This is a genomic window from Chryseobacterium sp. AG363, assembly GCF_003610675.1.
Taxonomy (GTDB): domain Bacteria; phylum Bacteroidota; class Bacteroidia; order Flavobacteriales; family Weeksellaceae; genus Chryseobacterium; species Chryseobacterium cucumeris.
In genome coordinates this window covers 1,998,557-2,056,227 of the sequence record NZ_RAQF01000002.1, presented here as the reverse complement: position 1 = coordinate 2,056,227, position 57,671 = coordinate 1,998,557, and the positions used below count along the sequence as shown (strand labels likewise).

Below are 57,671 nucleotides of genomic sequence, written 5' to 3'. Positions count from 1 at the left end.
TTACGATTTTTCTAAGGAATGAAGCATATTTTCCTGTTATTTTATCAAACCCGCTGTTAAAAGAGTCTAAAGCTTTGGTGAAAATATTGACTTTCTTAGGCTTTCCATGATGGTTTTTCAATAGCATTGCAGCTAAAACCGGAGTCAGAGTAAGGGCTACTACCGCAGAAATCACAATAGAGCTTGCCATGGTAATAGAAAACTGACGGTAGAAAGTTCCCACCGGACCTGTCATAAATGAAATAGGAATGAATACGGCTACCATCACGGCTGTAATGGCAATAATAGCTCCGGCAATTTCACCCATCACTTCTTTTACCGCTTTATAAGGCGAAATATTACTGTTTTCCATTTTGGCGTGAACGGCTTCTATCACTACAATCGCGTTATCAACCACAATACCGATGGCCAGTACCAAAGCAAAAAGAGTAACAAGGTTGATGGTTAACCCAAAGAATTGGATCACAAAGAATGTTCCGATCAAAGAAACCGGCACGGCAATAATAGGAATCAAAGTAGAACGCCAGTCACCAAGGAAAATGAAAACCACGATGGCCACAAGGATAAACGCATCTCTCAACGTATGCATTACCTGTTCGATAGAAGCATCAAGGAATTGGGAAACGTCATAACTGATTTTATAATCAACTCCCGGAGGAAAGTTCCCTTTCATTTCTGCCAGTTTTGCTTTCACATCTCTGATTACGTCATTGGCATTACTTCCGTAATTCTGTTTTAAAACGATAGATGCGGAAGGATGCCCGTCAAGATTGGAATAAATATCAAAGAATTCACTTCCCAATTCTACTTTGGCAATATCTTTTAGCTTTACATTTTCTCCTTCGGCATTGGAACGCACGATAATATTTTCATATTCTTCCGGTTTGTTGTATTGCCCTTTATAAGTCAGTACATATTCCAGTGACTGTGCTGCAATACCGGAACTTTGTCCGATTCTCCCCGGGCGTCCAATGATACTTTGTTCGCCGATAGCTTTCATCACCTCATCTACAGAGATGTCATAAGCACGCATACGGTCAGGGTTCAGCCAGATACGCATGGCATATCTTCGGCTTCCCAGGATCTGAGATTTTGCAATCCCGTGGATACGGTTAATTTCCGGGATGATATTCACCATAGAGTAGTTGTACAGGAATTTTTCATCCATACTTTTATTCGTACTGTAAAGGTTTACGTACATCAGCATACTCGGCTGAATCGGGTTGACAACAACTCCTTCTTTCTGTACCAGTTCCGGTAGTAAAGGCATTACCTGGTCCACTCTGGTTTTTACCAGAACGACTGCCTCATTCGGATCGGTTCCGGGATCGAAGACAACGTTCACAGTAGCTTCTCCTGCACTGGTGGCATCGGTGGTGATATAACGCATTCCCTGAACTCCATTGATGGCATTTTCAATCGTAATCAAAGATGATTTTACCAATACATCTGCACTCGCGCCGGGATAGGCAATAGAAACGGCTACTGTGGTAGGGGCAATTTTTGGAAACTGTTCCGTAGGAAGCTGCTTCATAGCAATCCCTCCCATAAACAGGATCACAACCGATATCACAATGGCGAAAACCGGTCGGTGTATTACTTTTTTAAACATAATGCTGTTTTTGGGTTACTCGGCGTACAGATCCAGGTTCGACATTACTTTTTCAGGCTTTTGATATTTTGAGCTGATCTTCTGGTTTTCCTGAACCATTCTAAGCCCTTCCAAAAGGATTCTGTCATCCTTTCCAAGCCCTGAAGCGACAACATAAATATGCGGTAATTCAGCAGCAACTTTTATTTCTCTTGCATGTACCTTACCATCTTTACCAATCACATAGACATATTTCTTTTCCAGCTCTTCGAAAGTCGCTTTCTGTGGAATCATCATTGCATTGGCATAAGGTGAGGTGATAACGATGTTTCCGGTTTCTCCGTATCTCAACAGTCCTTTCGGATTTGGGAAAGTAGCCCTGTAAGCGATATTTCCGGTTTCATTGTCAAAATCAGACTCTATGGTTTGTACAATACCATCTTGTGTAAACTCTTTGCCATTGGCCATTCTTAAACGTACATGCATTGGATTATTATCCTTTTTGGCATCCATCTGATTAAGATATTCAGCTTCCGGTACATTGAAATATACCCACATTTTGCTGTTGTCGGAAAGCTCGGTTACAAGCTCACCTTCATCTACAAGACTTCCTTTACGTACGTGTAATTTTCCTACAATTCCGGCAAACGGAGCACGGATTTCGGTAAATTTTAAATGGGTATTCATTGAAGCAAGTTCGGCCTGGGCTTTTTCATACCTTGCTTTAGCCATAGCCATTTCCTGAGGAGCAACGATGTTTTTGTCAGAAAGATTTTTGGTATTCTGATATTCGATTTGCGCGTATTTGGATTCCGCTTTGGCACGGTTTACATCAGATTCATAAAGATTAGGCATGATTTTGAACATCAGCTGCCCTTTCTGAACAAACTGCCCTTCATCTACATAAATAGACTGGATGTATCCTTTTTCCTGGGCACGAAGCTCAATATGATTGATAGAACGGATCTGTGCAACATAATCTTTGTTGACTAAAGTATCTTTAATAAGCGGGCTTGTAACGTTGAATGACGCTGCTTCTGTTTTTTCCTTTTTTTCAGATTGACAGCTTACAAACAAGAGAATAAGGCACAAGTTGATATACATGAGACTTTTCTTGACCATGATAAATATTGTTTTTATAATAATTTATAATTGAAAAAATAGAGTTACCGGCTCTCACAATAAAGCATGAAAGCAGATAAGGTTTTCGAAAAAATTAGTATAAAATCACAGTCGGATGACCCTGTACTGAAGGTACAGATCATCATGTAAGGTCTTTAAATGTTCTGATTGAGCAAGTGAAACAGCAATTTGTTTGTTGTGAAATGTCGTGACAAAGCCTGAAATAAGATGCCAGAAGCCATCTTTGAAAAGAGCAATAAGTTCTGTAGAACCGGAGGACTCTACGTTGTCGTCATTTTCATTGTCGTTTTCAGAAAGATTAGCTCTGATTTTATTGTAGCGGGGATGGCTGACATTGTAGGCATCATTAGACTCATTTTTAAGAAATGCAAAAGATTCTTTGATGCTCTTTTTTTCATGAACAAGAAGATCCGTAGTAAAATGAAGGTCAGAAGAAATATCCGTTGAAATATACTGCTGAATTTGCCCATAGTACCATCCTAAAACGGTAAGCAACGCAAATAACAAACTGTACAAATATTGATAAAATCTTTTCCGCATTCCAGAGACAAAGGTAATTAAACTTAAAAATAAGTGCAACGGCTAAAGATTAAAAAAGTGTTAAAAATTTGATTGCTTCATTGAAAAAATACATCTGTTTATGATGTTTCCTTTTTGGCTAATAAGAAAATAGGTTTTAGTGAAGTCTTCTGATGAATATTTCCAATTTTGTCTATGCAAAAAAATAACAGGTGCTTTAGGGAACCTCTTAAACCATTTACAAAAGGATTATATTTTTTATATGAGCATGAACAAAAAAATTAAAGCATAATATTTCTAGCTGGAGGCTCAAAAAAATAATATTATCTTTGAATTAGCTTTACTTTGCACAATTTTTGCTATAACAAGCTACTTTTATTTTATCGGTTAAAACATAACTGACAGTACAAACCCCTCCAATATTTAGTATGATGAAAAAATACCTTATTTATATATCACTTTTTGCAGCACCCTTATTTTGGGGGCAAGGTAAAGTAACTGAAGAATCTGCATACCAGCAGAACCTGACATTATCAGAGAAAGAAAATGCAGCAATGGCATTTGATGCCGATATAAAATTGTCCGATGCAGAAATGACTTTGGATAAAAAACTCTTCCAGATCCGTAAACAGTTTCTCAGTGATTCGGAAGCAAAGAAAATATCTTTATATAACAGTTCTTTTAATGAATTAAAACCATTAATAGAAAGCAGCAAACTGTTTGAAATCCTTCAGAACATGCCGAAAGGTGGTCTGTTGCATACCCACAGTGGGGGGATTACAGATGTGAAATGGATTATTTCGACTGCCAGAAAATATCAGGAATGCTATGTTTTTGATCAGAAAGATAATGATCAGTACATTTTCGGACAGCTGGCTTTTTTTGAAAAAGGAAAAGTTCCGGAAGGATTTGTAAGCCTTGATAAAAAGCTGGCCTCAACCATTGGTTTTGAAAAAGAACTGCAGGACCTTCTTACATTGAAACGAGACAATCTTTGCTCTTACACAGATTATTGGATTGAATTTGAAAAACGTTTTAAGCGCATCAGTCTGCTGCTTCCGTACCGTCCTTTCTTTAAGGCATATTATCTGAAAGGATTTCAGGATTTGATAAAAGACAAAGTACAGCACGTAGAAATCAGATATATCTTTGATGAACTTTATGATTTTCAACATGGAAAATATCCTATGAAGACGACGATTACAGATCTGCAGGATATTCTTAAAGAAGTACATCAGTCAGATCCGCAGTTCACCCTTAAACTGATCTATTCGAGTTTTAAATTCTTAGATAATGAAAGTATTGAGAAGCAGCTGGAAACGGCATTTGAAATGAAGAAAGAATTTCCGGATATGATCTCAGGCTTTGACCTTGTGGCAGATGAAGCAGCGGGACATCATATCAGTTTTTTTGAGAAAAGCTGGGCCACAATGAGCGGACTTCATAAAAAATACGGAGTAGAACTGCCTCTTTTCCTTCATGCCGGAGAAAGCAATTCTATCCTGAATAAAAATATTCTGGATGTAGCGCTGCTCAACAATAAAAGAATTGGTCACGGACTGAATCTGATCTATTTCCCCCAAACGATGGAACAGATCAGAAAACAGGATAGGCTGGTGGAAGTAAGCCCACTTAGTAATCAGATCTTAGGATATGTAAGTGATTTAAGGAACCATCCTGCAAGGGTTTTATTGAGCAATGGAGTACAATGTTCCATTAACAGTGATGATCCTTCAGTGTATGGATATACAGGTCTGAGCTATGATTTTTGGGTAACACAAATCTATTGGGAACTTAATGTGAAAGCATTGAAAAAACTGGTTTTTAATTCCATTAATTATTCTTCTATGAACGATGGTGAAAAAAAGAAAGCAATAACTTATTTGAACCAGCAATGGAATGATTTTGTTCAGAAAACAAATCAGAAATTAAATTAATCGGAGTTTTTCTAGAAAATAAAATCGTATTATTGAAGTCAATAGTGCGATTTGTCTTTTTAATAGCTCTCCATTACTTTTTAAACATTTCTTTGGATAATTCTTTTTTGATAACAGTGGTCAATTTTGATGGACTTACTTGAGTCAGAGCCAAAGACTCACAACCATTGAAAATGGCAAAGCGTTTTAAGGTCTCTATGAAAGGCTTAAGCCATAAATCAAGATTAATAGTACTGTTTTCAATATGTAAATGAATAAGCTCCAGTTTTTTTTCTTTTCTCTGCGCTTTACAGTCAACCCTTCCGATAAACTGATCTCCAAACAGGATAGGCAGACAGAAATAACCATACTGTCTTTTTTCTTTTGGAGTATAGCATTCCAGACGGAAATCAAAATCAAAAATCTGTTTGATTCTATCCCGATGAATAATGGAATTGTCAAACGGAGACAACAGCCATACACTGGAGCTTGCCTGATCAAATGTTTTTTCCAGTATTTCATTTTGAACAAAAACAGAAGATCCTCCTTCACTGGTCACTTTTGATATTGTATCTTCTTCAAGCATCATCTGTAAAACCTTATTGACATTCGTTTTTAAAGCATTTCCTTTTCTGAGGTGAGTGATTTGTTTTAATGTCGTAAATCCATAGGCTCTCAGATTGGTTTTTACCAGATATTCTGCAAACTCCAATGGAGTAGGTTCTGAGGTATTCGTGGAAGATGGCAGAACCCTTTCGGCCAGATCATAAGTTTTCTGCATTCCGGAACGTCCGCTGATCATCAGATCTCCCTGCATGAAAAGTCTCTCAAGAGCCAGCTTGGCAGGTTTCCAATTCCACCAGCTTCCTGCTTTATGGCTTTCATTCTCAAAATCTCTTGCTCTTTTAGGACCTTCATTGCGTATGGTATCTACTACATACTTCATCACTTTAGGATCAGCATTGTAATAACGGGATTCTCCTCTTTTAATCATCAGCATCTGAGGCAAAACATATCGGAAATCCTGCATCGGAAGATAAGAAGCAGCATGAAACCAATACTCAAATACTTTACGGTCCTCTACCAGTTCTTCCAGATTATCTGCCTTAAAATCCGGGATTCTTGTCCATAGCGTATGGTGATGAGCCCGTTCCACTATAGATAATGTATCAATCTGTATATATCCGAGATGTTCCAAAGCGTTCAAAACTGCAGTTTTTCCGGTTCCGAATGGTGTATTTTGTGTTAATCCCTGACTGTCTAATGTTAGCCGTTTTAAGTGTTCCGGTGTCAGCTTCTTTTCCATATTTTAATTTGAATAAAACACGTTTGATGATGTTCATCCAAATATAATGATTTGGCAGAAAAACATTAAAGAGTTTCTGACTTAAGTATATTGAGGATGAAGTGCAAAGATCAGTTGTTTTGACGGTTATTTCTTTTCAATTCTCTTTCTACTTCATTTATATAAGGAAGGGGAGTAAGGTAGCTTTCTTCAATATACTTTCTGATACTTTCGTCCGTTTTTTTGTTAACCTTTCTGATGAAAAGCTGATTACCAGATTTTAATGATTGAATATAATTGAATGTATTCTGTGTATTTTGAAAAAAGGAGGTCTCAAGTACTGCTCTTTTATCATCATTGACGATAATATCATTGAACGATGTATTCATAAGAACAGTCTGAAAAAATGAATCTGCAGGTAAAAAAGTATGAAGATAATAGTCTTCAAAATCCATTACCATTTTGTTGTTTGTTAAAAATAAGCAGGTTTCTCTTGTAAACATAAACCATTTACCACCTATATAAGGAATCACATCTTTCATAAAAGATCTTTTGTAGATGAAAGATGAAATAACATAAGCCAATTCTGTAAAGTGATTTTGTATTCTTTTCAGCGTGTCGGGTCTGTAAAACTTTTGATCATAATAAAAAAGATAATTCCTGCCTTTATTGGTCGTAAGAAATTTACGGATAATATTTTGTGATTTCAATGGATAATCTTCACCGCTCAGATTAATAAAATAATCCCATTCTTTGCTTACATTCAGGAGAAATTCCATAGCGTTCAATTCTGCCTGAACGATGTTGAAACCTCCCGAAACTATATTCATACTGTCCAGAATATAGACATTGGGAAAATGAACGATGTAAAGTTGTATTTCTTCAATGAACTCTTGTTTCGCTTTTTTATCAATATGGATAAGATAAAACTGATCCCTTGTATAGATTTTCTCAAACATGCTTTTAAATACTTCAGGTTTATGATGTATCATAATGAAATAAGCAATTCTTACATGTGGGCCGGAATGGGATTCTGATATTCTGGGAGAAGGTTGGGGGATGGGTGAAAAAGCTTGCATATTCCGGAGTTTAAAATCATCCGCGTCAGCAAATAATTTGGTTAATTTGCAGAAGGTACGAATAAATTTTTGATAATCAGTTAATTAAATAATGTGGTATTCTTTTTTTTTATTGTAGGTTTGCAGAACATTTATAAAAACAGGTCACTGCCTTTGCTATTCTGTCATAGTTTAAAATCACTTTTTTCTTTCAGTTTTGCTTTTTCAGCTACCAATTTATAGCCTTTGTTTTCATAGTGGAAATAAAAGATTATAAAGTTCTATTGTAGATAAGAGCGACACGTTATTGCCTGGCCATTCGTAATATAGATAAAAATATTATTGTAGCTGAAGCAAGAGAAAGATAAACAGAAAAGAATACTCTTTTGTTTGTCATTATAATATACCGATTCAAATTCTGATCAACAGATTTGTTTTAAGATACCGGGAATGCCGGAATTTATAATGAATTTTAAAAATTTAAATCTAATTAATCCTATTATCCGTGCAGTGACAGAAGCCGGATATTCCAGGCCTACTGAAATACAGTATTCTGCAATTCCGCATATTTTGGCAGGAAGAGATATTATAGTGTCTGCACAGGCAGGTGCTGGAAAAACAGCTGCATTTGCGATGCCTATTTTACAGCTGCTGAAAAGACAAACTCCGGATCATAAAGAAATAAGAACTTTAATACTTACACCCACTCAGGAACTGGCAATACAGATAGAAGAGAATTTTAAAATCTACAGTAAATATTTACCATTATCTCTGCTTTCTATTTATGAAGGGGTTTCCATTGGAAGCCAGCTTGCTTCACTGAGAAAAAGAGTAGATGTTCTTGTGGCAACACCCGGAGGATTGCTTGATGTAGAAAATCAGAGACATATTGATCTTTCTAAAATTGAGCTGTTTGTTTTAGATGATGCTGATAAAATGCTTGATATGGGATTCGCTAATCATATAAAAAAAATATTAAATCTGGTTTCTCATAGAAGACAAAACCTGCTTTTTTCTGCTGCAATGCCGGGAAGTTTAAAATATTTCGCCAAAGCAATCCTGAACAAGCCTGTAGAGATTATTGCAGATCCTGCATCTTCAATACCACAGACGATGAAGCACCCGGATCTTAAAAATATTCAACCATTGATGGGAAGCACAATACCTCTCAGAATATCATAAATAAAATCTGTAGCGTTTACAGATCATAATACACAATTTTTTAATAACAATTACAATGCAAGAAGGCACCGTAAAATTTTTCAATGAAGCAAAAGGCTTCGGTTTTATTACTCCGGCAGACGGAAGTAAAGATATATTCGTACATTCTTCAGGATTAAACACAAGAATGATCCGTGAAAATGATAAAGTAGTTTTTGATATACAAAAAAGCGATAAAGGTTTAAATGCTGTTAACGTAACGTTGGCATAATAAAAGTCTCAATTGCAAATATGTTGAAATAATATACTTTGCCATATCAAGCCTCATATTTTATATTTTTTCTTATTCAAATCCATGAAACTTCTGGATCTGGATATATTGTCTGAAAGAACATTGATGTAATACGGATTACTTTTTATTTTTTATTTTCATGATGTTCATTAGCCTCTTACTTTTATGTAAGAGGTTTTCAGGGATTTAAGAAAATAAGGCAGCAATTGGTCTGAATATTGACAGACTAAGACCGGATGCCTGGAAAATAAATATGCAGACTTGATATACACTCGGCTACGATGATAATGATTGAGCTGTACATATGGTAATTCCTAAAAGGTTCAGAAAAAGATATGATTATTATTAATAATTTTAATGAGTATAAGTCTCTAGAAGGGCAAATGCTGGGAGATTCTGCCTGGCATACGATAAGTCAGGATCAGATTAATAGATTTGCAGATGCCACCCTGGATCAGCAGTGGATTCATACGGATCAGAAAAAGGCAGAGAAAGAAGGCCCTTTTAAATCAACCATTGCTCATGGGTATTTAACATTATCTTTGATTCCCTATCTCTGGAAACAGATTGCAGATGTGAGAAATGTAAAAATGGAAATCAATTACGGAATAGAAAATCTTAAGTTCGGAGAAGCTGTTCCTGTAAATAGTGAGGTAAAACTACAGGCAACCGTAAAATCTGTTACTAACCTCAGAGGAACTGTAAAAGCAATCGTGGAGGCCAAACTCCTGATTAAAGACCATGTGAAACCTGCCTATACTGGAGATGTGATTTTCCTTTATCATTTTAAAGATTGATTTTATTGTGAATGTTCAAGTTGTTGATATTTTGCATTTTACAAATAACAAAACATCATTGAATACAATGATGTTTTCGATTTTGATGACCTTCTAATAAAATAATTACACTGTAAGTACAATCTTCCCCAATAAAGGTCTGTCCCGTTTAGAATCCTCTATTCTTTGATGAGCTTTTTGAACCTCTTCAAGCGGATATATACTGTCTATCACAGGTTTTACTTGTCCGTTCTCAATTAATTCAGTGATCTGATACAGCTCATCTCTGCTTTGTCGGGTAAAAACAAAATGATAGGTGGCATTTTTTTCCCAGGCATTGATAAGGTTTTGAGGTTGTGGAATATCTACCAGTGTTACAACAGAACCATAATCTGCTAAAGCAAGTGGGCTGTCTGAAAGTGTTGTTCCTCCTACAGTATCAATAATCACATTAACTCCTTTTCCGTTGGTATGTGCTTTTATTTCTTCAATCCAGTTTTCCTTATGGTGATCAATGACTACATCTGCTCCAAGCTTTTTTAATTCCTCATACAGAACACTTTGTCCAGTTGTATACACAAAAGCACCCAGTGATTTCGCAACTTGTATAGCCAGTGTTCCTACGCCACCTGCACCACCAAGAATGAGAATGCTGTCTCCTTTTTTCAATTGAGCTCTTACCACAAGCATTTCCCAAACTGTTCCTCCAATAAGTGGAATGGCAGCAGCCTCTTCATAGCTGATGTTATCCGGCATTCTGGATAATGAGGACTCATCAGTAAGGTGATACTCTGCATAACCGCCTGAGCTGCCAAAGCGAGGAGAATAGTAGACTTTATCACCAGGCTTCCATTGTTTGACCGCTTCACCTACAGTCATAATATCACCAGCGATATCATGACCCGTTATAATAGGGAGATCGAAAAATGATTCATAATCTCCCCGTCTTATCTGATAATCAAGAGGATTAATAGATGTTGCTCGTACTTTTACTAATACCTGAGAAGGATTTGTTATCATAGGAACAGGCATTTCTGCAAGTTGCAGAACTTCAGGTCCGCCAAAGTTTTTAATGACAATTGTCTTCATAATGAAATGTTTCGATTATTTCTTAAATTGATTCAATAGCTTATAGCCTTATAGCTACTATCGAGGTAATGTTCCCATGAATTCAAAGATTTCAGCACCTATTTCTTCCGCATTCGTTTCCAGGGCAAAATGTCCGGTGTCATAAAATTTTAATTTGGCTTCCGGCAGATCTTTTTTATAAGCTTCAGCTCCTGCAGGCAGGAAATAGGGATCTTTGTTCCCCCATACCAGTAATAATTTGGGCTGATGCTTTCTGAAATATTTATGGAATTTTGGATATAAAGCCACATTGGTTCTGTAATCTTTAACCAGATCCAGCTGGATTTCAATATTTCCAGGTCGGTCAAGGAATTTTTGATCAAGAGTATAGGCTTCCGGAGCAATCAAAGAAGGATCAGACACACCATGCTGGTACTGAAACAAAGTAACTTCTTTAGAAACAAAACCTTTTAATGCAAGACGGTTGGCTTCCGTTGTGTCATGCCAGTATTTTTGGATCGGATTCCATTCACTGCTTAATCCTTCTTCATATGCATTTCCGTTTTGTGAAATGATCCCTTTAATTTTCTCAGGATTGTTCATCGCGAGACGTAAACCTACCGGAGCGCCGTAATCAAAGATGTAAATAGCAAAACGTTTCATATCCAGCTTTTCTACAAATGCCTGTACGGTTGCTGCAAGATTGTCGAAGGTATAAGAGAACTCCTTATGATCAGGAGCGTCAGAATAACCGAATCCCGGTAGATCCGGTGCTATGACATGGTATTTTTTGCTTAAAATCGGGATCAGATTTCTGAACATATGAGATGAGGTAGGATAGCCGTGTAAAAGAAGTATCGTAGGTGCATTGGCCGGACCTGCTTCTCTGTAAAACAGATTTAAATCATTTAGTTTGATGTTGCGGTAGTGAACAGGGTGATTTTTCATAATGTGATTATTTACATATAATTTTTGATTGTTTTATGCCATTGTCATAGTGCCAGTGAAAAGGGCAACTGATACACCTGCAATGAATGGTCTTGAAATTATTTTCATTTATTTTTTTGATAGTCCAAAATTAATACGGATATTTGATTATTAAAAACGATTAATTGTAATGAATTGAATCACTAATAATGATTGATTAAGATGAATATTAATGATTTAAAAATATTTGAAGCCGTAGCTGAAACGGGAAGTTTTACAAAGGCTGCTTCTGTGATGTTTACGGTTCAGTCAAACGTTACGGCAAGAATAAAAAATCTTGAGGATGAGTTTAATACAAAGCTTTTCTCCCGTACATCCAGAAGGGTAGAGCTTACTTCTGAAGGGATGATCCTGATGCAGTATTCAAAACAGATTCAACATTTGGTGGAAGAAGCAAAAAATAATATCCGGAGTGGTGATAATATCAGAGGATGTCTGAAAATAGGCTGTATAGAAACAACCATGGCGCTGAAAGTTCCGGAAATCCTCAATACTTTTGATGAAAAATTTCCTGATATTGAGCTTGAATTCAAATCAGATACCAGAGATTCAGTGTTGTCTGATGTTCTGAATTACAACCTGGATGCTGCCTTTGTTTCTGCTCCAGTGAATGCCAAAGGACTGGAAAAAATCTGCATTAAGGAAGAACAGCTTGTGATTCTGGCTTCCTCAAAAGGTCCGGATCTGCAGACGTTGATGGATAAAGAACCCTTAAAAATAGTGGTATTTGATGAAGGATGTATTTTCAGAGAAAGATTAGAATCCTGGTTAAGCCACAAAGGAATTCTTAACTACAAAAGTACAGTTCTGAATTCCATTGAAGGAGTCATCAACTTTGTGGAAGCAGGATTGGGAGTCAGCATATTGCCGGAAGAAGTGGTTACTAAATATTATGCCGGAAGAGGCATTAAGACCTATAAACTGAATAAGCAGCTGGGAACGATGAATACCATTCTTGTTTTCAGAAAAGACGGACCACAGTCAAGAGCATTACAATGTTTTATTGATATGCATTTAGAGGTATAAATTTTACCGGGAAAATAAAGGCTATGGCAAAAACTACCGAGACACTTGATGAGTTTTACAGGAATAAATAGGAAGCTTTATCAGGCGATTTTCCCAAAAATGACGCACAGTTTAATGTCTTCAGAAAAGATACAATATTGGAAGGAACTTTCCTCATCCACAGATTTTAAAGAATAGCGCTACAGTCATTTTAATGATGTCATTTTTTACCAAATGGTAAATACACCCAAATGATAATGGCTAACTTTGTCGTTATGAAAGAGTTTATAGAATTTATTCTGCAGTTTGGTCATTTGAACCAGCAGCAAATAGACCTCATCACAAGCAAAGCAAAAGAGGTTGAGCTAAGCAAAGATGAGTATTTTGCAGAAGCAGGAAAAGTCCTCAGGCAGGTAGGTTTTATTCTTGACGGGATCATTCGTATCTGCTATTATAACAATAAAGGGGAAGAAATTACCAAGATCTTTATTGAAGAAAAACATTTGCTCTTCAATCTGAAAAATGTGCCTTCCACAGAATATATTCAGGCTGCTACGGATTGTAAACTTCTTGTGTTTTCTAATCAGGATTGGAAAGAAATTTCAGATACCATTATCGACTGGGAAAATATTATTCAAAAAGTGACCAATAAAGCCCTTGCCCAAAAGCTGGAAAGAGTAAGCCCGTTAGTCTCTCAGGATGCCACCACCCGCTATCTGGAATTTATGGAAAAATACCCCACATTGGTCAATCGTATTCCTTTGTCCTATATCGCTTCTTATCTTGGAATCACGCAGCAGTCATTAAGCAGAATCAGGAAAAATATCAGGTAAGACGCTTTTTAACAAATGGTAAACAGGTTCTTTTTTTATCGTTGCAACTTTGCAATATCAATCTAAAACAATAAAAAATGAACCCAACAATTTTCATTACCGGCGCTTCATCAGGACTGGGAAAAGCCACCTCCAAACTGTTTGCATCAAAAGGCTGGACGGTAATTGCAGCAATGCGATATCCTGAAAAAGAAACTGAACTTACAGAATGGTCTAACATTCATCTCCTGAAATTAGATATCAGCGATTCGAAACAGATTTCAGAAATTGCTTCAGAAGCAGAAAAAATAGGTGCGGTAGACGTAGTCCTTAATAATGCTGCTTACGGACTTATGGGACCTTTTGAAGGAATTGAGGATGAACAGCTTGCCAGCCAGATCAATACCAATTTCTTAGGAACACTACTGGTGACAAAGTCATTTCTTCCTTATTTAAGAGCCAGAAAAAATGGAACAATTATTACGGTAACATCATCTACTGCCAATATTCCTTACCCGTTTGTTTCCGTATATGCTGCCACAAAATCTGCATTGGAAAAGTGGTCTGAAGGAATGAGCTACGAACTGAAAGAGTGGAATATTAAGATTAAAACAGTAGTTCCTGCTTATATGCAGACCAATTTCGGAAATAATGCACAAATGGTTTCGCATCCGGATTACCAGTCTATTTTTAATCAATATATAACAGCCATGAGAGCCGATTCATCCTCAAAACGTGATGCTCCTGAAACCATAGCTGATATTGTGTATGAAGCCGCCACAGACAACAGAGAGCAGCTTCATTATATTGCTGGCAAACTGGCAACTTCTGAGTATGAATGGTTGAGAAAAGAAGGAATAGAAACGGTAATTAATGAGATGAATGAACATTTTTTTGGCTAATGAGTCAATAGTTTAGTCATGTCTGTAAATAAACTCCTCAATTTCCGTTTGTCTGGCATTGGCAAACCCTTTATCGGTACCGATTTTTATAAAACCACATTTTTCCAAAACCTTTTGTGAACCCAGATTATCAAAGGCAACCCGTCCAAAAATTGGTCTTGTGGTTTCTATTGTGAGAAAATCTTTTAGAGCGGTTGTGGCAATACCTTTTCCCCAGAAATTTTTGTCAATCCAATAAGTGATTTCGACATCATCTTCCATGATAAACTTGGCTATACTTCCAACGATCACTGTACCGGCAATGATCGTTTGGTTGTTGATGGTGGGATCAGTCAGTAGTTTGGTGAACTTAGAGATGTAAGCTTCTTTATTCATGGAATCTTTTGATGTAAATGCTGCCAGATAATTGGCTTCATCATCAAGCTGAAACTGAAAAAGAGTTTCTAAATCTTCCACTACAGTCGGCCTGAGTTTGATGTCATGTTGAATATCTTTCATGGTGTGAGATAGGTGTTGATTGGTTTTCAAATATAGAATTTATTTAAGCTATTTATCTAGTGGTCTGATCTTTAAAAATTAAATTATAGAAGATTTATTTTTCCCACGGATGAAACAGATTTTCCCAGATGTTGATGTTTAAAGTAATGAATTCTTTTTTATACGTACAAATGCCTATCGTCTACAGTACAAATACTTGGCTTCAAAATCGGAAACTTATACTCTGAAATTCGCTCTTTTTTCGCCGTTACTTTGGTATGTTCAAAAGAAGCTTCAAAACCCTGAACAACGGCAGCATCCGAAAAGCCAAGAAAAGAGTAGGAACCATATCAATATTATTATCATGAAAAATCCAGAAAATGTTGCTCCCTTTGTAGAAGCATCACAAATTATTACAGAACTGAAAGACAGAGCTAATGATATTCTTTCCAGTGTTTTAAGTACAAAACTGTCTGCGATCACCATTAACGGAAAAGGAAATTTTCCTTATTACTGGCAGGACCCTTCTAATCTAAAGTTTAATAAGAAAACTTACGACTGGATCTCTTCCAACCTTAGAGCCAATACTGAACCAGTGCAGCTGGATCAGGTGTTTACCAATTATTTTATTGATGCGTTCTCAAAAGTCAATTATTCTTTATCTGTACAAGATACTGCTGTCCTGAATGATGCCCATACAAGAGCTACAGATCAGCAAATGGCTTTACTCAATGCCTGGGTAGCGGCTTATAATACGCTTCCTCCTGCTACCGATACCATGCAGCCTATTGATATCATTATGGATAAAATAGCTACGGAATGGGCGAATCCTTCCACTACTTTATACCAGATTCAGAAGAGTGATAACCTTGATGCGCTACTGAATAAGACCCCGGCAAGCGGTAAGCCTATTCTCCCTGTCTTAGCCAATTATCTGGATGCGCTGGGAGCAACGATATCATTACAGAACAATGTAACGATGAATAACGGTTACCTTTCCAAAGCATTGAAGAATGTACAGAACCCTAAAAAAGAAAATGGCGGACTGCTATTGAATGACGATAGTATTTTACCGGCTTTTGAGGTGACCACTCCGCTTAACGAAATTTTAAACGGGCTTAAAAATACTTCTCAGACCGCTCAGATTGATATGCAAGTGACCCGTGAATCTGAAAGCCGTTTCAGTGTTTCCGTAGAAGGGAAGACTGGTTTTTCTATTCCTATCTTTGATTTCTTTACCTTAGGAATTGGGGGGAATGCCAATTATTTCAGTGAAGATATTGCAATCAGCAAAAACTCCATCCAGATCTCGATGATGTTTACGGGAGTTACGCTTGTGAACTTTGGACCCAAAGACTTTAATATTGCCAGCAATATGTACTGGGCGTGGTTTGACCCTATCCGTAAAGCGCAGATTAATAGCGCAGACAAAGAGAATATCTCAGGATATAAGTTTTCTCCGGATCCGGGGATGAAATTCGGACCGGAAGGACCTTTCGGGTTACTGAATGGAGTAGCGATTTCCAATTATCCTACTGTAGAGATCACGGTAACAGGTGAAGATTATAAAAGTATTCAGAAAACTTTTGAGCAATCTTCTTCAGCCACGCTTTCTTTCTTAGGAATTCCGTTGGCAAGCGTTAAAGAATCTACGTATTCTTCTTCCTACTCTGTAGACCATTCTAAATCTTCCATCAAGATTACACTCAGTCCTCCGCCAAGTCTGGTGGCTGGTAACAACAGAGATTCCATAGCATGGGTTCTGGGTGCGGTTGTGGATTATCCGGCTGAGGTAAGTGATGACGTTGAATTTCTTAATGATGAAGAGTTAGTTGCTAAAGGAGCTTATCCTAACTATCAGCTGTATAAAGATAACTTCGGCACTACTTATTGTTCTGTAAAAAAAGTAAAATCTCACGCTGTGGGTGCTACATGGGTAAGTGAATGTCTTGCTGCCCATCCGGGAACAAGCCCTGCAGGAAAACCATGGACAAGCCCTAAACAATCCGGGGTGATCTGGCCTTAAACAACAAAATACGTATAATAAAATAGACTGTCTCAACAAGGCAGTCTATTTTGCTATATTTTAATTCGAGTTTTTTTTATTCTGTCAATTTTCAGACTTTTTTGGTTGGGACCTATTTGACCAGGAGATAGATTCCTACCCCAATGGCGGCATAAGCCGTAACGGTAAGAATATCAGCAATAGGCTGCGAAAATCGTTTTTCTGCAATTCTCTCACTATTGATCTGATTCTTGTGGAATTTCAGGCTTTTCTTAGCATTGCGAACAGGGTGTGCTACCAGACTGTCTCCTTCCCAACGGTCAACAATGACTTTATAGCTCTTGTTGTCTACTTCAATTCTGACATTTTTACCGGCAGCCAGTTTTTCCTGAACATTCACCGGTGCAGGGGCTGGTTGTGCATTCATGTTTGGAGCGGCAGTAGTTGTCCCCATCATTTGAGAAGAAGTATTATTCGCTATATCGGTATTCTTTTTAGGGCCTTGATTATTGTTGGCAGCCGGATCCACTGGCTTTTTTACCTGATAGGTATAGCAGCTGGTAAGCGTAGATAATATAAGGATGAAATAAAGATTCTTTCGCATAAGCCAAATTTAAGAATTAAACGGAATATTTGGGATTTTCTTTTGAAAGATGATGTTTTTTTATTGTTTTTCACCGCATGTAAGACAGGTATCATCCATATCTATAACATTTCTCTGCTACCGCACGAATCCTTTCTTGCGGTAGCAGAGAGAGCTAAAGATGCTTTAAAAGCAGCCCATATTACAATTTTAAAGCATATTTTAAAAACAGAAACAAAAACAGAGCTAAGCCCGCCTGAAATAAAAAATCTTATTCATCAACTGGAGCAATAAATGGGTAGGACCTCCTTGCTAAGAGCCGCTTGTAATGAGATGTTTTTAATAATAAAGTAATAAAAAGGGACAAGCTAAATATAACTTGTCCCATATGTTTATTTTAAAACCTGCTGGTCATAAAGAATATTATCGTCTTCATCAAAGCTTATGATCAACACTTTAAATTGTTTGGCGCTGTCGTTATTGAAAAATTTAATTCTTGGCGGAACATAATCACTGTCAAATAAATTAGGATTCCAGTACAGTGTCTCACGCGTATCATTTTCAATTTTTTCAGGAGCATCATTATCTATCATTTCAATAGGAAATTCTGAAGGTTTATCATAACCCTTGATGATGGATGAGTTGTTCTTTTTTACTTCTTTTTCGTTGCTTTTAGCCTGCATATTGCCCTTCATTGTGTAGATGGCTACGGCATCACCTACCAATCCTGATCCTTTGATGATTTTTACCATCGCAATATTGTTGATGGGAAGAGTGGAGATCATACTGGGATCGGTAGCTATTTCATCTAAAAAGAGCTTGGCTTGCTGTCCCCGGATATAAGGAACGTTGGCTCCTGAATTATTTCTCTGAAATGTCAGGCCGGCAGCTTTTCCCTGCAGCCAGTCTAAAATATTGGTGTATCCTGACGTATGCTGGTCTTCATTCACGAAATCAAATACAGTAGAATTGACAGAACTGAACATTCCGCTGGAAAGTTGTTTATCAAGATCTGCCTTCGCATCTTTCTTTTTTCCAACTAAAGCAACTTCCTGAATTTGTATATCATTACTCTCTTTCTTTTTTATATTTTTTTGCGTATTGATGGCTCTGGAAATAGTTGGAGGAAGAGTTTTATTTTTATCAGCTTTTACCAATGTATATTTTGTAGCCGGGAAATTGCCCTTAAATGGGGAAGGTGTGACTAACGGTTCTATGGTGACAAACAAATCCTGATTCCCTGATTCTTTATTTTCTGAATTGACAAAGGCTGAAACTTCCAGCGGTTCATCATTATTGAGGTTATTTAAATAGATATATCCGTTTTGATCTGTTTTGAATTGGCTGAATACAGGCTGGCTTTGACCGGATTTTGATAATAAATTGATACTCGTGTTGGGCAGCAGAGCATTATTTTTAATAGGTTTTACTCTGTAAGAAAGGTATTTTTGAGATTGGGTTTTAATGGCAGGTACAGTTCCGCTGAGTACAGCATTCCAGTCGAATCTTTTCCAGTTTTCTGAAATAAGAAGTGCATCCAAAGCTTCAGTGTTGGCATTCTTAGCGAAGTATTGTGCAGGGCTGTCTATTCTTGTGGTAAAATCTCCCGTTAGCCAGAGCCCGCTCAGAATATTGTCTTCTTCAGGAGTTGGGTTACCATTATCTTCGCTTACCACAACTGTATAATTTTTGAAATAAGATTCCGGAGAAAGATCGATACTGTTGAAAGCTCTTGGTGTTGGTTTTAAACTCTGACCTACTATTTCTGCTTTCTCAACCTTTAAATTACCAGGTTTTATAAAGCAAAGCCTCTGTGCCACCACATTGTCCTGTTCATCAAGAATAACCAATTGCAGGATACCGTTGGCACCACTACTGATTTTTGTAGGAATAAGGCTTGATGCCTCATTCGTCAGGTGGTTGATATTGGCTCTGTAAGCAAGATGGTTGTTGATCAGTCCAATAATTTTATAACCCTGAAGCTGTTGTTTGAGATTGACACCTTTTAAATTATACTTTATCCCTTCTTTAGAGCTTGAAACCTCTATATTCAGGCCGCTGTCGGCAACTTGTGGTAGATCTATTGTATGACTTTTTCCTGCATTGTCCTGAATAATGGCCTGATATTTCTTTCCGGATGCCGGAGTTATCTTAAAAGAAGCGACATTTTTATCAAAAGATTTGAATGTAGTAACAGGAGTATTGGGGTTTTGGCTGTCTATAATTTTTCCGGACCAGTTTTCCGGCAGAGAAGAATTGGAAGATAATCTTACAGCAAACTTTGTAGGCATACCGTTAATGAAAGTTCCGCCTTCCGGGAAGACCTTGGCAGACCAATCAGAACTTTTAGAGATTACCAATGATTCTGTAGAGTTTGGATTGTAAACCGGAATTGTTTTGACAATTTGGAAATCCTCATTAAAATTGGTCATGTAAGGGGTGTAAGCTCTTACAAAATAAACCTGTTCGGGAAGATCTTCTTTCAGTTGAAAATCTCCGCTGCCTTCACCATTCGTAAGAAGTACCGTTTTCCAGTCTATTAATTTTTTATCAGAATTATACAGCTCAACAAAAAGCGTAGTGGATAATTCAGAGCGGTTATATCCGTCAAATACAAAACTTTTGAACCAGATTTTATCACCAGCTGCATATTGCGGTTTGTCCGTAAGTACATATACTTTTTCCTGCTCGTAATGATCCTCAAGATTGGTAATTGCTTTTTCTAACTTGGTTTGTGCCAGTACAGGCTGTACCATTGAAAGGAGCAATACACAGAACATATTTTTCATAGAAATCTCAGCACATTTTAATTCTTTGCTAATGTAATCATTTAAAGACTTCTGGAGTTGATATTTTATATGTTATTTCACAAGAGTGAAAAGAAATTGATGATGTTTTCAAGTCAAAAATCTTGAGATACAGTGCATGGTGAGGTATTGGAAAATACCAATAGAGAATTGTGAATTAAACAGGAACGTGCTGTAAATTAAAATTTTAGAGATGTGAATTTAATCAACATTTAGTGATAAAAAATATTTTGAATGAATATTTTTATTATTTTTATAAAATAAACTAAAACATGAAAATATATGAAATTTATTACCCTTCCCGAATTCAACCTGACATAGAACCTTAAAAAATTCTTTTAATTTAAATTATCAATAGGCCTCATCTGATGAGAGGCCTGTAGTTCTATGTATATCAAAATAAAGCATAATTCAAAATCAATACAACCAAAATTAAGCTTACACACAATCCTTAAATCCAATTATTCCCATGGAAAAATCACACAATCACACGCAGGGCTGTACTCATTGCTCTTGCCACAATCCTGTTTTGGATGTTCTTAAAGAAGAACTTTTCAGTGCAGAAAATATGACCAAAATAAATCCGGGTTCCGGAAAAGCCACCCACGAAAAACCACAAACTCTGATGGTATGCGGAGGAATCATCCGTCCTATGATTGGAGGATCAACAGCTACCGTTGAATCTGTTGGGATCGCTGATGGAAAAGTAGTGGTGACTGGTACAAAAGATCAGGTAGAAGAGTATATGAAACAGCATTATCAAGGGTTTCAAAGAAAAGAACTAGCCGGTACTCAAACTTTGCTTCCGGGGCTGATAGAACCCCATGTTCATATGGTTCCAACAGCAATGATGCAGGGCTGGCTGGATCTGAGCCCTTTTGAAGGACAGAATTTAAAGGCTGTTTATGACCTGACCTCTGTAGGGACCATCATCAACAATCATGTTCCTAAAATTCCGGGGGCTGTTATTTTAGGGAGAGGTCTAGACCCGTCATTAATGCCTTTTAAGGAAAAAGATGGTAAAAAAGAGTTAATAACCATCGATAATATACTACTTGACAGTATTAATCATACGACACCGATGATGTTGTTAAGTGCTTCTATGCATACACTTTATCTGAATACCAAGGCGCTGGAATATGTATTTAAACATAATTCCGATATCAGTAACCAGTATAAAACCGTTGAAAATTATATTGCTGAGACCAAAGGTCAGCTGCAGGAAGGCTTACAAATGACTCCTGCATTGAAGACGGTAAAGCTGCAGATCATTGCGATGAGCATAGAGATTAATAGATATCTTACCAATCTTTTCAATACAGCCAATTCAAGAGGGGTTACTTTTATGTACGATGCCGGATTGAATAAAGGTTCAGAAGTACTGTTAACCAAATACTTCGAGACTCATCCGGAACGCGTAAGAACAGGAGGAGCTTATCTATGTTCCAGCCAGGAAGATGTTGATAAACTGGAACCTTATAAAGAGCCGGAGCATTATAAACCTGTATATTACGGGCATATTAAAGTGGTTTCAGATGGTTCCAACCAGGGATTGACAGGTTATCAGAGCGCTCCTTATCTGTGTAATCCTGCGAACAACACAGGGGTATTTAATTTTCCGCAGACAGGTATTCCGGCCCATACGATTCCTCCGAACTATAATACATTAATCAACAGCGTGGTCGCTGTAAAAGGCTGGCCGCTGATGGTTCATGCTAATGGAGATCAGGCCGTAACATTTGCCATTAATGCTTATCAGCGTAGTTTGGCTCAATATAGAGGTCCGGAGCTTCGTAACCGTATTGAGCACTGTTCACTGCTGACATCAGAGCAAATTACCAATATGCTTCAAATGGGAGTATCTCCAAGTTTCCTGATCGGCCACGTAGGCTACTGGGGCTATGCTTTTAAAGAAGTAATATTCGGGGAAAAAGCACAAATGCTTGATCTTTGTGGTTCAACGCTTGCTGCCGGTATGAGAATTACCCTTCACAGCGACAATGAGGTGAGTCCATTAGGTCCTCTGAGAATGATGGAACAATCCATTACCAGAATCATGGAAAAAAATCCAAACGATATTGAGGTCTTAAACAGCGCGGAACGTATTACCCCGGAGCAGGCCTTAATTGCCGTTACTTATGATGCTGCCTGGCAGTGTTATGCAGATAAATGGGTAGGATCGTTAAATGAAGGATACTTTGCTGATTTCGTTATTTTGGAACAGGATCCTCTTTCATTGAATACACCTTCATTACAGTATATGAAAATGAGAGACATTCCGGTATTGGAAACCTGGGTAGGCGGTATACCTGTGTATGTGAATCATAAGACTGAAAAAACACTAACAGAGAAAGATGTTGTTTTTTCAGATAAATCATAAAAGGTTCTGAAAAGAGCTTAAATAGTTGCTAATTAAATACCTATCAGAGCAGATTATTTCTGCTCTGATTTTTTGTTTTTAATTAAGAGGTTTTCTGCCGGTAAAAATATTGATCAGAACAACAATAATGGCAACAACCAAGAGTGTGTGGATTAAGCTTCCTGTGTCCATACCGGGAATGATTCCGAGCATTCCCAGTAGCCAGACAGCGATGCAGATGACTGCAACAAGCCATAATAGATTTCTCATAATATTATTTTTTGTGGTTAGTGTTGTGGTGTAGTGGCGGCTTCACTTTATTGATGCCTTAAACCTTTATGGTGATATTGGGTACTTTTATGATCGCTCTTATAGTTTGAATAAACTTTATCAGTAACAGTACTGTAATTTTTATTTGAAGACTGATCATTCTCTAACTGGGGCATGGGATAATGAAACTCCTTGCCGTTCTTATAAAGTTTATTGTCGTAAGTCCGGTAAATCTGGTTTTCTTTATAAGTGTTTCCGTCAGGTGCAAGATATACTTTGCTTTTCTTGCCTTTCTTTCGCAGGCCCATATAAAGCAAAGAACTTCCTGCTGCAAGAGCCAATGTAATTTTTACTATATTGTTCATACGATTGTGATTTGATTTTAATAATTACAATTTTTTTGCCATAAGATAGAAATGTGGTACTTTTTAGGCATATAAATATTTGATGAAAAGAAAAAGCCTGGCAGAGCCAGACTTTATTTGTTTCAGAGCGTTTGTTCTGTATGTTTTCCTTCCCTGATCTCTTCTACCATTTTGGCATTAAAGGCAGGAAGATCTTTTGGTGTTCTGCTTGTCACGAGTCCGGCATCTACTACCACCTCGCTGTCTTCCCACTGTGCACCGGCATTTTTTAGATCCTGGCTAATGGAGTTGACGGAAGTCAGATTCCTTCCCTCTACCACACCCGCGTTGATCAGTACCTGAGGTCCGTGGCAAATGGCTGCTACAGGTTTATGCTGGGCAAAAAAATCTTTTACAAAGGTGAGTGCTTTTTCATTGGTTCTCAGCAGGTCCGGATTAATAACGCCTCCCGGTAATACCAGCGCATCATAATCTGAAGCCGCTGCATTGTCGAGCGTTTGATCTACCGGATATTCCTTACCCCAGTCTTTTTCTGCCCATGCCTTAATACTTCCGGATTCAGGACTTACGATATGGGCGGTCCATCCCTGTTGTTCAAGATATTCTTTTGGTGAGCTTAATTCACTCTCTTCAAAGCCATGTGTGGCCAGTATTGCGATTTTCTTTGACATAGTACTGTTTTTTGTGTTAAGTATCGGAAGGTCTGTGACCTCCGATTACAACGTTCGATTGTTGTGTGATGATTAAATAAAAACTTCCCCCATGAGAAAGAGGATATCTACTTTTTTAAATCTTCAAGAACTTCAAATTTATCATGAGAAGCCTTAAGCTGATGAAGCTGATCCAGTACCACTCTCGAACTTTCCGGGCAAAGATCACCGCTGTCTAAAGCATCCTGATAAGCATCAATAGCAGCATTTTCACCATATACAACATTTCCTAACGTAGAGCCGGCTGTATCTGTGGCAAAAGAATTTTTAACATCAATCCATGCTCTGTGGATGGCTCCCGCAGCTGATCCGGATTGATCCGGTGTGCCTCCTCTTTCTGTAATCAGATTGCTCAATTCGTTTTTCATCTTGTGAGACTGGGCTACCATGGTATCATAATCTGCTCTCAGCTGTGGATACTCATCCCATACTTTGTCTTCCACTTTTGAAAATCCCTGAATTCTGTCGTTGGTAATGTTCAGTAAATCATTTAATACTGAAACTGTTTTCTCGTTGTTCATATTTTTATATTTTAAATTGGTACTATGAACTTTGCAAGCGCCGTGCCTCAAACACCATATCTGCAAAGATGTGGTATTTAAAAAAAACTTAAAATTTTGAAAACAAATCTTAATTAAAAATACCTGATGAACGGCAAAAACACCACAATTAAAAGTGGCACAGAGGTATAGAGAATTTGTGCTGCAAAGTTATGCTTCTCTGACAAGACATTTATCGGCCAATATTTTTGCAAGCGATGTTTTGATTGATCAGCAAACAGAATTGATAAAGGTTTCAGCTTCTTTAGATAGAGTAGAAGGGGTGCTTAATAAAAATATAATGTGGCATCCCGGAGTACAATGCCATAATTTTTTCTATATTTATAATAAGTAAGTATATGTTTTACTAATGGTTAGAAAAATGGCTTGTGTTTGTATTGTACACTCTAGAACATGCCTGTAAATAATATAAAAAAAGACAATGCCAATAAACCTAATACCTCCGGACGGAGGCCTGTTATATAAGGAAACAGATATGACTCAGTTTTTCCCTGAGCCCTTCAATGCAATAACAGCCCTATTATTTTTAGCCATCGCTATTTTCTGGACCTTTAAAATGAAAGGTAATTTTAAAAAACATCCTTTTTTAACCTACTGCCTGGTATTATTATATATTGGTGCCATAGGGGGAACGGTTTACCATTCTTTCAGGCAATGGCCGGTATTTATCATGATGGATTGGCTACCTATTATGCTGCTCTGTCTGTCTGCCGGATTTTATTTTATAGCGCAGAGTACCCGGTGGTACTATGCTGTTGTTCTGGTTCTGGTATATACAGCACTTATGGTGGGTTTGAGAAACTGGATTTTGGCAGATAACCCTTCTCTTTTTATCAACGTCAATTATGCCATCATGGCTTCATTGGTAGTTTTCTCGGTACTAAGGTATTTGATCTATACCCAATGGAAGGCTGGCAAATGGGTAGGCTTTGCGGTGTTGTCTTTTGTTTTTGCACTGACCTTCCGTATCGCTGATAAGTGGGAATGGTTCAGCTTCGGGACACATTTTTTGTGGCATACTTTCGGGGCGGTGGCGACGTTTTGTATGTTTAATTATATTTATCTTACCCGCGATATCATCAGGAAGGCGTAAGTTTTTAGATCTTTCATCAGATCATGACTGGAATTCTTTTTTTTATGCAAAGGTTCATTGATCATTTCGTTGTATTGTAAGTGAGCTAAGTGCTTCGGCTTCGTCGCTCATGAAGCGGTGTGCTTATCTATGTGTTTCTAGGAATCAGCAAAGTTCATTCTACATTTTTGCTATCTTAAAAATCATCAATTTCAAAAGTGAAAATCTCCGTCAAATATCATCAGGATATCATCTTTTTATTCACTAAATTCCTTAAAATTAGGGATTTCCTATCCTTATTTTTATTTGTAAGTTAGTGCCGCAAAAATAGTACGGGATAAAATATACAGAACAATTCTGATGAAGAAGGATTCGTATTATTTTATCGTTCACTGTTTTAAAAAAATTATACACCGCAAAACTAAATGTATTACAATGAAGAAGACACTGATTATTCTATCAATAGGCGCTTTGCTTGCCGCCTGCAACAAAAAGACTGAAGAGAAAACAGAGGCCGCTAAGGATACTGTCGCCATAGGAAATAGTACAGCCACAGAAAAATCTCCGGGAGAAACTCCTCAGTTTGACATCAACTCTGTGCCGGTTTCCACCGCTGAGGTAGGAGATTTTCCCTTTTTCAGTTTTCCCAAAGGACTGGACTTTCAAAATAAACCCGTACAAAGAAGCTTTGACAGGCTGTATTTTCCACTTAACGGAGTAATGACGCCCATAGAAGGAAAAGTATGGAAAACATATGTAGTCAATGGGAAAGATAATACGGAAGAATGGTCATTGCCGTATTTTTTGAAAAGTTATGATGATGCTATTACAAAAGTTGGCGGTGTGAAAATATTTGATGGTAAAGTTTCTCAGCCAGAGCTTGACAGAATAAAAGAAGAGGCCAAATACTTTGGTGAGGAAGGTTCTATAGATTATTGGAATGAACCCGTAAAAGTATATGTCATCAGAAGGTCAAATGGCGATGATATTTATATTCAGCTTTATGGAAATACCTCTACCGGAGCCATACAAATTTTACAGAAATCGCCGGTTGAGCAAGGCACAAAACCGTAGAGTGAAGATGGTGAAAATATAAGGTAAATCTTGTGACAATACAGACTTGCAGTTTGTTTTGCTTAAAAATCCCAACGAAAGTTGGGATTTTTTTGTTTTGATTTCAGCTATGGAAATGATCCTGATTTTAAGCTGATGAAATAAGGTTTTTTCTTTGAACTCGCTCCGAAGTCGGGAGACTTCGGAGAAGGGGAGATCATGAAAAGTCAAAAATTAAGAGATGAAGAAAGTAGGTATGTTGAAAATAGACTTGGATTGACTATTTGCTCTCATTTGCTTTAGAGGAGACAGCTTGTAGCTTTCGCATCAATTATAGCTTTCAGCAGAGGAATTCAACAGTAAAACCCCGATTTAAGATAATAGTTCTGAAGAAGGGAAGGCATAAAATCGTAGAGTAGACAGGTGAAAAATAAGTATCCAAAGATATAAATATCAATAACTATATTTATATCTTTGAACACAAAAACTGATAGGTGTTATGGATTTCGAAACGAAAGAATTAGAAGAAAGGAGCGATTATTTAGAATATGATCAAGTACAAGACTGGTATGTTGATAGTGAATATTTTCAAAATATTCAAAAAAAATTAAAAGGTAGTGGAGCTAAATTATTGGTTGGCCCTAGAGGGACTGGTAAAACACATCAAATGTTAATTACGCATTTGGAATGCATTAGTAATTCTGCACTGCCACTTTCTTTATATGTTAGTTTCAATAGATATTATCATTTAGAGCCGCTAATGTCAAGTGCACCAAATGCAAAGACTATTTTTCATACTTGGGTCTTAGCAAAAATAATTCTAGCAGTACATCAATTTTGTGAGAAAAGTAATTTTGATGTGACTACTATTCTAAAGGAAGCATATCTTCAAAAAGAATATTTAGAAAATTTTATTGGACAAGCTGAAAAAGGTGTATTTAGATTTGATGACGAAGAAATCCTAACTAAATTAAATGTTTCATCAATAAAAAATATAATAGAGGCATCTATTACTTTTTGTAGAAGAAAGCGTGCGATACTTCTATTAGATGATGCAGCATTGACTCTGACTCCTGAATATTTAGTTGAGTTTTTTGAAATTTTCATTAGCTTAAAATCACCTATAATTTCTCCTAAGGCATCCGTTTACCCTGGTACGACAGAATATGGTATGAAATTTCATTTAGGTCAAGATGCTGAAAAAGTAGAGTGCTGGATAAATGTAAGTCAAGATATGAGATCTTATAGTACTTTTATGGATAGTCTAATAGAAAAGCGCCTGTTTTTGGTTACAAAAGAAATTGATAAGGATGTCATAGAAATATTAAAATATGCATCTTTTGGGATACCTCGTGCCTTTATTTTCTTAATAAGGTCTTTTATTCAATCTACGAAGTCAACTAAACAAGCTCGATTTAATGAAGTTATAGATCAACATTCAGATTTAATTAAAGCAGAGTATTTATCTTTAAAAAGAAAGGTTCCCCAATTTTCCAATATTATCGAGACTGGAGATGTTTTTTTTGAAAATATTATTGATGCAGTAACTGAATCAAATAAAAGTAGTGAGGATCATAAGAATTTAGTAGTAGGTATTGAGAAATATGATAATAAAATGATAGACCGAATGGTTCAATTTCTGAATGAAGCAGGATTATTATATAAATATTCTAGTACTGTTAGCCACGGTGACGATCGTGAATATACTAGATTCTCTCCACACATAATTTTTCTAATTAAATCTAGAGCATTTAATAATGGGAGAGGTTTTGAAGCGAAAAAAATTCTTGAAAAACTTCTTGCTCCAGAAAAAAAACAACCATTAAGGCGAAAATATCAAAAATTATTATCTAGGGAACAAATTGATAGTTTAAAGTTAGATCTTCCTCCTTGTCCAAAATGTCAGACTCCACGTATACAAGATAATCAACGGTTTTGTCATAATTGTGGAGCTGAATTAGTTATGCCATCAGCATTTGAAAATTGTATGGAGTTAGATGTTAATGTTATACCACTAACATCTTTTCAGGCAGCGGCAGTAAAAGAGGCTAAATTTAAAAAAATTAAAGATTTTTATTCTGTTCAAAATCCCACTTCTGAATTAATTAAAGTAAAAAAGATTGGTGGTGCCAGATCGCAGTTAATTATTATGAAAGTAATGTCAATAGTTGATGAATTTTTAGCATAAAATTATGAGTTCAAATAGACAGGTAGTTATTGATGCTAATAATACATCAAACTGCAATAGCCTCCAAACTAATCAAATGTTTAATACTTCCTTTACGGAAACAGATGAGCCTCCAATTGATACTTATTTTAATAAAACTAGATCCCTAATTTTATTGATTAATCCCGCAGTGTTTAATGAACTGACTGCCAACTTGGTAGTCTTAGGCTATATTTCAGTGTTTGAAAGCTACATGAGAGAGATTATTAGAAGAACAATTTTAATAGATGATCAAGCTAGAAAAACTTGTGAAGCAATGCCCTTGTCATATGGTGCAGCTATAAGTCATACGGCTAACTTACTTCCTGAAGCAATTTTGGAAGATGTTTCGTTTGCAGGAAAGAATAACGTTAAAGATTCTTTGAAAAATTTTTTGGGTATAAAAGGTCATTTACCGAATTCTTTGTCAGAAGCATTAAATGAATTTGCTAAAGTATGTGAGATTAGGCATTGTTTAGTACATCGTTTTGGAAAGTTAGGTACAAAAAATGCTATAAAATTAGGGCTTTCAGATCATTCGCCTTGTATTGAAAAGCCTCTTAGGCTTACATATGCATTGCTTCAAGAAATACAGCTTACTTGTAATGTAGTTGTGAAAGAAATAAATAATTATATATTTAATAGTTTGCTACAGAGGTTAATCTTGGATGATAATAAAAAAATAACATCAACAATTTGGCATTGGAATTATAATCAAGATCGTCGTATCTTTGTACCTTATTACAAAACATTTGTGTCAACTTTAGAAGTTCCACCAAACCATGTAAATGTGTTGGACGCTTACAATATTTACAGAAATTTTTATAGATCCTTAACATGATGAAAGAATGGAGTAGCTTTTACACACCAAAATCATTAGCTAAAATGATTATTAATATGATACCAGATGATTATGATCCTGAATTAGTTATTGATATATGTGCAGGAAGTGGTAACTTTTTAGAAATGGCTACAAATAGATGGAATGCAGAAATAATAGCAGTAGATATTCATCAGATTAAAAAACTACAGATTAAAAAATGCTCTAAATATTTATTAGATGCTTTAGATATTAGCAATTTAAAATTTATTAGCAAACGAAACAAAAAATTGATTTTAGCCAACCCACCATTTGGTAAATTAGAGCAAGAAATAATTACGTTTTGTAATAGACATCCTGATTTACAGGGTGTTGCTATTAAATCTAAAAGGATTGAAACTAATATGATAATTTCTAATATGTCACTTTTAATGCCTGGTGAAATTTTTGCAGCTATTTTACCAGAAAATATTTTCTCTTCTGAAAAACTTGTAGAGTTCAAAAATTTGTTTATTTCCTATTTTGAAGTTATATATTTAGGTGAGCCCCAAATTTACTTTTCAGGTAGTGAAGTAAAGACAAGAATTTTTATTGCTAAATATTTAGGCCATTCTTCAATCTCTAAAAATGATAAATTTTTAAAAACTAAAACTTTTGATGAGCATAAAATTTTTAGAGGTATAGATAATTCTAAAATCATTAAAAGTCTCCCTGATAATGCAAATAGAGATAATTATCAACAGGTAGTTCATTTTAGTAATAAAGAAGCTATTTTACATTTAGATTGTTATGTGAATTTTAATAAGTATGATGACAAATTTATTTTAAAAAAATCAGATATACTTATTTCACGAGTTGGAAGAAATTCGGGAAGAGTTTTCAAAGTTAGTAGTTCTTTTATTGGACAATTGTTTTCTGATTACTTTTATATTATAAGAGGAAATAATTCTTTAGAAAATGATTATGAACTAAAAAAGTTAGAGTTAATTTTACTGAATAAATTAAAGGGATTAACAGCTAAATATATATGTAAAAAAGATATTGAAGATGCTTTATTAGAACTTAATACCATATAGATATAATATTTATAAATCCAAATTATAATTAAATAATTTCTTAATGAAAAGTTATTGATTGGTATTTTTTGTATTGAAATCGTTAATATATTTTTTCATATCAAAATCAAAGAGTTCTTGTATAGTAATATTAAGTTCTTTGCAGATTATAAGTAGAGTATCATATCGGGGATTGGTATTACCTCTTTCCAATTCTCCTATGGTTTTTTTTGCATGCCCAGTTCTTAAACCTAGTTCTTCTTGTGAAATAGGTTTATTTGTCTCGGGATTTATTACTTTCTTTCTTAATTCAGAAATTCTATAACCAAGAGCTTTTTTACAGTTATTAAGTTCGATCTCATTCATTAACTGTAAAATTCTAAGATTATGTTTAAAATTTAGGATACTTATAAGTATCCCTTTTTGTTTTTTTTTGTATATTTATAAAAAAATACAAACAATGAAAAAAAGCAGAACAAACTTCGATCCCCGGTTTCGGGCAGAAAAGAAGAACTCCGGCTTGCAGCTGATAGAAACTTTCTTTCAGTTCAATGAGCTGGATGTTTCCAAAGAAAGGCTCAGCAACATTATGAATTATGCGGTAAAGAGAAATAGCTGGATCCATGAAGATCCGGCGGTGATCTTCCAGTTTCATCAGTCGATGAGGTCATTGATCCGGGCAGGCTATCTCATGATGCTGAAGAACAGAAAATGGACGGTCGATACACAATCGGAAAAGATTTCCCCTTGGGTTCTTGGCCTTCTTTCGGAGAAAGAATACCGGAATCCTCTGCTGGTTTTCAAAAAAGCATTCAGTGCCTACACCCTCAAAGAATTTGATTATTTTATGTCCGGAATCGTCTATTTTTCAATGGGTGTTTATGAAAATCTACCGGAAAGAAATATCGTGATGCCCTACATCCATATGGTGAAAATGCTGGATGCGGCACATCTTATTCTTCAGAGAAGAAGAGAAAAGAAGATAGCTGAAACCCATTAAAAATAAAAAATGCCCCTTTTTCAGGGGCATTATATTATTGAGCTTTTACTTGCTCTATCTTTATGTAAATTTTAGAAAGGTTGGGTTGGGCACTCCCTGAGGTGGGGGCTCCTGCCATAATGGTTGCGGTATAAGCAGTTTTTGAAGAAGCGTTGCTGTCTATCCAGGTATATCTTCTATGCTCAGGTCCGCCACTGGAACCATCTATAATCCCTACGTTCCCCCAGTAAGCGCTTCCTACTGCTCCGGTGCCTTGAGGAAACCAGGTAGCTGTTGCATCTCCCATACCGCCCCATACTCCTGAAGTAATATTGTTGGTAGTTTGAGCTGCTCCAATATAACCGCCATATTCGGTATTGTAATTCCAATATAGATTTACGGTAGAACCTGTATTGTTAAATAATTGTACATTAGGAATGGCAGCGGTTGTACCACTGGTGGTGTCAAATATTACTCTGATCGAATACTTACCATCCGGGGTAGCAAGAGGGAAGGTATAAGCTTGTTTCCCATTGGAATCAGTTGTCAGAGTAGGATATCCCATTGCTGCAACAGGTGCAATGTCTGCACGGCTGCTATTTCCCACTGTAGCGGTACAGTTTTGCGCTGCTGTTAGGAAAGAAACCGTACTGTTGGTCATCGGAATAGTCATGTCATTAGCAGTGGTGGGAGTTCCGCTTACTGAGAATACCAGTTCGCCATCACCAAACTCTAAAGTTCCCGGTCTTAACTGGAAAGTCAATCCGTTGATGGTAAAAGGAGTTCCTGAATTATATGCTCCACCGTTTCCTCCGCTATAAGTAACTCTCAGGTTTCCGGTGTAAGGAGTACCGGGAGTATAAGTAGAAGGACTTAAGTAAGCTGTGGTACACTGTAATGTAGAAATTGCCGGAGCTACGGCATTGGTTGCCTGTGTCAGTCTTTGCCATACTGTTCCGTCAAAATAATAATAACCCATAGCAGTAACATTGATACGTTGCCCTGTGGCATCTCCGCCGGTGACGTCCGTAATATAAATTAATGCGCCTGTCTGATTGGTGCCATAGGTAGCGGTATTGGCTGTAAGCTCAGCTCTGGTAAGCCTTGGGGCCTGTAATCCGAATGTTTGTGTGTTATTCGTAATCACTCCTGAAGTGTCCCTTGTGGCAGATACATCCAATGTTGTTTTAGGTGAAGCTGTGTTGATCCCTACTTGGGCAAAAGAAATACCTGAAATAAGAATAGCAGTGAGATGTGTAAATTTTGTTTTCATATGAGGGTGTATTTTGTGTGAACCAAATATAATTCTTTTTTTTGTGAAAAATGAAAAAAAGAAGTTTGTGATTGATAAAAATTAACTAATTGGTAATATTGAGTATCATTATGATATGTTTTTTAAGATAAAAATTTAATTTTTTTTATCGGCTAATTTTCATTTTTTTATGAGCAATAAAAGGCACAAGAGCTTTTAAACACTTTAGTTATGTAAGCTAATCTGCTTTGTGTATAAGAAGTCCACTAAAGTTTTGTAGAAAATCGAAGATATTCATGTTATGTGAACTTCGTTATGTAGTGTTTCCTTAAACTTTGTGAAACGTACTAAAGTGTTTAAACAATAAAATTTTTCTGCCTTTGCGGGTTAATTTTAAAAAAAAATTCTGTAAAATTCACAGCCTGATTCTTTTAATGTTGAAAGAAAGAGGATTTACTTATATTTGCCGCAAAGCAAATTTAAATGTTCAAAAAAGTAAGCACTGTATTTATCCTTGGCTTTTATACGGTATTTTGTTCGGCCCAGCAGGTCCGGCCTTCCCAATCATCTGAAATTTACCGTGAAATCAAAACGCTGAAACATCTTCCTAAAGTTTTATACCTTGCAGCTCATCCCGATGATGAGAATACGGGATTGCTCTCCTGGTTAATCAACGACCAAAATGTAGAAACGGGCTATCTGTCTTTAACCAGAGGTGATGGCGGGCAGAATTTATTAGGCACAGAACAAGGTGCTGCATTGGGTTTAATCAGAACGCATGAGCTTTTGGAAGCAAGAAAGTTAGATGGTGCCCAACAGTTTTTTACCCGTGCGATTGATTTCGGGTTTTCTAAAAATACGACCGACACTTTTAAACAATGGAATGCAGACAGTATTACAGCAGATGTAGTCTGGGTAATCCGTAAATTCCGTCCGGATATTATCATTTGTCGTTTTCCTCCTACTGCTGCGGCAGGGCACGGACAACATGCAGCTTCGGCTGTGGTAGCGGAAAAAGCCTTTAAGCTGGCAGGTGATAAAACGGCTTTCCCGGATCAACTGAAATATGTCAATGCGTGGCAGCCAAAACGCGTATTGTGGAATACTTTCCGCTTTGGTGGAGTGAATACCACTGCTGAAAACCAACTGAAAGTGACCGTTGGGCAATATGACGCTCAACTGGGAATGGGTTACGGAGAATTGGCCGGATTAAGCAGAAGTTTGCATAAAAGCCAGGGAGCAGGAACACAGTCTGTAGCCGGGATCAGAACAGAATATTTTGCCCACGTTGCCGGTGAGCCTGCAGAAGCAACTCTTTTTGACGGAGTTACTAAAACCTGGACTTCACAAGGAAACGCTGATATTGATCAGTCATTAGATCAGATTATTTCTGCTTTCAATTTCAATCATCCAGACCTCAGCTTACCTGCTTTGCTTGCTTTGCGAAAAAAGGTCATGGCAATCAAAGATGGAGATTTTAAAAAGGATAAAATTAAATCTCTTGATCATATTATTTTAAGCTGTGCCGGATTTATGGGTGAGGTTGTTACCAATCAGGCTGAAGCGGTTGCCGGAGATCATTACACTTTCAGGTTAAATCTGATTTCAAGAGCTGCAGATCCTGTTATTTTAGAGGATGTACAATGGCTAAGTCAATCAGAAAACTTCAACCGAAAACTATCAAAAGATTCTTTAATTACCATTCAGCACGACATTCAGATTCCTGCTGATGCAGCACTCACAGAACCTTACTGGTTGGCAAAACCTCCCGTGAATGCCGCCACTTTCTCCGTTCCCAATGATACTTTAATCGGTTTACCGGAGGCAGAATCACCGCTGAATGTTTTACTTGGTTTAAAAATCGGTTCAGAAAAGTTTCAGGTTAAGCTTCCTTTATCTTTCAAGAAATTAGATCCGGTGCGTGGTGATGTGGTCGAAGCTTTGCGCATTGTTCCTGCACTGGAACTGAAATTTACACAGTCACTTTATTGGGTCAAAGAAAATGAAGATTTACGTTTGAGTTTACATTTTAAGGTGAATTCCAACAAACCGTTCAATAAAGGTGTTTTGAACCTTATGTATAACGGAGAAAGATTAGGAAGTGCTGAAGTAAATTCTGTAAAAGAGAAAGATTTTACTTTCGATTACGTTATTCCAAAAGCTAAGCTTGCTTCCCTAAGCTCAAACCGTTTGCAACTGGACGCCAATTATGTTGCAGATGGGGCTATCTATAATAAAAAACAAATATTAATTCAGTATCCGCATTTGCCTTCCCTGCAATATTTTGCGCCTGCCACTGTGACAGTAATGAAAGGCGATATTCAGGCGAAAGTAAAAAAAGTAGGTTACATACAAGGTGCGGGTGATTTTATTCCCGAGTTTCTGCGCATTGCAGGTGTTCAGGTAGATATCCTGAAAGACGAAGATTTTTATGGAAACATAGATGAATCCGGCGGAAACGGCAATCAAAACAAACTATCACAATATGATGCCATTGTATTGGGTGTTCGTGCCAATAACACCGAAAAAAAGCTGGGCCGCTGGATGCCGTTTTTATGGTCCTATGCCAAAGCCGGAGGTAATCTGGTGATGCAGTATAATACCAACCAGGATACAACCGTTGACAAATTGGGAATGTACAATTTCACTATTGCCAATAAGCGTGTTACTGAAGAAAATGCTGCGGTTAGGTTTTTAAATCCCAATCATAAATTACTGAACTTTCCGAATAAAATAACTGCGGATGATTTTAAAGGCTGGGTACAGGAACGTGGTGCCTATTTCCCTGCTCAATGGGATGCCGCATATGAACCGCTTTTTGAAATGCATGATACGGATGAAGAGCCTCTTCAGGGATCAACTTTATATGCCAGATACGGAAAGGGTAATTTTATTTATACACCGTTAGCATTTTTCAGACAGTTGCCTGCGGGAAATGTAGGAGCTGCACGTTTATTTTTAAACTTTTTATCTGCACAGAAAAACTGATGAACAAACAACTTAAAAACTGGAATATCTGGTACATACTATTAGCCGTTGCATTAGCAGTACAGATCGTATTTTATTATGGGTTTACTAAATTCTGGGCATGAGTAATATAGATTGGACGGTTCTTATTGTTACACTTGTTGCAGTGGTGGTTTACGGCGTATTCATCGGTCGTGGCCAAAAAAGCAACGAATCCTACCTGAAAGCAGATAATAAAATGCCCTGGTATATTGTGCTCATCGGTATTATGGCTACCCAGGCAAGTGCCATTACATTTCTTTCAGCACCGGGCCAGGCTTATACAGACGGAATGCGCTTTGTGCAGTATTATTTTGGTTTGCCTTTGGCGATGATTGTGATCTGTATTACTTTCATCCCGATTTTTCAACGCTTAAATGTTTATACTGCCTATGAATATTTAGAAAACCGTTTTGATAAAAAAACAAGGGTGCTCACTTCACTGCTTTTTCTTTTTTCCAGAGGGTTATCAACCGGAATCAGTATTTACGCTCCGAGTATTATCTTATCAAGCGTTTTAAACTGGAATATTTATGTAACCAATGTTTTAACAGGTGGCATTCTGTTGATCTACACTTATATTGGAGGTGCAAAAGCGATCGCTCACACCCAGAAATTACAGTTTCTTATTATTCTCGGAACTATGGCTTTTGCAGGGTATCTTCTTATTCAGAATATGCCGGATGGAATCGGTTTTAATGATGCGCTGTATCTGGCGGGGAAATCCGGGAAGCTTAATGTCATCACCACGGAATTTGACTGGAAAGATAAATACAATATCTGGAGTGGAATAATTGGTGGTTTTTTTCTGGCGCTTTCTTATTTCGGGACAGACCAGAGCCAGGTCGGTAGGTATATCACTGCAAAAGATAATACTAATGCAAAAATGGGCTTGCTGCTGAACGGATTGGTTAAAATTCCGATGCAGTTTGCTATTCTCCTGATTGGTGCTTTGCTTTTCGCTTTCTTTTCTCTGAAACCGGCTCCGATTTATTTTAACGAACGTTCCTATCAGCATTTAAAGGAAGCAAATCCTGAACAGGCTGCGGCTTTTGAAAAAGAACATCAGGATTTACAGTTAAAATTTAATGCAGAATCGAAGGAAATTCTCAAGTTAAAAGAAACGCATTCTCCACAACTTCAAAAAACAATTCAGGATTTTAAAAATACACAGACAGAAGTCAAAGCATTACACAGCAGGGTAGAGGAAGCTATCAATCATTCCAACTATACTACGGAGAAAACAGATACGAATTACATTTTCCTGTATTTCGTAAAAAATACATTGCCTGTAGGGATGATCGGTTTACTGTTTGCCGTCATTTTTCTGGCCAGCTGGGGTTCCATTTCGGCCGCGCTTAATTCCCTTGCTGCCTGCTCATTAAAAGATGTTCATTTACTATTTAAAAAAGAACTTCCTGATGAGAAAACCGAATTGAAGTACAGCCGCCTGCACACTTTAGCATGGGGTATTTTCTCAATCGGTGTGGCCATGTTTGCCACGCAAATGGGTTCTCTCATTGAAGCGGTTAATGTATTAGGTTCTCTTTTCTACGGTCCGATCCTGGGAATTTTTCTGGTGGCATTTTACTATAAAAAAATTGACGGACCGAATGTATTTATTGCTGCAATTTTATCAGAAATTACGGTCATTGCCATTTATCAGTTTGATATTGTTTCCTTCCTTTGGCTTAATGTAATAGGGGCAGCAGCGGTGATTATATTTTCAGCAATCGGATTGCTGTTTTATAAGCAGAAAACAGTAAATTCGTAAGCAAATAATAATAAAAACAAACAAATAAAATATTATGAAAACAATGATTAAATCAGCTACTGTACTTTTTGCAGCAGTGACGCTTTCCGTAAACGCTTTTGCACAGGAAACTAAAAAACCTGCCAGCCCTCCGGCTACTGCTACAGGAAAAATTAAAGATGCAAACATTACAATTGCCTATAGCAGTCCTTCAGTAAAAGGACGTACAATCTGGGGTGGTTTGGAAGCTTATGATAAAGTTTGGCGTGCAGGTGCTAATGAAGCCACTACTTTCGAAACGGATAAAGATATTACCGTTCAGGGTAAAAAACTGCCTGCAGGTAAATACAGCTTTTTCTTAATCCCTAAACAAAGCGGAACCTGGACTGCGATTTTTAACAAGGAGCCAAAACAATGGGGTGCTTATAAATACGAACAATCTAAAGATGCTTTACGTGTTGATGTAAAAACAAAGGCTTTGCCGGCAACACAGGAAACTTTAGTTTATAAAATAAACAATAATGGATTTACAATGGATTGGGATAAAATCTCAGTGCCTGTAGAGATCAAATAAATGTAAGTATAAGAAATGAAAATCCCGGATTAACCGGGATTTTTTGTTTGTCATTTTGATATTGTATCCAAGATTACTGTCATTACATCGAAAAAAGTGTAATTTATTTTTGAGCAGTCAAAAGTTGGTTGATTTTCAAAATCATTTCCTTAGCATTCTGATTGGTCGGATCAAGTTCCAATGATTTCTGATAGTCGTTTTTTGACAATGTATATTCTTTTTTGTTAAAATAAGCTTCACCACGACTGTCATATACATTTCCTGACGTTGGAAATTCATTGACATTTAAGTTAAAAATCTTAAGTGCTGCCTCTGATTGGTTGTCTCTTAGCAATTCATAGCCAAGTTCGTTGAGTTCGTTTTCATTGGAGAAGTTGTAGCCATTGGGATTATTCTTTTTCAGTTCCTGGTACAATGCAATTCCTTTGTCAATATTTTTTAAACATTCCTTTCTGATGGTTAAGGCAATGGATTCTTTTTGAGGCTCAATGGGATAATTTTTCCATTGGTTCAAACTGGCAATACTTAAAAGAATTTCATCGATGAGTTTGAAATTATTGCCGTTAGTCATTACAACCAGACCGTTTCCGTCTTCAACACTTCCAATATAGTAACACGCAAAACCTTCATTCCCACCACTGTGTCCGAAATATTTTGTGCCTTTGAAATCATTCAGAAACACGCCGTAATTATTTTCAATTCTCTTTACAGACATTTCCTTTGATAAAACTTTATTCGATTTGCCTGCAAATGACAATTGGGTTTCGATGATATATTTTGCCAGATCATTGGGGTTGGTCCATAAACCGGCTGCTGCTTTTTCAGGATAAATATGATATTTACCTTTTACTTCCTTTCCGTTAACATAAGCCGTTGCCAGTAATTTTTCTTTATCTGAAGAAGGCGGTTGATTATAAGAACTTTCATTCATCCCTAAAGGGGTCAAAACATTTTTCAACATATAATCTTCATACTTTTCTCCTGTAGTATTTTCAAGGATTAATTGTGAAATGGTTGTTCCCCCTCCTGAATATTGAAATTTAAGGTTGGGCTCAAACACAGACCGCACCGCAGGAGAATTGGCAGGTTTTTGTCCATCGAGAATTTGTAGGAGAGTAGGTAATTCTTTCCCTCTTTGATAGCCTCCGAAACCATGAACGGATAAACCTGCTTTATGGCTTAACAGATTAGCAAGGGAAATTTTTTTGCCTTTTGAAACCGAGTCGTATGGAAATTTCCAGGTTTTTAAATACTTATTGATGTCATTGTCCAAGTTTAATTTTCCTTGTTCAACCAATTTTAAAAGACCGAGACTGTTGATAGACTTGCTAATAGATGCGGCCTGAAACAGCGTTTGCTGAGTTGCTTTTCTGTTTTCAGCAACATCTGCATAGCCATACGCTTTTATCCATTCTATCTTATAATCTTTTATGACCGCAATGCTTACTGCATTCATGTTGTAGAAAGCCATTCTTTCTTTTAGCGTCCACTTTTTTGTTTTCGATGTATCCCAGCTCAGCAGATTATCTTCGAATGATTTTATTTTATCCTTCACACTTTGGGCGAAAATATTCAATGATAAAGAAAGCAGTAGGATGAGGTGTATTTTTTTCATTTAGAAATATTGAATTGGTTATGTATGTAATAAGACAATTCAAAAGAAGATGTTGTTACATTTTGTACTTGTTTTACTTTTCCGTTTGCCTCTCCATTTTTTCTGTCATTTCTTCGTTCCCCCAAGACCTATTGCTTTTTTATAATAATCTAATGCTACATCATATTGCTGATTGGTATAATACACTTCTCCCAGACTATCCAATAGACTATTTTGTCTTGTATAAAAAAAGGGGAATCATTTTCGATTCCCCTTTTATATTTTATATTAAGCCTCAATAAATTCCAAAAGATCTTTATTAATGGTTTCGTGCTCCGTAGTAGGCATTCCGTGAGGGAAACCCGGGTACGTAATCAGTTTTCCGTTTTTCAACAGTTTTGCAGATTTAATGGCAGAGTTTTCGATGGGAACAATTTGATCATCTTCTCCGTGAAGAACCAAAACAGGAATATCTACAGCTTTTAAATCTTCAGTAAAGTCAGTCTCGGAAAATGCTTTGATTCCGTCATAATGTGCCACGATTCCGCCCATCATTCCTTGTCTCCACCAGTTTCTCTGTACTCCGTCTTTTACATTAGCTCCTTCTCTGTTGTATCCGTAGAAGGGGAAAGTCAAATCAAAATAAAACTGGTTTCTGTTATTCAAAGTCTGTTCTCTGATTCCATCAAAAACTTCCATCGGAACACCGTCAGGGTTGTTTTCACTTTTTACCATTACTGGTGGAACGGCGCTGATTAAAACTGCTTTTTTGGCTCTTCCGTTAGAATATTTATGAACGTAACGGATCACTTCACCCCCTCCTGTAGAGTGACCAATGTGAACGACATCTTTCAGATCAAGGAATTCAACCAATTCTGCAGCGTCAGAAGCATATTGCTCGATGGTGTGATTGTAAATATTCTGGCTGGAACGACCGTGGCCTCTTCTGTCGTGTGAAATTACTCTGTACCCTCTCTGAAGGAAGAAAATTACCTGTGCATCCCAATCGTCTGATGATAATGGCCATCCGTGGTGAAACATTAATACTGGCCCTTCTCCCTGGTCTTTATAAAAAATCTCTGTTCCGTCTTTTAATTGTAATGTGCTCATTGTTTTGAATTTTTAATGTTGGGTTAATTTATTTGATAAGTATTTGTTTTCTTATTTCTTTAGCAAATGTATGGTGGATAAAGCAGATAGAAATTAATCTAGTTTAATTTCGTGCATTTTTATAATTTTTTTTTATTCTGATAGTTATTTTTATCTTCCACTCGCCCCACTTATCATGCTGCTTTCAAAATCTGTATCTACTTTCTCTTCCAAAGTAACGCAGCCACCTAATTTTTTTATGATTGTAAAAAAACATGAAATTCTAGAAAGAATGATCGAAAACAATGGAGGTTGAAAAGGGAAAATACAACATGATGAAAGAGTTTGTCTGGGGTATGTCAAAGAAAATGAAGCAGATATTATTTTGCTTGGTTCAGGATTGTAAAAAAGTTTGAAAATGAGATTTAAAAAAAATGTAAAAATATAAACCGAAAATATGAAGATAATTGATCATTACGGCTGTGGCAGAGGGCTTCCGGAGATTGAAATTTACACACTTTTGCCTAATTTGCAGCTGTAAAATAAATTTATGTTTCAAAATATTATCAAAAACATCTCACGATTTGTTACTTTAACAGAAGAAGAGGAAAACATTTATGAAGGTTTGCTCACACTTCAGAAGTACCCGAAGAAAACACACCTTCTGCGTGAAGGAGAAATTTGTCAGTTTGAAGGTTTTATAAAGCAGGGCTGTACACGAACATATTATCTTGATGAAAACGGTTTTGAAGTGACTCTTCTGTTTGCTGTTGAAGATTGGTGGATTACGGATATTGATTCTTTTAATAATAAAACGCCTTCGAAGATTTTTATAGAAGCCCTGGAAGATACCGAAATTTATATTTTGAATCCGGAAACCAAAGAGGAATTACTGCAGAAGGTTCCGAAGTTTGAAAGAGCATTCCGGCTGATGATGCAGCGGTATGTGGTGACGCTTCAAAATCGCCTTATCAATACAATTTCTCAACCTGCCACTGACCGTTACCTGGAATTTATCAGAGTTTATCCTACCATCCCGCAGCGTGTAGCGCAGTATTATATTGCATCATACCTTGGCGTTTCTAAAGAGTTTGTGAGTACAATTCGAAAACGTTTAGCTAATAAAGAAAAACAGAAACAATAAGCAGAAAATTTTCCTTTCCCGAGGTGAAAACGAAAATTCTAAGAATTTTTAGGGTGGTTTATACAAAATGTGTAAATCACTTTTTTATTGAGAATACAAGAAAAAGTCATTTATTAAACCAGTTCAATTTCTGAGATTTTTATCAGGTCTATATTTGCTTTATTAATTTAAACAATAAGAAAATGTTACAGGAAAACAAAACAGCAGAAGGCTTGGGAATGCCTTGGGAAGATATCTACGGATATGCACAGGCGGTAAAAAAAGGAAATACCGTTTGGATTTCAGGTCAGTTGGGTCACAACAAGAAAGGCGAATTGGCAGAAGGAATGGAAGCACAAATGAAACAAACTTATGCAAACATCAAAGAATTATTATCAAGGTATGATATGACGATGGAAAATGTGGTGGAAGAAGTGATCTATGCAATGGATATGACGACGGCTTTTGAGGCGAGGAAAAATTTCAAAACAGAATTTTATGATAACCCTAAAGCTGTTGCCAGTACTATGGTTGGAGTAAGCGGACTTGCATTGCCTGAACAGCTTGTTGAAATTAAAGTTATAGCAACTGTATGATTTTGTAGACTTTAAGAGGAAAAGAAGATGAAAACGGATGCGGATTGATAAAACTGATTTATTGTAATATTGATGAGGTTTTCAGATAAAAAATCAGAGCAGAAATAATCTGCTCTGATTGTATTTTTTACTTACTGATAAATGCCTTCTAAAAACAGCATATACCTTCCGGGTTGAAATTCTCCATATGAAAACAGACAGATCACATCATTCTTTTTCAGATAATGAACTTCTAATCCTTCTTCAGATACGTATTTTTCAATAAAAGTATTTTTTACATTAAATTTATTTTCTCTGACGATGGTTTCAAAGCTTTCATCATCTATTTCTTTTTTTAAATCTCTTAACGGACTGTTGTAAAAATCAATCAATTTGATTTTCTGATTTTCAATTTCAAAAATTTCTTTTAGGCATTCTTGTTCATCGCCATCAAATAATTTTTGCCTGGTTATTTCGTTTTTTCTGATCATATTTTTTTAGTTTAGATTTAATATATTAATTTACTAAAGGATATGTTCTTTAAGCTTCAATTTAAAATTATTGTGCTTCTGAAATCAATTTTTCTATTAACTTCCAATCTACATTTTCATCAAAATGATCCCAATCTGAAATTTGGTTTGGTCTGTTTTCAGGGGGTAAAGGAGATACGTAAAATATACATCGGTAAGCAGTTTCCCTAATATTAACTTCAGTATTTTTATTTTCGAGAATTGAATAAAGTGTTTTCATAACTGATGCTTTATTCTGTTTACGATATGTGTTTGCCCAACTGATCAGGGCATCTGATCGTACGTCATCGTCTTTATCATAAGAAAACATTTCCCATGCTTTATCTCTAAATTCTTCCATTCCCCAATAAAAGCACAAAACTCTGATGGATGCACTGCGTGCTTGCTCGTTGGGATCGTCGCATATTTTTACAATCGTATTCTTTAACTGATTTTTTTCCTGAGGTGTCCAAGAATATTTTTTTCCGCAATCTATTAACAAATCATATAATTCGTTTCCGTCTGATTCATTTTCAAGTAATTGCTGCATTTCTTTTACATTCATGATATTTGTAATTAATTTTTTATTGTTTTATTTATTTCTTCTTTTAATTTACTTAAATCTTTTAGTAAATCTTCAAATTCCTGATAGTTTAATGGGTTTTTAGACATCTGGCTTTTTAAAGCTTTCGTAGCATTTATAATACTGTTCATTGCTTGTTCATTTTCAGCCAGATGATCATAAGGAATTCCATTTGAATCTAAAATTTGCTCTCCTCTTTTCTCCTTAATTACAGCAGCTAAATCATCTGGTGTTAGATTTTTTTTAATACTGTTCCGAGCTTTTTCAAGCTTTCTCTTTAAATCCTGCAAATGATGAGAAAAATCCAAATCTCTCCATTTCTTTAAGAAATTATTTCTATAGTTCTGCCAATCAATTACTCTTTGCAGTTCTTCGGGAGTAAGCGGAGGTTTGTTTTTTCCTGTTGAAGTCAATTGGTCCTCTGGATATCCTGTGGTTTTTACTTTTTCAACCTGAACTACCTCTTCCTTGCTATTGATTGGTGTACTTTCTTCTCCTAAGTCTTTAATTCCTGATGTATGTTCACCTTCTGTAATAACTTTTGACTCAGCTAAAGTAGTGTTTTTTGATGTTTTAGCGATAGGTTTTATATATCCTTCTTTTATTAAATCATTGATAGATACCGGAAGTTCATATTGAATACCTCCGCCTTTTTCTCCAAACCAAGGAATGATTTCCCCTTCACTGACTAGAGGTATGTCTTTCAGAACTTTATACCTTGTATATGGTTTACTATCTGTCCCTTTAGATAAAGCTCTGTCTGTATAAGGAGTACCATCTTTTCCTGCAAAGGTTCCTTTATCCTGGAAAACTCCATTTTCATCGATCCATCCGCCGTATCTGTCAAAAATAGTTCCTTCTTTTAAGGTAACCTCTATGGTACCTGTTGCCCCACGGTTCGGAGGCCAGTTTTCATTGAGATTCTTATCCGTAAACAATTGTTCTAATTGTTTCCAGTTTTTATTTTTAAATAAATTATAAGCCTGTTTTGCGATTTCATCAGATGGGAAACCGGTTTCAACGGATTTCAGGAACTGATTAAAATCGGGTTGTTTATAAGTATTCTCCAGAGCGTGTACTGCCGGTCTATTGGTGGCTGTATTATTAGGTGTTTTTCCGCCCGTTAAATTCTCAGGCGTATCAATAAACTCACTATGCTGCTCCGGATTGTAAGGTTTTTTTGAGGTTTGCCTTTTTACCTTTGGCAGTTTCTCTAATTCTCCTCCTTTTAAGTTTTTACTGCTTAGCATGACCAATCCTGCAGTTAATGTCAGCTGTCCTAAAATTTTAACAATCGCATCTATTTTTTCTGCAGTAGTTAAGTTTTTATTATCATGGATATCTTGTATGCTTTCCAAGCCATCAACTGTAATCATCACTGCAGCAGTGCCATTAAGGGCAAAATCAGTTAAAATGATATACTGCATCCCTGTTGATGATATTTTTATAATAGAGGAAGCCTTAGCGATGCTGGACAATGAGCCTGCCATTCCTAAAAAGCTGGAAGCTATCATAATGACATCTAAAGTCAGGGTTTCATTGGTCAATGTTCCTTTTTGTACTTTATCAATAATGCTGGCAGTTCCGGAAGTGGCACCTGTGGCACCTGCAGCTATAAATAAGTAAGGAGCAATAGGTGCTGCCGGCGTAAATGAAGCAACCAATCCTGCTACTGCGAAACCTAAAGAAGCCCAACCCGCTCCCGTGGAAAGCGATTCCATGAACGATGCTCCATTAGTAGTGAAATTCCCTTTTAGAGTAGGATAACCTAATCTATTGGACGGAATTTCATAAGCCAGAATCCCATCCGGATAGGTGTTTCTGCTGTCAAATTCTTCAAATAAATCTTTTAAATTATTTCCTTCATAAGTACGCTGATGCTGTACACCTGGAGTAAGATCTGTTAATACATAATTGCCCGGATTCTTTTTGCTTTTTCCTATAAACAAATTGAGAGACAAGGTTTCTGTTGTTTCCTCATTGATGGCTACGGCATTAATAGCTAATGCTGTTTGGGGAGCAATGGTATTAAAGCTTTTGTCAATGTTTTTCTTATAGTCTCGTATGTTTTTTAGAGCCTGATAATCATCCTTGGGTAAGATAACCTGTCGGTAAGATGCTTCCTGTCCTGTCAGATTATTATTTTTGTCTAATACCAGACAATGAATGGTATAAACTCCTGTTAGTGAGTTTACAAAAGTAGCTGTTGTCTGAGCCGAATTCATATTCCAGCCATCACGGCCAAAGTATTCTCCTCTTTTATAACCGTAGACATCCGCATTTTTAGCATATTCTACTCCCATTTCTTTTGGAGTATTGATTTCAGCAAACCAGAAATAATGATGATCTTTAGGAATAGGCCGTCCTTTAATCGAATAATACAAACGTGGAATATGATTAGGAGAAACACTTCCAACTTCTTCAGGGTTTTTAGATTCGGATTTAATAAAGAAATTTGGATTGCTTTTCTGCTCTTCAGCTGCTCCTTTCGAAAGATTGAACTCAATAAAAGCTACCTGTTGTCTGAAATCTGAATAATTTTGAATTTTATTATTTTTCAAATCACCCGCTGCCGCCTCTTCAAGGGTCTTAACCTGATATTCTTTGGTATAAGCTCTGAATTCCTTTGTTAGGGTATTTTCTATGATGAAGACAAATGTAAAGTTCCCTGATTCATGGGTATTGATTGAAAACTGGCTGATTGCCGTTCCATCCTGTCTGAATGTTTTAGTGTCCTTTCTAAAAGGGTATTCAAACAGGTTGTATACTCTGCCGTTATTCCGGATCAATACTTTTCGGACAACTTCAGGAACTTTTGGTTTGTTTCCTTCAGCATACATAACAGGAGTTTCATATTGATAGGTACAATCAAACTCTATAGGTTGTCCTTCTATGGCATACTTTGTCTTAGGTTTAATCCATGATCCTTTACCTGTGACCACAACTTCCTGCAGCAGCTCACCTTCAGGATGTGCCGGCTCTGGCTCCAGCACTGGTTGTGGCTCTTCATAGTTTGCATATAATAACCGGATTGCTTTAAATAAGTCTTTGTTGCCTAATTCTTCATATAAATCCTGTACTAAACCTACTTTTCTTTTAGGTTTATATGTTGCGTCATAATATTGAATAAGCTCGTATCTTTCTTCATAGGAAAGTTTTTCTAAAGCCATAAAAACTTTATCTTCATCAGTTCCTGCAAAAATCCCCATTGTTCTGTGCTCAAAGGCTTCGTACAGCATTTTTGCACGTTCAGAAACAGGAAGTCCAACTTCTTTCCGACTGTTTAATAAATTCAATGCTTCATTCATTTTCAGCAAGGTTTCTCTATTAAGAGTACCGGAAGTATTAATATTATTTTTGCGTTGAAAGTTGATAATTCCAGTTTTGGTTTCGTTCCAGAAAAGATTCTTATTTTCAGGAGTTTGATGTCCTAATTTATTAAGGGCGTTATGAAGCGTTGAGATATGCTGCCCTTTGTCAAATAATTGAATAACAGAGGCATTTTTTTCTACTTTATTGAATGCTCTGTTTTTAAAAGGTTCATATGTTATTTGGGTACTTTCTGCTTTAGCGAGAGATATTTTGCTGTCCTGATCGGTGATTTGCTCATGCTTATCTTTATCCTCTTTACTATTGGTGTTTTGCTTCCCGGACCTGCCAGCCCTGGGTGCAAATGTCTTTTTGTGTCTGCTCATGTTATTGGTTATTAGATGAGTTTTTTATTCTTGTTTTTGTACAAATGGGCTGAGACGGGATTGATTTTTTCCAAAAGCCTTTTCGTTTTCTATCATTAAATAGGTGCTTATTAATGAATAGGTAATGCAGGTTTCATTACGGTCATGCAATGCCATCGCTACATTTTTCATAATGTTTCGGATGTTAGCCCCCGTATAAGTGTATTCTTTGGTCAAATGTTGCAAAAGATCATTACTTTCAAAAGTTATGTTTTTAGGCAAATAATGCTCCCACAGGGCTTTTCTGGTTGTTTCTGTAGGGCGTATTACATTGACGGAAACATCTATACGGCGCTTGAAAGCGTCATCCATATTGTTTTCAAAATTGGAGGCCAGAATTGTTAGTCCGTCAAATTTTTCTATTCGCTGCAATAAATAGGAGACTTCCTGGTTGGCGTAGCGGTCATGGGCATCTTTTACATCAGAACGTTTCCCAAACAAAGCGTCAGCTTCGTCAAAAAATAGCATACAGTTTTTACCCTGCAGTCTGTTGAATAACACTTCAAGATTTTTCTCCGTTTCACCAATGTATTTGCTCACAACCTGTGAGAGATCTACATGGTACATATCAATACCATAAGTGTTGGCAAGAATTCCGGCAAGCATTGTTTTTCCCGTTCCCGGCGTACCGTAGAATAAAGCAATAAAGCCTGGTTTAAAGCTATGCTCATTGGTTTTGAAAAAGCCGTTTTCCAATGCTTTTATATAATGTCCGATGGGTTTTATCTGTTCACGGACATTATCTTCCAAAATAATATCTTCCATGGTGAGATCAGATTTGTAAAGCCTGCCGGGAAAGTAAGAACCATGATCCAGTTGTGGTTTCTGCCCTGATAAGAAATAATTCAGATAAGCGGTATCCAATTCAATTTTTCCATGAATAAATTCTGTTGAAGAACGATTGTAAATAATATCATTTTTCAAGAGTACACTACCATTGACGAGTTGTGCACCATACTGAGACCACAGTGATAAATCTTTACCCGCCAGCAAAAAAAGAGCGGTTTGAAATGTTGGTTTAAAACTGCGGCTGATTCTATCATATTCACCACCTGCTTCAATAGCAAAAGCATTGCTGCTTTCTTCTATCTGTACAAATGTTTTCAGGACGGACGGATAATGAGCCGAAGCAATGCCCAGCGCTAAGATGATTCTGTCCAGAACAGTAAGCTGGTGTTTTTCTATTGTAACAGAATAGGGAGATTGGTCGTCTGATTCCGGAGTTTCAGGTATTTCGTAGCCCATATTCAACTCGGTCTCATCTTCCAGAAACAATTCTTTGCATCGTTTTTCAATAAGCGATTGCAGCCATTTCATTTCTTCATTTAAAGAGTTATGATTGACAGGGTTGGCTTGAAATAAAGGATTGGTTATTTCTGTTTTTTCATTAATAGTGGTTTTTATTAATGGTGAATGTTCATGGTTATTAGGAGATTTCATAATCTTATTTTGAATTAATAGGGTTGCAGTGAGGGTATTGCTGATGTAAAATCAGCAACTTCAGAGTATTTGGAAAGCTTTAGAGTATTTAGAAAATGTAACCTGTTATTACCAGCTTACGAATATGAATTTTTTCTGCCAGGGGAGTTTTAGGAGACCAATTCCCCAGGAAAGTTTTTCAAGAAGAATATCCTGTGTCTTTCGTTCTACAATAAGAGTATCATCTGAGTCCGTGATGACTAATTTTCCTGTACGCTGGAAGAACTCATTTTGTAGTAATGCAACAGATGATTTTTTCATGGGAGCCCAGTTGTGCTGTACACTTTCTATAACTTTTTTGGCCTGCGATTTATGCTTCCGTGAAAGTTTAATATGTCTGTTAATCGTTTGATGTATAGGAATATTGCACAGGAATTTTTCAAAAATCATGTCATATTCAGGAGCATTTGTTTTTCCGGTGGCAATATAATGCAATAGATGGGCACACAATTCCGGATCAATGAGCTGCTGGGTTTTGACATTCAGGAGTTCACAATGTTCAAACAGAGGTCTGATGAATGGATGGATCAAAATAAGCCCCGCATTTTGAATATATTGTCCCTCGTTCTGATTTACATCTTCCTGAATGATTGCATTTTTTTGCTGAATGGTTTCTATTGAGGTTCCTGCATTTTCAGGTTGACCCGCTGCATTCGTTCTGATGTTTTCAGAAATTTCATTTTCTGTAATAAAAGGGAATATCTTAACTATTGTTTTCCTGTTCTGATGATTGTTTGTTGTTGATAAACCAATCTGTTCTATTGTTGAAATTGCTTGTAAAAGATACTCCCGGGGCTGATTATCAGATGTATTCAGATACTCCGATATGACACTGAAGACCAAATTCCATATTGCATTTCTATCCACATGGCTCAGCTTCGATAAACGACGTATTGTACCAGGCTCCAGGTTGATGGTCAGTTTCTTATTTTTCAAAACTGCCAGACATAATTGTGCAATTTGTTCATTGGAAAACTGATTGATAAGTCGGTTTCGGACATTTTCTTTTGATAAAGCAGATATGATACTTTTTTGAAAGCCGGCGACCGAAATAAGGCGATCAAAAACGGCTGGTTCCAAAACAGACATCGCATTGCTCTCCGAACTCCACCAGGGCATCGTTCCTTTTTCTAAAAAATAGATCAATGCTTTGAGCATCTTTTCCTGATGGTCTATCAGATAGGATTTAGCATCACTTTCTGTTACCTGATGGGGAGTTTCAACGGGTTTGGTAATTTCCGACAATTCATCTTTAAAGAGTTCAGCTATTTGACCTTTTAACTCCGTATTTAATGCGCTGCTTGTTACTTCCACATTTAATTCTAAACGGGGAATCTGCAGGGTATGACCAGCCAGCTTATCTTCTAAAGCCTTAATATGTTTTTCTATTTCCGGGAAAACATCAATAGACAAAAAGCTGTTAATATCGTCTTTTATACGAAGAGCCTTTTCCTTGTTGTTGACGGTAATTTCAAGAAAAACTTTCTGAATGATATGATTTTGCTTCACATTAAATAGGTTTAAATGATACAATATTGAGAAACATCGGACAGTTCTACTTTTTGTCGAATTCTCCACCCCAGAAACCTGCAGGACAAAGACTGAATCTTGATCTCTGCTTGGCACTCAATCTGCATCCGCAGCCTCTTACAAATCCATCTTTTGGACCATCTATTACTTCCAGAGTCTCTGGATTAAGCCATTTCATTGCGTTGCAATTGTTACCGTTTTTTAGAGGGCATGCATTACAAATTTCTTCCCTTAAAGAGAAAATAGCTTCTTCATTTTGATCTGCCATACCCAATTTGGAACGTAGTTCATTAAAATGACCGCCAATGATTTCATTGCGTTTACTGAAAAGATTTTTAATGTTCATATGATTAATGTTTTTAAAATTATTGGGTCAAAATTAGAAAGAAGAGATCCTATTTTTCGAATTATAAGGCCGCTCTATTCTGTCTTTGCAGTAAAAGACAAAATCATATTCTAAGGATGCGGATTTATACCTTTTGGAAATTACCGGATGCAGAAAAGCTGATCTTTCTCATCAGGAAAGCCTATGTTTTTTGGTGAACTTATACTTTAGAAAATCAATCACCATATTCGAATACGTACCATTCAAAAAATGCGAAACCACTAAAAACAACTATTTCATTAAGGCATAATCTTAGGTTGAAATACAATGGACTTTTTAAACAGAATAAAAGCTCAGTTGGCAGACTGAAATTGACCATCATTAAAGGATAAAAATCTTCAGGTTAGAATTTTATTTTTAAATGTCGTTTTTAACGCATTTATCTTCAGTGAATTAATGGTGTTGTTTTTAGTTTTCTTTGATAAGAATTAAAATCCTATTTACTGCAAAGACTGTATTGAGCGCCCAAAATATTTGTCTTTTGACGGGGGGTGATTGTATGTTTGCACCATAATAATTAAGAACAGAAATTATGATTAATAAAGTATTAACAGTTTTAAAAAATCAGCTAAATGCTCCGGATGGTTTATGGGATCCTAACGTTCCTGGTGAGATTGAAATTGCTATCGTTGATGACATCGCAAAACATGATGAAAACACTGAAGGACTTAGTAACAAAGTAGTAATTAGTCTGCTCAATATTGAGGAAGAATCAACATTGAAAAACAGATCAAGGTATCAGCCGGTTGTAGTGGAAAACAATCCGGTCCGATATGATAAGGAAAGTACTCCTGCCTACTTAAATCTATATGTAATGATTGCTGCCAACAGAAGTACGTACAGCAAATCTTTACTGAGTATTTCAAAAGTTATTGAGATATTTCAGGCTAAGAATGTTCTGGAGTATGTTGACCTTGAGCCTGAAAATAATTTCAGCTTCAGAATTGAACTGCATTCCATTCCCTTTGAACAGCTAAGTTACGTATGGGGCTTATTAGGCGGAAAAATAATGCCTTCCGCTTTATATAAAATCAGTGTGATAAAAATTGCAGCTAAGGAGGTAGTTCCTGTTAAATTAATTAATGACATTAATATACAGAGTATTAAAGTTGATTAATCATAAAAGTAAAAAACTAAAAAACTAAAAACTAATAACCCTTTAAACTTTTGAACATGTTAAATCCAGCAACACCAGGTGTTTCTGTTGAAGAAATTACGAAACTTCCATACTCAGTTGCCTACATAGAAACTGCTATGCCAGTATTTATCGGGTATACCGAATTACTCCCTGTTGGGTATAATGAGCCATTCATCATCCGTTCTCTTTTAGAATATGAGCAATATTTTGGAAAAGCAAAAGAAGAGAATATCCAGCTACAGGATGTAGAAGGCAAAGGAGCAACTATTGTAGCACCTCAGGTACAATTTTTAATGTATTATTCGCTGCAAATGTATTTTGCCAATGGCGGAGGACCGTGTTATATCATTTCCGTAGGGGATTATACATCAGTACAAGTACAATTATCCTCATTGGAAGCGGGACTGGCTAAAATCGATCATAAAAAAATTAAAGAACCGATTCTTATTATTTTCCCTGATGCTATTTCGCTTACCAATGAATCTGAGTTTTATAGCATTTACAATCAGGCTATTGATAAAGCTAAAGATGAGACTAAAAACAGATTTGTTATACTGGATACCTATTACGGAAATTCTGTGATCCAATCAGACAATCTTACCACGATTGAATCTTTTAGAAATAAAGTAAACCCAACCAACCATGCAGCCGCTTACTTTCCTCACTTAAAAACCATTTTGAATTATACTTTTGATGAAACCAAAACACCTATAGTACATGCCCGTTTACAAAAAGCAGGACAAGGAAGTGCTCTTTTTTACGCTGGGGAGACTGCTGCTTTAGATGAATTAAAAAGTTTGGCGAGTGCCGAAATCTCAACCGGATCTGCGGATGCTTACGTCCTTGCCGATTTATTAGGGCAGGCTATTGCGATAGCAGAAGAAGTGAATGAAAATGCAGATGCAGGTGATAAAAAAAATGCTTTAACCGTAGCAATTTCTGAGGCACAGATTGTATTAGAAGCCATTTATGACGGAACAATAGATGATTTTATGATCCCTGATGGCTCAGATGAAAATGCACCTGGTTTCACCGGAGAGTTTACTGATTTAAAAACGGCAATTCTCGGGGTAAAAGACGAAAAAGGAGATGCAGATGGGATTACCCTTAAAAATCTGGAATCATCCAATTCGGCATTATATAATCAGGTGAAAAAAGAAATGCAGTCGTTAAAAGTTGTTTTACCGCCATCATCAGCAATAGCAGGAGTATATGGCAGAATAGACAGCACAAGAGGAGTGTGGAAAGCTCCGGCAAATATCAATATCAGCCATGTTATTACTCCGACAGAAAAAATTTCAGATCAGGAACAGGCTGCTTTAAATATAGATGCTTTCGGGAAATCCATCAATGCGATCAGAACATTTACAGGAAAAGGTACCTTAATCTGGGGAGCCAGAACGCTTGAAGGAAAAGATAAAAATGATGAAGGGAAAGATAACGAATGGAAGTATGTACATGTACGCCGCTATTATAATATGATCAGGCAATCGGTCAACGATGCCCTCAACAAGTTTATGAATGAGCCTAATATCCCTCACACATGGTTACGGGCAAAAACAATGCTGGAAAATTTTCTTAACCAGCAATGGATGGAAGGTGCATTGGCAGGAAGTACTCCGAAAGAAGCTTATGAAGTAACAGTGAAAGGAGTAGAAGGAACTACTATAATGAATGTAGACCTTAAAATAGCATTAGTGCGTCCTGCAGAATTTATTGTACTCAACTTCTCGCACAAATTACAACAGTTCTAGAAAGATAAAATCAATAAATCAATCACGAATAAATACCCGAAGTTTTACTTCGAGGAATAATTAATATTAACGTAAAATTTTTTAAAATGAATTACAAAACCCCTGGAGTTTACGTGGAGGAACAAGGAAAATTTCCCCCTTCCGTAGCGCAAGTTGAAACGGCTATCCCTGCTTTTATTGGGTATACAGCGGATGGACCGAAAAATAAACCAACAAGAATTGCTTCGATGTTGGAGTATGAAGAAATTTTTGGAAAAGCAAACCCTGAAATCTTCGCTGTAGCTTTCAAAGATGGTGTTGCAACAGCAATTCCAACTAAGGTAAGCGACTTTAAAATGTATTATGCCATGCAGATGTATTTTGCCAATGGTGGAGGTCCTTGTTATATTGTTTCTGTAGGAGATTATAAAAGTCCAGAGGCTGTAGGTGCTCCTACACCGGCAGAAGCTTTTTTATCAGGTCTTGAATTACTAAAAAAAGAAGACGAACCTACCCTGATCGTTTTCCCGGATCTTCAAAGTTTAGCTCCTTCTGCTGCTGATGTTGCTGATGCTCAGTCTGTTGTTGCTAAAACGGTATATGCTAAAAATATTGCCTCTGCCGCTAAAAGTATTGCAGGTGTGGTTGCAGATGCTGTTGCAGGGGCTAATGTAGACGCTGCAGTTGCTGCTGCAGTTGCTAAGGCAGCTGAGTTTAATGTTGCTAATCCTAACGATTTACAGGTTGCTGGTGCTAAGGGTGGTCAGGCTGTTGTAGCCGCAGTTAAGGTAGCTGCTGCTGTTGCTAATGCTACGGTTGCTACGGTTAAGGCTGCTGCTCAGGCTGTTGCTACTGCTCTTGAAACAGATTTTACTACAGCTTCTACTATGGAGACTGATGCTCTTGCTGCCAGCAGTCTTGTTACTTCCAGAGCGGGTAATTCTGTTGCTATCGGCAAAATCTATGCTTTGTATAATAAGGCTTTAGATCAGGCAGAATTATTAAAAGACAGATTCGTTATTATGGATATTCTTCAAGACGCTGCCGCTTTTAGAGACAAAGTAACTTCTACAGGTCTGAAATATGGTGCGGCTTATTATCCAAAACTGAAGACTGTTTTAAGCTATGATTTCAAAGATGCTGATATTTCAGTTACCGGTGCATCTGGTATTACAACTTTAGCAGAATTGAAGATTGCTAATTCTGAAATGTATAATCAGGCTAAACAAGCAATTGAGTCTGCGTCAGTAGTACTGGCACCGTCATCTGCAATTGCAGGAGTTTATGCTAAAGTAGACAGTACTTCCGGAGTATGGAAATCACCGGCTAATTTAGGGCTTAGCCTGGTAGATGTACCCGCTGTAAAAATCTCCAACAAAGAACAGGAGCTGCTTAATGTAGATGCTACCTCAGGAAAATCAATCAACGCGATCAGAACTTTTGCAGGAAAAGGAACATTAGTCTGGGGGGCAAGAACATTAGACGGAAACAGCAATGAATGGAGATATGTATCTGTACGCAGATTTTTCAACATGGTAGAAGAGTCTGTGAAGAAAGCTACAGAACGTTTCGTCTTTGAACCGAATACTGCCAATACATGGACTCGTGTACAGACTATGATCGAGAATTTTCTTGATCAGCAGTGGAGAGATGGTGCATTAGCAGGAAGCAAGCCGGAAGAAGCTTATTACGTAAGTGTTGGTCTGCACAAAACAATGTCGGCTCAGGATATTTTAGAAGGAAGAATGAACATTGAAATCGGTATGGCTGCAGTTCGTCCTGCTGAATTTATCGTCCTCAATTTTTCACACAAATTACAGGAAGCATAAAATCAATTAAATAACAATTAAAATTAAAAATAAATTATGAGTACATATCCATTAGTAAAGTTTGCCTTTGAAGTAGATTGGGGCGGAACAAAAGTAGGTTTTCAGGAAGTCAGCGGTTTAAATGTTGAAGCAGCTTTAATTGAATACAGACATGGCGCAAGTCCTGACTTCAGTAAAATTAAGATGCCTGGAATGAAAACTTTCAGTAACATCACTTTAAAAAGAGGAACTTTCAAAACTGATAACGAATATTTCGATTGGTTCCAAAGTATTCAGCTAAGTACAGTAGAGCGTAGATCTATCACGATTTCCCTTTTAGATGAAACAGGAGCTCCTGCAGTAACGTGGAAAGTGAAAAATGCATTCCCACTTAAATTGCAATCAACAGACTTGAAAGCTGAAGGGAATGAGGTGGCTATTGAAACACTGGAAATTGCCCACGAAGGATTAACTATTGAAAATAACTAATATTAACTTTAAATTTTTAACAAATGAATTACAAAACACCTGGAGTTTACGTAGAAGAAATTGCGAAATTCCCACCCTCTGTAGCACAAGTAGAAACGGCTATCCCTGCTTTTATCGGACATACGGATAAAGGACCAAGAAATGAACCGACAAGAATCTCTTCTATGTTGGAATATGAAACCATTTTTGGAGGAGCAAAAAATGAAAAAACAGCGATCTCTATTTCGATTGAAGATACTGTGGTAACGGCAAAAGTAGACAACGCCAAACTAAGTCCTTATAAAATGCATTATGCGATGCAAATGTACTTTGCCAATGGTGGAGGCCCATGTTATGTCGTTTCAGTGGCAGATTATGATAAAACTCCTGCCTTAGGAACAGAAACACTTGCCGGCGGTTTATGGTTCGGATTAAAATCATTGGAAAAAGAAGACGAACCAACGCTTATTGTTTTCCCGGATGCTGAAGTTCTAGGAGCAGATGCTTATAAACTTTACAATAAAGCGTTGGATCAGGCAGAAGACTTGAAAGACAGATTCGTTATTATGGATGTTTTTGAAGATGCTGCTGCCTTTAGAGCCGGAGTAAATGCTACAGGATTAAAATATGGAGCTGCATATTATCCAAAATTAGAAACAGTGTTAAGCTATAGCTTTGCTGATAAAGACGTTAAAATCGATAGCTATAAAGAAATCAATGCTGCAGGAGCACTTGTAGACGTTACAATGCCTCAGAATGAAAACAATTTAGCATGGTTGAAATCAAAAAGTTCAGCATTATACAATCAGGCTCAGACAGTCATTGCCTCTAAAAGAGTGGTACTGACTCCATCTTCATCAATGGCTGGGATTTATGCTAAAGTAGACAGTACTTCCGGAGTATGGAAAGCACCTGCCAACTTAGCAATCAGCAATGTACTGGCACCTGTAGCGAAAATTTCTCATGAAGAGCAAGAAGGATTGAACGTAGATGCGGTAGCAGGAAAATCAATCAACGCGATCAGAACTTTTACCGGAAAAGGAACATTAGTCTGGGGAGCAAGAACGTTAGACGGAAACAGTAACGAATGGAAATATGTACCTGTACGTAGATTCTTCAACATGGTAGAAGAGTCTGTGAAGAAAGCTACAGAACGTTTCGTTTTTGAACCGAATACTGCCAATACATGGGTTCGTGTACAGGCTATGATTGAGAATTTCCTTGATCAGCAGTGGAGAGATGGTGCATTAGCAGGAAGCAAGCCGGAAGAAGCTTATTACGTAAGCGTTGGTCTGCACAAAACAATGTCGGCTCAGGATATTTTAGAAGGAAGAATGAACATCGAAATCGGTATGGCTGCAGTACGTCCTGCTGAATTTATCGTGTTACGTTTTTCACACAAATTACAGGAAGCATAAAATCAATTAAATAACAATTAAAATTAAAAATAAATTATGAGTACATATCCATTAGTAAAGTTTGCCTTTGAAGTAGATTGGGGT

General features: G+C 36.7%; 49 protein-coding genes (1 of these 49 cut by a window edge). 25 read left to right on the top strand and 24 right to left on the bottom strand.

The genetic code is table 11. The annotated features are described in order from the left end of the window. The 3 genes from DEU39_RS09380 to DEU39_RS09370 form a co-directional block, all read right to left on the bottom strand. Positions 1 to 1,612 carry the 5' portion of an efflux RND transporter permease subunit gene (locus tag DEU39_RS09380; protein ID WP_120231735.1) on the bottom strand. The gene continues 1,550 nt to the left of window position 1, outside the view, so 1,612 of the gene's 3,162 nt are visible here — the first part of the coding sequence; it begins with the start codon at positions 1,610 to 1,612; the stop codon falls past the left edge of the window. Between the two features lie 15 nt (positions 1,613 to 1,627). Next, positions 1,628 to 2,713, bottom strand: a complete 1,086-nt coding sequence (locus tag DEU39_RS09375) for an efflux RND transporter periplasmic adaptor subunit (RefSeq protein ID WP_120231734.1) — start codon at positions 2,711 to 2,713, stop codon at positions 1,628 to 1,630. A gap of 105 nt (positions 2,714 to 2,818) precedes the next feature. Then, the gene (locus DEU39_RS09370; protein WP_131797483.1) at positions 2,819 to 3,250 is read right to left on the bottom strand and encodes a hypothetical protein; all 432 of its coding nucleotides are present in this window, start codon (positions 3,248 to 3,250) and stop codon (positions 2,819 to 2,821) included. Positions 3,251 to 3,681: 431 nt separating this feature from the next. On the opposite strand from DEU39_RS09370, the gene DEU39_RS09365 reads away from it, so the two are divergent. Beyond that, the gene (locus DEU39_RS09365) at positions 3,682 to 5,190 is read left to right on the top strand and encodes an adenosine kinase (protein WP_120231733.1); all 1,509 of its coding nucleotides are present in this window, start codon (positions 3,682 to 3,684) and stop codon (positions 5,188 to 5,190) included. A 73-nt stretch (positions 5,191 to 5,263) separates the two neighbouring features. On the opposite strand, the gene DEU39_RS09360 is transcribed toward DEU39_RS09365, so the two are convergent. Both DEU39_RS09360 and DEU39_RS09355 read right to left on the bottom strand, forming a co-directional pair. Then, the gene (locus tag DEU39_RS09360) at positions 5,264 to 6,475 is read right to left on the bottom strand and encodes a winged helix-turn-helix domain-containing protein (RefSeq protein WP_120231732.1); all 1,212 of its coding nucleotides are present in this window, start codon (positions 6,473 to 6,475) and stop codon (positions 5,264 to 5,266) included. A gap of 110 nt (positions 6,476 to 6,585) precedes the next feature. Continuing rightward, positions 6,586 to 7,533: a beta-1,6-N-acetylglucosaminyltransferase gene (locus tag DEU39_RS09355; RefSeq protein WP_062671957.1), complete on the bottom strand. Its 948-nt coding sequence runs from the start codon at positions 7,531 to 7,533 to the stop codon at positions 6,586 to 6,588. A gap of 429 nt (positions 7,534 to 7,962) precedes the next feature. Here DEU39_RS09355 and DEU39_RS09350 point away from each other — a divergent pair, with 429 nt between their 5' ends. The 3 genes from DEU39_RS09350 (at position 7,963) to DEU39_RS09340 (ending at position 9,762) form a co-directional block, all read left to right on the top strand. Further along, the gene (locus tag DEU39_RS09350; RefSeq protein ID WP_228436720.1) at positions 7,963 to 8,694 is read left to right on the top strand and encodes a DEAD/DEAH box helicase; all 732 of its coding nucleotides are present in this window, start codon (positions 7,963 to 7,965) and stop codon (positions 8,692 to 8,694) included. 55 nt (positions 8,695 to 8,749) lie between these two features. Then, complete coding sequence (locus DEU39_RS09345) at positions 8,750 to 8,944, top strand: cold-shock protein (protein ID WP_062671956.1); 195 nt, start codon at positions 8,750 to 8,752, stop codon at positions 8,942 to 8,944. Between the two features lie 356 nt (positions 8,945 to 9,300). Then, positions 9,301 to 9,762: a MaoC family dehydratase gene (locus DEU39_RS09340; RefSeq protein WP_120231731.1), complete on the top strand. Its 462-nt coding sequence runs from the start codon at positions 9,301 to 9,303 to the stop codon at positions 9,760 to 9,762. A 105-nt stretch (positions 9,763 to 9,867) separates the two neighbouring features. On the opposite strand, the gene DEU39_RS09335 is transcribed toward DEU39_RS09340, so the two are convergent. Next, entirely contained in the window at positions 9,868 to 10,830 is a 963-nt protein-coding gene (locus DEU39_RS09335; RefSeq protein ID WP_120231730.1) for a zinc-binding dehydrogenase, read from the bottom strand. Between the two features lie 57 nt (positions 10,831 to 10,887). Beyond that, positions 10,888 to 11,757: an alpha/beta fold hydrolase gene (locus DEU39_RS09330; protein WP_120231729.1), complete on the bottom strand. Its 870-nt coding sequence runs from the start codon at positions 11,755 to 11,757 to the stop codon at positions 10,888 to 10,890. Between the two features lie 201 nt (positions 11,758 to 11,958). On the opposite strand from DEU39_RS09330, the gene DEU39_RS09325 reads away from it, so the two are divergent. The 3 genes from DEU39_RS09325 (at position 11,959) to DEU39_RS09315 (ending at position 14,515) form a co-directional block, all read left to right on the top strand. Next, positions 11,959 to 12,822 carry a LysR family transcriptional regulator gene (locus DEU39_RS09325; RefSeq protein WP_120231728.1) on the top strand — a complete coding sequence of 288 codons (864 nt, stop codon included), beginning with the start codon at positions 11,959 to 11,961 and terminating at the stop codon, positions 12,820 to 12,822. A 254-nt stretch (positions 12,823 to 13,076) separates the two neighbouring features. Further along, complete coding sequence (locus DEU39_RS09320) at positions 13,077 to 13,634, top strand: Crp/Fnr family transcriptional regulator (RefSeq protein WP_062671945.1); 558 nt, start codon at positions 13,077 to 13,079, stop codon at positions 13,632 to 13,634. 77 nt (positions 13,635 to 13,711) lie between these two features. Continuing rightward, positions 13,712 to 14,515, top strand: coding sequence for an SDR family oxidoreductase (locus DEU39_RS09315; RefSeq protein ID WP_120231727.1), 804 nt, complete (start codon positions 13,712 to 13,714; stop codon positions 14,513 to 14,515). A gap of 12 nt (positions 14,516 to 14,527) precedes the next feature. Here DEU39_RS09315 and DEU39_RS09310 read toward each other — a convergent pair whose 3' ends face one another. Further along, positions 14,528 to 15,013: a GNAT family N-acetyltransferase gene (locus tag DEU39_RS09310; RefSeq protein WP_120231726.1), complete on the bottom strand. Its 486-nt coding sequence runs from the start codon at positions 15,011 to 15,013 to the stop codon at positions 14,528 to 14,530. A gap of 343 nt (positions 15,014 to 15,356) precedes the next feature. On the opposite strand from DEU39_RS09310, the gene DEU39_RS09305 reads away from it, so the two are divergent. Continuing rightward, positions 15,357 to 17,018, top strand: coding sequence for a lamin tail domain-containing protein (locus DEU39_RS09305; RefSeq protein ID WP_120232229.1), 1,662 nt, complete (start codon positions 15,357 to 15,359; stop codon positions 17,016 to 17,018). A 112-nt stretch (positions 17,019 to 17,130) separates the two neighbouring features. Here DEU39_RS09305 and DEU39_RS09300 read toward each other — a convergent pair whose 3' ends face one another. Together DEU39_RS09300 and DEU39_RS09290 are read right to left on the bottom strand one after the other, a co-directional pair. Then, positions 17,131 to 17,601 carry a hypothetical protein gene (locus DEU39_RS09300; protein ID WP_120231725.1) on the bottom strand — a complete coding sequence of 157 codons (471 nt, stop codon included), beginning with the start codon at positions 17,599 to 17,601 and terminating at the stop codon, positions 17,131 to 17,133. A gap of 371 nt (positions 17,602 to 17,972) precedes the next feature. Then, on the bottom strand, positions 17,973 to 20,369 hold the full coding sequence (locus DEU39_RS09290; RefSeq protein ID WP_062671934.1) for a hypothetical protein: 2,397 nt from the start codon (positions 20,367 to 20,369) through the stop codon (positions 17,973 to 17,975). A gap of 487 nt (positions 20,370 to 20,856) precedes the next feature. Here DEU39_RS09290 and DEU39_RS09285 point away from each other — a divergent pair, with 487 nt between their 5' ends. Beyond that, entirely contained in the window at positions 20,857 to 22,767 is a 1,911-nt protein-coding gene (locus tag DEU39_RS09285) for an amidohydrolase (RefSeq protein WP_120231724.1), read from the top strand. 78 nt (positions 22,768 to 22,845) lie between these two features. Here DEU39_RS09285 and DEU39_RS09280 read toward each other — a convergent pair whose 3' ends face one another. The 4 genes from DEU39_RS09280 to DEU39_RS09265 all read right to left on the bottom strand — a co-directional run bounded on the left by DEU39_RS09280 (position 22,846) and on the right by DEU39_RS09265 (position 24,612). After that, entirely contained in the window at positions 22,846 to 23,016 is a 171-nt protein-coding gene (locus DEU39_RS09280) for a lmo0937 family membrane protein (protein WP_047433678.1), read from the bottom strand. A gap of 47 nt (positions 23,017 to 23,063) precedes the next feature. Further along, the gene (locus DEU39_RS09275; protein ID WP_120231723.1) at positions 23,064 to 23,381 is read right to left on the bottom strand and encodes a hypothetical protein; all 318 of its coding nucleotides are present in this window, start codon (positions 23,379 to 23,381) and stop codon (positions 23,064 to 23,066) included. A gap of 122 nt (positions 23,382 to 23,503) precedes the next feature. Beyond that, a complete protein-coding gene (locus tag DEU39_RS09270; protein WP_120231722.1) occupies positions 23,504 to 24,052 on the bottom strand; it encodes a type 1 glutamine amidotransferase domain-containing protein in 549 nt (182 codons plus the stop codon). A gap of 107 nt (positions 24,053 to 24,159) precedes the next feature. Next, positions 24,160 to 24,612: a PA2169 family four-helix-bundle protein gene (locus DEU39_RS09265; protein ID WP_120231721.1), complete on the bottom strand. Its 453-nt coding sequence runs from the start codon at positions 24,610 to 24,612 to the stop codon at positions 24,160 to 24,162. A 460-nt stretch (positions 24,613 to 25,072) separates the two neighbouring features. Here DEU39_RS09265 and DEU39_RS09260 point away from each other — a divergent pair, with 460 nt between their 5' ends. From DEU39_RS09260 to DEU39_RS09240, 5 genes are all read left to right on the top strand, one after another. Continuing rightward, positions 25,073 to 25,744, top strand: coding sequence for a hypothetical protein (locus tag DEU39_RS09260; RefSeq protein WP_120231720.1), 672 nt, complete (start codon positions 25,073 to 25,075; stop codon positions 25,742 to 25,744). Between the two features lie 414 nt (positions 25,745 to 26,158). Further along, the gene (locus DEU39_RS09255; protein WP_120231719.1) at positions 26,159 to 26,797 is read left to right on the top strand and encodes a hypothetical protein; all 639 of its coding nucleotides are present in this window, start codon (positions 26,159 to 26,161) and stop codon (positions 26,795 to 26,797) included. 478 nt (positions 26,798 to 27,275) lie between these two features. Then, a complete protein-coding gene (locus DEU39_RS09250) occupies positions 27,276 to 28,964 on the top strand; it encodes a zinc ribbon domain-containing protein (RefSeq protein WP_120231718.1) in 1,689 nt (562 codons plus the stop codon). A gap of 4 nt (positions 28,965 to 28,968) precedes the next feature. Continuing rightward, positions 28,969 to 29,823, top strand: coding sequence for a hypothetical protein (locus tag DEU39_RS09245; RefSeq protein ID WP_120231717.1), 855 nt, complete (start codon positions 28,969 to 28,971; stop codon positions 29,821 to 29,823). Beyond that, the gene (locus tag DEU39_RS09240) at positions 29,820 to 30,878 is read left to right on the top strand and encodes an N-6 DNA methylase (RefSeq protein WP_120231716.1); all 1,059 of its coding nucleotides are present in this window, start codon (positions 29,820 to 29,822) and stop codon (positions 30,876 to 30,878) included. The genes DEU39_RS09245 and DEU39_RS09240 overlap by 4 nt, the downstream gene beginning before the upstream one ends. Positions 30,879 to 30,929: 51 nt before the next feature. Here the strand turns inward: DEU39_RS09240 and DEU39_RS09235 are convergent, their stop codons facing one another. Continuing rightward, positions 30,930 to 31,223, bottom strand: a complete 294-nt coding sequence (locus DEU39_RS09235) for a helix-turn-helix domain-containing protein (protein WP_120231715.1) — start codon at positions 31,221 to 31,223, stop codon at positions 30,930 to 30,932. 94 nt (positions 31,224 to 31,317) lie between these two features. On the opposite strand from DEU39_RS09235, the gene DEU39_RS09230 reads away from it, so the two are divergent. Then, positions 31,318 to 31,857, top strand: coding sequence for a hypothetical protein (locus tag DEU39_RS09230; RefSeq protein WP_120231714.1), 540 nt, complete (start codon positions 31,318 to 31,320; stop codon positions 31,855 to 31,857). A gap of 34 nt (positions 31,858 to 31,891) precedes the next feature. On the opposite strand, the gene DEU39_RS09225 is transcribed toward DEU39_RS09230, so the two are convergent. Further along, the gene (locus tag DEU39_RS09225) at positions 31,892 to 33,109 is read right to left on the bottom strand and encodes a hypothetical protein (protein WP_062671921.1); all 1,218 of its coding nucleotides are present in this window, start codon (positions 33,107 to 33,109) and stop codon (positions 31,892 to 31,894) included. Between the two features lie 462 nt (positions 33,110 to 33,571). Between DEU39_RS09225 and DEU39_RS09220 the strand changes: the two genes are divergently transcribed. From DEU39_RS09220 to DEU39_RS09210, 3 genes are all read left to right on the top strand, one after another. Continuing rightward, on the top strand, positions 33,572 to 36,076 hold the full coding sequence (locus DEU39_RS09220; RefSeq protein ID WP_120231713.1) for a PIG-L family deacetylase: 2,505 nt from the start codon (positions 33,572 to 33,574) through the stop codon (positions 36,074 to 36,076). A 100-nt stretch (positions 36,077 to 36,176) separates the two neighbouring features. Continuing rightward, complete coding sequence (locus tag DEU39_RS09215; protein ID WP_062671918.1) at positions 36,177 to 37,868, top strand: sodium:solute symporter; 1,692 nt, start codon at positions 36,177 to 36,179, stop codon at positions 37,866 to 37,868. A 34-nt stretch (positions 37,869 to 37,902) separates the two neighbouring features. Further along, positions 37,903 to 38,421 (top strand): DUF2911 domain-containing protein, encoded by a 519-nt coding sequence (locus DEU39_RS09210; protein WP_062671916.1) that lies wholly within the window; start codon positions 37,903 to 37,905, stop codon positions 38,419 to 38,421. A 103-nt stretch (positions 38,422 to 38,524) separates the two neighbouring features. Here DEU39_RS09210 and DEU39_RS09205 read toward each other — a convergent pair whose 3' ends face one another. Together DEU39_RS09205 and DEU39_RS09200 are read right to left on the bottom strand one after the other, a co-directional pair. After that, a complete protein-coding gene (locus DEU39_RS09205) occupies positions 38,525 to 40,036 on the bottom strand; it encodes a serine hydrolase domain-containing protein (protein ID WP_120231712.1) in 1,512 nt (503 codons plus the stop codon). Between the two features lie 267 nt (positions 40,037 to 40,303). Beyond that, positions 40,304 to 41,125: an alpha/beta fold hydrolase gene (locus tag DEU39_RS09200; protein WP_062671912.1), complete on the bottom strand. Its 822-nt coding sequence runs from the start codon at positions 41,123 to 41,125 to the stop codon at positions 40,304 to 40,306. 529 nt (positions 41,126 to 41,654) lie between these two features. Here DEU39_RS09200 and DEU39_RS09195 point away from each other — a divergent pair. Both DEU39_RS09195 and DEU39_RS09190 read left to right on the top strand, forming a co-directional pair. Further along, on the top strand, positions 41,655 to 42,248 hold the full coding sequence (locus tag DEU39_RS09195) for a Crp/Fnr family transcriptional regulator (protein WP_062671909.1): 594 nt from the start codon (positions 41,655 to 41,657) through the stop codon (positions 42,246 to 42,248). Positions 42,249 to 42,430: 182 nt separating this feature from the next. Next, positions 42,431 to 42,823 (top strand): Rid family hydrolase, encoded by a 393-nt coding sequence (locus tag DEU39_RS09190; protein WP_120231711.1) that lies wholly within the window; start codon positions 42,431 to 42,433, stop codon positions 42,821 to 42,823. A gap of 131 nt (positions 42,824 to 42,954) precedes the next feature. Here the strand turns inward: DEU39_RS09190 and DEU39_RS09185 are convergent, their stop codons facing one another. The 6 genes from DEU39_RS09185 to DEU39_RS09160 form a co-directional block, all read right to left on the bottom strand. Further along, entirely contained in the window at positions 42,955 to 43,293 is a 339-nt protein-coding gene (locus DEU39_RS09185) for a hypothetical protein (protein WP_120231710.1), read from the bottom strand. A gap of 67 nt (positions 43,294 to 43,360) precedes the next feature. Next, positions 43,361 to 43,876 (bottom strand): hypothetical protein, encoded by a 516-nt coding sequence (locus tag DEU39_RS09180; protein ID WP_120231709.1) that lies wholly within the window; start codon positions 43,874 to 43,876, stop codon positions 43,361 to 43,363. Positions 43,877 to 43,887: 11 nt separating this feature from the next. Next, complete coding sequence (locus DEU39_RS09175; protein ID WP_120231708.1) at positions 43,888 to 47,589, bottom strand: TNT domain-containing protein; 3,702 nt, start codon at positions 47,587 to 47,589, stop codon at positions 43,888 to 43,890. 24 nt (positions 47,590 to 47,613) lie between these two features. Next, positions 47,614 to 49,068: an ATP-binding protein gene (locus tag DEU39_RS09170; RefSeq protein WP_120231707.1), complete on the bottom strand. Its 1,455-nt coding sequence runs from the start codon at positions 49,066 to 49,068 to the stop codon at positions 47,614 to 47,616. A 108-nt stretch (positions 49,069 to 49,176) separates the two neighbouring features. After that, positions 49,177 to 50,616 carry a contractile injection system tape measure protein gene (locus DEU39_RS09165; protein ID WP_120231706.1) on the bottom strand — a complete coding sequence of 480 codons (1,440 nt, stop codon included), beginning with the start codon at positions 50,614 to 50,616 and terminating at the stop codon, positions 49,177 to 49,179. Between the two features lie 46 nt (positions 50,617 to 50,662). Further along, positions 50,663 to 50,983 carry a hypothetical protein gene (locus DEU39_RS09160; RefSeq protein WP_062671646.1) on the bottom strand — a complete coding sequence of 107 codons (321 nt, stop codon included), beginning with the start codon at positions 50,981 to 50,983 and terminating at the stop codon, positions 50,663 to 50,665. A 571-nt stretch (positions 50,984 to 51,554) separates the two neighbouring features. Here DEU39_RS09160 and DEU39_RS09155 point away from each other — a divergent pair. The 5 genes from DEU39_RS09155 (at position 51,555) to DEU39_RS09135 (ending at position 57,587) form a co-directional block, all read left to right on the top strand. Beyond that, complete coding sequence (locus tag DEU39_RS09155) at positions 51,555 to 52,139, top strand: DUF4255 domain-containing protein (protein ID WP_062671648.1); 585 nt, start codon at positions 51,555 to 51,557, stop codon at positions 52,137 to 52,139. Between the two features lie 56 nt (positions 52,140 to 52,195). After that, positions 52,196 to 53,914, top strand: a complete 1,719-nt coding sequence (locus DEU39_RS09150) for a phage tail sheath family protein (protein ID WP_120231705.1) — start codon at positions 52,196 to 52,198, stop codon at positions 53,912 to 53,914. An 86-nt stretch (positions 53,915 to 54,000) separates the two neighbouring features. Next, complete coding sequence (locus DEU39_RS24695) at positions 54,001 to 55,722, top strand: phage tail sheath family protein (RefSeq protein ID WP_120231704.1); 1,722 nt, start codon at positions 54,001 to 54,003, stop codon at positions 55,720 to 55,722. 36 nt (positions 55,723 to 55,758) lie between these two features. Beyond that, positions 55,759 to 56,190: a phage tail protein gene (locus tag DEU39_RS09140; RefSeq protein WP_034699490.1), complete on the top strand. Its 432-nt coding sequence runs from the start codon at positions 55,759 to 55,761 to the stop codon at positions 56,188 to 56,190. Between the two features lie 23 nt (positions 56,191 to 56,213). Continuing rightward, positions 56,214 to 57,587, top strand: a complete 1,374-nt coding sequence (locus DEU39_RS09135) for a phage tail sheath family protein (protein WP_120231703.1) — start codon at positions 56,214 to 56,216, stop codon at positions 57,585 to 57,587. Positions 57,588 to 57,671: the final 84 nt, after the last annotated feature.

Excerpts from the sequence above, each read along its gene's own strand:
- DEU39_RS09375 (WP_120231734.1), bottom strand. The coding sequence starts at position 2,713 with ATGGTCAAGAAAAGTCTCATGTATATCAACTTGTGCCTTATTCTCTTG.
- DEU39_RS09365 (WP_120231733.1), top strand. The coding sequence starts at position 3,682 with ATGATGAAAAAATACCTTATTTATATATCACTTTTTGCAGCACCCTTA.
- DEU39_RS09360 (WP_120231732.1), bottom strand. The coding sequence starts at position 6,475 with ATGGAAAAGAAGCTGACACCGGAACACTTAAAACGGCTAACATTAGAC.
- DEU39_RS09355 (WP_062671957.1), bottom strand. The coding sequence starts at position 7,533 with ATGCAAGCTTTTTCACCCATCCCCCAACCTTCTCCCAGAATATCAGAA.
- DEU39_RS09350 (WP_228436720.1), top strand. The coding sequence starts at position 7,963 with ATGCCGGAATTTATAATGAATTTTAAAAATTTAAATCTAATTAATCCT.
- DEU39_RS09345 (WP_062671956.1), top strand. The coding sequence starts at position 8,750 with ATGCAAGAAGGCACCGTAAAATTTTTCAATGAAGCAAAAGGCTTCGGT.
- DEU39_RS09340 (WP_120231731.1), top strand. The coding sequence starts at position 9,301 with ATGATTATTATTAATAATTTTAATGAGTATAAGTCTCTAGAAGGGCAA.
- DEU39_RS09335 (WP_120231730.1), bottom strand. The coding sequence starts at position 10,830 with ATGAAGACAATTGTCATTAAAAACTTTGGCGGACCTGAAGTTCTGCAA.
- DEU39_RS09330 (WP_120231729.1), bottom strand. The coding sequence starts at position 11,757 with ATGAAAAATCACCCTGTTCACTACCGCAACATCAAACTAAATGATTTA.
- DEU39_RS09325 (WP_120231728.1), top strand. The coding sequence starts at position 11,959 with ATGAATATTAATGATTTAAAAATATTTGAAGCCGTAGCTGAAACGGGA.
- DEU39_RS09320 (WP_062671945.1), top strand. The coding sequence starts at position 13,077 with ATGAAAGAGTTTATAGAATTTATTCTGCAGTTTGGTCATTTGAACCAG.
- DEU39_RS09315 (WP_120231727.1), top strand. The coding sequence starts at position 13,712 with ATGAACCCAACAATTTTCATTACCGGCGCTTCATCAGGACTGGGAAAA.
- DEU39_RS09310 (WP_120231726.1), bottom strand. The coding sequence starts at position 15,013 with ATGAAAGATATTCAACATGACATCAAACTCAGGCCGACTGTAGTGGAA.
- DEU39_RS09305 (WP_120232229.1), top strand. The coding sequence starts at position 15,357 with ATGAAAAATCCAGAAAATGTTGCTCCCTTTGTAGAAGCATCACAAATT.
- DEU39_RS09300 (WP_120231725.1), bottom strand. The coding sequence starts at position 17,601 with ATGCGAAAGAATCTTTATTTCATCCTTATATTATCTACGCTTACCAGC.
- DEU39_RS09290 (WP_062671934.1), bottom strand. The coding sequence starts at position 20,369 with ATGAAAAATATGTTCTGTGTATTGCTCCTTTCAATGGTACAGCCTGTA.
- DEU39_RS09285 (WP_120231724.1), top strand. The coding sequence starts at position 20,857 with ATGGAAAAATCACACAATCACACGCAGGGCTGTACTCATTGCTCTTGC.
- DEU39_RS09280 (WP_047433678.1), bottom strand. The coding sequence starts at position 23,016 with ATGAGAAATCTATTATGGCTTGTTGCAGTCATCTGCATCGCTGTCTGG.
- DEU39_RS09275 (WP_120231723.1), bottom strand. The coding sequence starts at position 23,381 with ATGAACAATATAGTAAAAATTACATTGGCTCTTGCAGCAGGAAGTTCT.
- DEU39_RS09270 (WP_120231722.1), bottom strand. The coding sequence starts at position 24,052 with ATGTCAAAGAAAATCGCAATACTGGCCACACATGGCTTTGAAGAGAGT.
- DEU39_RS09265 (WP_120231721.1), bottom strand. The coding sequence starts at position 24,612 with ATGAACAACGAGAAAACAGTTTCAGTATTAAATGATTTACTGAACATT.
- DEU39_RS09260 (WP_120231720.1), top strand. The coding sequence starts at position 25,073 with ATGCCAATAAACCTAATACCTCCGGACGGAGGCCTGTTATATAAGGAA.
- DEU39_RS09255 (WP_120231719.1), top strand. The coding sequence starts at position 26,159 with ATGAAGAAGACACTGATTATTCTATCAATAGGCGCTTTGCTTGCCGCC.
- DEU39_RS09250 (WP_120231718.1), top strand. The coding sequence starts at position 27,276 with ATGGATTTCGAAACGAAAGAATTAGAAGAAAGGAGCGATTATTTAGAA.
- DEU39_RS09245 (WP_120231717.1), top strand. The coding sequence starts at position 28,969 with ATGAGTTCAAATAGACAGGTAGTTATTGATGCTAATAATACATCAAAC.
- DEU39_RS09240 (WP_120231716.1), top strand. The coding sequence starts at position 29,820 with ATGATGAAAGAATGGAGTAGCTTTTACACACCAAAATCATTAGCTAAA.
- DEU39_RS09235 (WP_120231715.1), bottom strand. The coding sequence starts at position 31,223 with ATGAATGAGATCGAACTTAATAACTGTAAAAAAGCTCTTGGTTATAGA.
- DEU39_RS09230 (WP_120231714.1), top strand. The coding sequence starts at position 31,318 with ATGAAAAAAAGCAGAACAAACTTCGATCCCCGGTTTCGGGCAGAAAAG.
- DEU39_RS09225 (WP_062671921.1), bottom strand. The coding sequence starts at position 33,109 with ATGAAAACAAAATTTACACATCTCACTGCTATTCTTATTTCAGGTATT.
- DEU39_RS09220 (WP_120231713.1), top strand. The coding sequence starts at position 33,572 with ATGTTCAAAAAAGTAAGCACTGTATTTATCCTTGGCTTTTATACGGTA.
- DEU39_RS09215 (WP_062671918.1), top strand. The coding sequence starts at position 36,177 with ATGAGTAATATAGATTGGACGGTTCTTATTGTTACACTTGTTGCAGTG.
- DEU39_RS09210 (WP_062671916.1), top strand. The coding sequence starts at position 37,903 with ATGAAAACAATGATTAAATCAGCTACTGTACTTTTTGCAGCAGTGACG.
- DEU39_RS09205 (WP_120231712.1), bottom strand. The coding sequence starts at position 40,036 with ATGAAAAAAATACACCTCATCCTACTGCTTTCTTTATCATTGAATATT.
- DEU39_RS09200 (WP_062671912.1), bottom strand. The coding sequence starts at position 41,125 with ATGAGCACATTACAATTAAAAGACGGAACAGAGATTTTTTATAAAGAC.
- DEU39_RS09195 (WP_062671909.1), top strand. The coding sequence starts at position 41,655 with ATGTTTCAAAATATTATCAAAAACATCTCACGATTTGTTACTTTAACA.
- DEU39_RS09190 (WP_120231711.1), top strand. The coding sequence starts at position 42,431 with ATGTTACAGGAAAACAAAACAGCAGAAGGCTTGGGAATGCCTTGGGAA.
- DEU39_RS09185 (WP_120231710.1), bottom strand. The coding sequence starts at position 43,293 with ATGATCAGAAAAAACGAAATAACCAGGCAAAAATTATTTGATGGCGAT.
- DEU39_RS09180 (WP_120231709.1), bottom strand. The coding sequence starts at position 43,876 with ATGAATGTAAAAGAAATGCAGCAATTACTTGAAAATGAATCAGACGGA.
- DEU39_RS09175 (WP_120231708.1), bottom strand. The coding sequence starts at position 47,589 with ATGAGCAGACACAAAAAGACATTTGCACCCAGGGCTGGCAGGTCCGGG.
- DEU39_RS09170 (WP_120231707.1), bottom strand. The coding sequence starts at position 49,068 with ATGAAATCTCCTAATAACCATGAACATTCACCATTAATAAAAACCACT.
- DEU39_RS09160 (WP_062671646.1), bottom strand. The coding sequence starts at position 50,983 with ATGAACATTAAAAATCTTTTCAGTAAACGCAATGAAATCATTGGCGGT.
- DEU39_RS09155 (WP_062671648.1), top strand. The coding sequence starts at position 51,555 with ATGATTAATAAAGTATTAACAGTTTTAAAAAATCAGCTAAATGCTCCG.
- DEU39_RS09150 (WP_120231705.1), top strand. The coding sequence starts at position 52,196 with ATGTTAAATCCAGCAACACCAGGTGTTTCTGTTGAAGAAATTACGAAA.
- DEU39_RS24695 (WP_120231704.1), top strand. The coding sequence starts at position 54,001 with ATGAATTACAAAACCCCTGGAGTTTACGTGGAGGAACAAGGAAAATTT.
- DEU39_RS09140 (WP_034699490.1), top strand. The coding sequence starts at position 55,759 with ATGAGTACATATCCATTAGTAAAGTTTGCCTTTGAAGTAGATTGGGGC.
- DEU39_RS09135 (WP_120231703.1), top strand. The coding sequence starts at position 56,214 with ATGAATTACAAAACACCTGGAGTTTACGTAGAAGAAATTGCGAAATTC.